A 57,671-nucleotide genomic window follows, 5' to 3' on the forward strand; every position below is an offset into this window, starting at 1 on the left:
ACCTGAGAAACGCTGCCAGGCGCAGACTGTACGTCGCTCATGTGCATGACCTGAATCGAGTCAATGACCATAATGGCCGGCTTTTCGCGTAATGCCAGTTGGCAGATACTCTCAACATTTGTTTCAGCGAGTGTACGTAATTTATTGGTTGGCAGGCCCAGTCGCTTTGCACGCATGGCAACTTGTTGCAGAGATTCTTCGCCCGTTACATATAAGGTCGACATGGTCTCGGCAAGCAAACACATGGTCTGCAACAGCAAGGTACTCTTACCAGCACCTGGTTCACCACCAATCAAAATGGCGCTGCCAGGCACGACACCGCCGCCCAGTACGCGATCGAACTCTTTGAATCCAGTGGTAAATCTAGGCAGAGATTCGAGATTAACTTCGTCCAGCGTCTGAACCTTAGCTTCAACGACACCGGCATAGCCGGCCATAGTACCGGCTCGTGGTGCAGCTTTCACAGAAGGGACTCTGAACTCAGTAATTGTATTCCAGGCTTTACATTCAGAACATTGCCCTTGCCATCGAGCAAATTCCGCTCCACAATCACTACAGACAAATGCGGTTTTCTTTTTTCCCATAAAAATCAAGGCATAGTTATTGCTTAAATTAAAACTCAATTAAGCTTAGTTCAACAGTAAGCGTTAATACTGACATAAATTTGGCAAAGGCTAAAACAATAACCGGGTAAGATCTGCTGATTTAAAATGTGTACCTATGGCTGAAGATAAATTACAACAATACCAAGACTTAATAGATGAATTAAAGATTGATCTCGGCGATCCTAATTTTGACTTTATCTTCAAGCAAAAAACGGCGCAACTCAGTAAGCCTGATCAGTTCTTGCTGAAAATGGAAATGACCCGGCTGTCACAACCCGTTGCCCGCTTTATTGATCTGCGCGGTCAGGTTTCCGGTCAAGTAAAACCCTACGAGTACGAAGGTAAGCAGCATTTTATGGACGATGTTGCTATTCGGGTGTTCGAACAGGAGGTCGCCCGATATGGCGGCTACACCTTAGCCGTATACGAAGCGGTCATGAACACCGACAATAATTTTAAGGTGATGCAGAAGCAGGCTGCCCAGCAGCAGGATGAAGATGTCACCGGGCTGGACGTCTCTCAGGCAACCCAATATATTCGCTTTGCTTCTTATGAAAGCCGTATCGAAGAGCGGATGAACTACTCAATCAAAATCACCGTCGAGTTTGGTAACCAACGGCTGGCCAATGCCAGTACATCGGACATCTCTCTCAGCGGTGCCAAAATCAAATTGGCACCAAACTATCACCTGCATAAAGGCGATCTGGTGTCACTAAGACTGGTGGGGCTGGAGCAAGATTTTGAGTTGGGCCTGAAAAGCGGGATCCAATACGAGGTCGTCGCCGTTGAACCAGTATCCAATGAGTATAATCATGTTCGCCTCAAGCGTACGTTTGTGGAGAACAACAGCGGCTTTGATGACTTCCTGCAAAGCTTTATTCATGGCAACAAACGACGCTATAAAATCAATCTGGATAATACAATGGATGCCGTCGTGTGCAAGGGGTATGAACAATACTACCTTCCACGCGTCAATTCCCTGTTCATATTCTTCAGCCAGGCCAATACCATGCTCTACCCGAGCCTGGTCCTGACAAATGAAAACAATGCACATATCAACTACTACTTTGAGGATGAACGCAAGACGTCTTCCCTTTATAGCGTGTTTAATCAGCAACGTCTGGATATGTTACTGCAGCGCCCGGAACCCGTAAAAGAAGCTTTTTGCTACACCTTCACGCATGGAAAGAACGGTAAGATCTACTTTTACTCTGCCTTTGACTGGGAGCTGAAAAAGTCTGCGGAGTTGCGTGATTTGTTTATGGGCTTTGGTAGCCAAAAAGACAGCTGGCGGATTTTTAAAGTGCAGCTCATGCCCAGTCATCATGAGGATGCTTTTATTCCTCTGTCCCTGCCATCCAGTGCCGGGAAGAATGTAGAAAAGCTCAATAAGCGCCCCACCCCCCGTGTGCAGGGACTAATTGAGAACGTTAAGTATCTGATGACTCTCAGTGATATTACCACTGAGCAGCAAACCGCTTACTATCAGGCATTGCAATACCCCAAAGAGCAGGTCAACCAAATCAAGCAGTTTGGTCACGGCAAGGCTAAAGTGCCGCCCCCGCTCGAAGTGGTGGCCCTTGAGTATGTTAATCTGCGTTCGCACAAACGCTATTTATATAAAACCGCAGCCACGGTTGTGCCAGACGACGGACAAGCTTTACACGGCTACACCCGAGATTTTTCCGTAATGGGTTTACAGGTCGCGCTGGAAGAAGCCACAACGTTACAGAAAGGGGATATTGTACACCTCGACTTACCTGAGTTGCAGAAAATCACCAAGCAACACAATCTGACAAAACTCAGATATGAGGTGATGGCTGTCAATAAGGCAAAAACCATCATTAACCTCAAGGTGAATATTCTCAGCAATGTGCAACACACGGCCATCACGTTTTTCAAGATCCTGATTGAAAGCAATAAAAATAAGCTTCAGCCCTGTGAAGAAGCACCAAGGATCCCCGGTCTGTCCCATGCACTGCGCAATATGGTGACCAAGAGTATTTGTCAGTTCCCTTTGTATCTACACAAAGCGGCGGCCCATTTTAGAATTGGCGCAATAGGCCAGGGGCTCTACCCGACGGCACTTCATACAATTTTGCTCTCTGAAGTGATCCATCATAACCATCAGGAATATGTCCAGACCCATGGCCTGTTACCCAGTGACTTCACTGGTGAATATCTGAGTGAACGGCTACGCAAGCAATCACGTCAGGACAAACCTCTGCAATACACAGTATTTTTACGTTTTGACCCACACGCTAAAGAACTGAAAGACGCGCTGAAAAGCCAATGTGTGGCAGCTGGTGAGTCGCTTGAGCCCTTGTTCTTATTCATCAAGCGTGCATTGAAAAAAGAGCTGCTGTTTGTGTTTCATTTGTATATATCCAAAACAGGACGCCCTGATATGGACTATCTGGCCAACGAGCTAAGATATGTCAGCCATTATGCGATACATAAAGCAAAGGGGCTCGAAGAAGCATTATGGAATGTGGCTGGAGTCTGTGACCTGATAGACATCACAGAACAAATCTTGCCGACCCTGGATGTAGATCAAAACCAGCTGGATGTGATGTCAGAGCGCAAAAAAGCCTGGTTAGCTAATCAACCAGGTACCTGACAGACCTGCACTGTCAGGTACTGTATATGCCTAGCTCAAGCCGCCAAACAAAGTCAGTAAGGCAGTCAGTACTAAAAAGAAAAGGATGTTACGTTTAACCAAACGCATCATACAGGTTGCTTCGTAAGTACAGCCAAAAAACTGCTGCTCTATCTGTTCAGCAGCCAGTGCAATGTCACTCACCACTCGCCGGTTAGACGTCTCAAAGTCGAGCAGGTATTTGAGCCAACACCCGGTGCCCTGGGTAAAGTTGCCTATGATCAGGTAGCCAAAACTGGCTATTCTGGCAGGCAACCAGTCAAGCCAAAATAGTAACTGGGAGAAGCGCTGTGTATGCGTGTCCAGTGTACTGCGTACCAGTGCCACCTGAGCGGGCATATCCTCTTCCTGACGCTCAGTCAGTGTGCTGACCAAAGAGCGCGCTGTTGCATATAACACGGCACCCGGTGCGCCCAATACAACAAACCAGAACATGACCGCGCAGTAATGCTGAAAATTAATCCACACTAAGGTTTGTCCGAACGTTTCGCCATTGCGTTCAGTTTCCGTACGCTCTTGTCCCATTTGTAATGCATAGAGCGTAACCGCCTCGGAATCACCCCGAGTCAATGCGTTGAGGTAGCCTTTGTACAGCCTGCGATAGCGTCCGCACCCAAAGCACACCAGCAATATCAGTACGTTCAACACTAACTGAAATAAGACAAAATCAGAGAGATGGAATACCACAGCAGTCAGCACTGCCGGTATGACAAACCAGATCATCACACCCAGATCAGAGCCCAAAACGCCCTTGTTGCTTAGCTGTTTTTTACTCCAGGTCAGGTACTTCGCTATATAGAAGTCAATCTGCCAATGTTCTGAGCGGGCGCCTAAACGCTCGATCACTAAAGCAATTATGATAGAAATTAACATCATGTCCGCTACTCTTATGTTATCAACGCAAAATATTTATCCCAATCGAACGCCACTCCGGGATCGCTCTTTCTGCCAGGTGCGATATCACTGTGGCCTACAATACGCTCTTTGGTCAGCTCTGGGAGCCTCTGTTGTAACCACACAGTGAGCTTAGCCAACGCCTGATATTGCGCCTCGGTATAAGCGGAAGTGTCTGTGCCCTCCAGCTCAACACCGATGCTAAAATCATTGCAGTTCTCTTGCCCGGCAAATTCAGAAACACCTGCATGCCAGGCCCGTTTATCAAATGGAACATACTGAACAACTGTGCCATCACGACGGATCACACAATGTGCGGACACCCTTACACCACGCAGTGACTCGAAACTAGGGTGTGCCTGGCAGTCCAGTGTCCCCATAAATAAATTGTCTATATGATCACCACCATATTCACCTTCAGGCAATGAAATGCAATGGATCACCAGTAGCGAAGGCTGACACGCTGCCGGACGCTCATTGTAATGTGGTGAATGCCGTTGCAGTGCACCACAAAGCCAATTTAACTGCATGAATAGAACCACTTAGCTAATCAATATTGTTATTACCTTAGCAAGTTTGCCATGCTTTCACTATGTTATTTTGACAGCCAAACCTGAGTAGCTGGAAGCTGACCCTGATAAACGACGTTGTCATTAACGGACTTAACGCAGTAGAATTAGGTTATTGAATAACAAAGCCAAGATAGCCCATGTTAAATGAACAGCTCACCCAGCTTGTTAAGCTGGCACTTGATGAAGACCTGAATAACCAAAACGCCACAGAGGGCGATATTACCGCCGCCCTGATCCCAGCCTCACAGCAGGCTCAAGCTTACGTGATCACACGTGAAGAGTGCATTTTTTGCGGCAAAGACCTGATCCTTGAGGTGTTCAGACAAGTTGATCCCAGTGTTCAGGTAAATGTACTGGTCGCTGACGGAGACAGGTTGCAGCCAAATCAACGTATTTTTGAAGCAACAGGCAGCGCGCGCGCTATCCTCACAGCAGAACGCACCGCACTGAATTTTGTTCAGACCCTCTCTGGCACGGCCACTTCTACAGCACATTATGTCGCGGCATTAGCGAATACTAACACTCAGCTGCTGGACACTCGTAAAACCATCCCGGGTCTGCGCGCTTTGCAAAAATATGCCGTTACCTGTGGTGGAGGCAAAAACCATCGTATCGGGCTGTTTGATGCTTTCCTGATCAAAGAAAACCACATTGCCGCCTGCGGCGGAATTGACAAAGCCGTTGCACAAGCCAGACATAACCATCCGGACAAACCGGTAGAGGTTGAGGTTGAGAACCTGGATGAGCTGCAGCAAGCGCTTGCAGCCGGTGCCGATATCATCATGCTTGATAACTTTACCGTTGAAGACATTCAAATTGCCGTTAAACATACTGCTGGTAGAGCTAAGCTGGAGGTGTCGGGTAATATGACCTTAGATAAACTGGCGACGTATGCGCAAGCGGGAGTTGACTACATTTCCAGCGGCGCATTGACGAAACACCTCCAGAGTATAGACTTATCTATGCGCTTTGAGTAACAGGTGTAACGGCTTTGTAAGAAAATACAGAGCCGGTTCGTTGACAAGGTCAAGAAAACTCTTTTTAATACGAACAAATAATTAGCATATAAATTATTTGTGTTCTTGATTTAATGCCAGCGCACCGTATTAACAGCTGTTATATATAGGTGTAGACACCACGGATGATCGCAGGCGAACAGAAAAAGACCTAAACTGTCATAGTAATGTAGTAGACTATAAAGGACTATTCATTATCATTGACTAGGCCAAAGTAATGACAATCTACTTTGATTTACAACAAATTGGCGATAAGAAGAACGACCTATACTGGGTCTAAACTCTGAGAGCACAGATTTAATAAACCCCTGGTGTGAGTGGTTGCTGGCATCGGGTCTAACATCCCTTAGGAGACACATCATGACGCAAAGACAACAGGGTGGTTTTACCCTTATCGAATTAATGATTGTAATCGCAATCATTGGTATTCTTGCTGCCGTTGCACTGCCGGCATACCAGGATTACATCAACCGCTCAAAAGCATCAGAGCTGTTAGCCGCATCGACTATGCCTAAAGCCTGTGCGACAGAAACTGCTCAAATCGGCGGCAACCCGGCTGTCTGTGACGACGACTTCGACGGCACTCAGTATGTATCCGCCCTGACAGTAAGCGCTGCGGGCCTGATCACTATCACAGGTCAGGCTGACATGGCAGGTCTGGTTGTGACTCTAACGCCAATCAATGGTGCAGACAGTGAAGCTGCAGAAGCCGGTGACTTCACCGCTGGTTTCCAGATTGCCAGCTGGCAATGTAACGGCTCTGTAAGTGGTAACGCACAAGCGAGCTGGTTACCTGCAAGCTGTACGACTAACTAATAGTTAGCGCTCAATTATGCAAGAGGGGTTCTCCCTCTTGCAGACTCATCGCATATGAATCAACCCGACAAAAATTCTGCCAAAGTCGATACCTTTATCTGGGTCGGCGTCAGCGCCCGTGGCAAACGCCTGCAGGGCGAACTCACCGGGACCAGTGTAGCGCTAGTAAAAGCGCAACTTCGCAAACAGGGTATCACCCCCTCTAAAGTTAAACGCAAACCAAAGCCTTTGTTTGGTTTGAGCAGTACCCAAAAAATCACCCCGAAAGACATTGCTGTTGTCACCCGACAAATTGCAACTATGCTGACCGCAGGTGTGGCTTTGGTACAGGCACTAGATATGATTGCGTCCGGGGCGAAAAATAAAAGTGTCAGTAAGCTGATCACTCACATCGCAGACGAAGTCAAAGCAGGTCAGCCGCTGGCAAAATCGCTGCGCAGCCACCCAAAGTATTTTGATGAATTATATTGTGACCTGGTTGAATCGGGCGAACAGTCCGGTGCATTAGATCGTATTTTCGACCGGGTGGCGTTATACAAAGAAAAAGCCGAAGCACTGAAGTCAAAGATCAAAAAAGCCATGTTTTACCCCATAGCGGTGTTGTCAGTTGCCCTGATCGTGACCTCCATTTTATTGATTTTTGTTGTGCCTCAGTTTGAAGAGATTTTTACCGGCTTTGGGGCTGAATTACCCGGCTTTACCCTGATGGTGTTAGGTATTTCTGAATTTATGCAGGAATACTGGTGGCTGTTCCTCATTGGGCTGGGCGGAAGTGGCTACGCCTATAAAGAAGCACTACAACGCAGTGCCGCCGTGCGCCACTTTAACGACCGCATGGTGCTGCAGATCCCGGCAATTGGTGAGATCCTGAAAAAAGCAGCGGTTGCTCGCTATGCCAGAACTTTGTCGACCACCTTTGCCGCGGGTGTTCCCCTGGTAAATGCGTTGGAATCTGCCGCAGGTGCATCCGGCAACATTATCTATAAGAACGCTATTTTAGACATCAAAGGCGAAGTCAGCTCGGGTAATCAGATGAACTGGGCAATGCGCAACTCCAGAATTTTTCCCGACATGGTCGTACAGATGGTGGCCATTGGTGAAGAGTCCGGTGCACTTGACAGCATGCTGGCAAAAGTCGCCAGTATTTATGAGCAGGAAGTAGATGACGCCGTCGATGGGTTATCATCACTGCTTGAACCTATGATCATGGTGATCCTGGGCGTACTGGTTGGCGGCTTGATTGTTGCTATGTATTTGCCTATATTCCAGCTCGGCACCGTCATTTAACAATAAAAAAGACTCTATTATGCAAGAAGTTTGGCACCTCATGGAGCAGCAAACCTGGTTTTGGTTGCTGACCGTCGCTCTGACCAGCCTATGTATAGGCAGCTTTCTGAACGTCGTAATTTATCGTTTACCCATCATGATGCAACGCGGCTGGCAGGCAGAATGCAGAGTGATTTTATCCCAGGAGCCTGAGCAGCCTGAGCCTGCACGCTTTAACCTGATGACGCCGGGCTCCACCTGTCCTAAGTGTGAGAATAAAATTAAAGTTCATCACAATATCCCCCTACTCAGCTGGTTATTCTTGAAAGGGAAATGCGCATACTGCGATACACCTATTGCCAAACGTTATCCACTTATCGAATTACTCACAGGGGTTGCGTCAGTCTGGCTGGCCTGGCATTTTTCCGCAACACCACAGGCACTTGTCTACTTACTTGTGACTTGGGTACTCATCGCCCTGATTTTTATCGACATTGACCATATGTTACTACCCGATCAGCTGACCTTGCCCTTACTCTGGTTTGCGCTGCTGGCCGCCGTATTTGGTATAACCGTCACGCCTTCCCAAGCTATCATTGGCGCGGCTGTCGGCTATTTGAGCCTGTGGAGTATTTACTGGGCTTTTAAGTTACTAACAGGAAAAGAAGGGATGGGGTTTGGTGATTTTAAACTGCTGGCGGTATTTGGCGCGCTCATGGGATGGCAGTCCTTATTGCTGATTGTGTTGTTGTCCAGTGTCGTCGGTGCCGTGATCGGTGCCACTCAGCTTGCCATGCAAGGAAAAGACAAAGCCACACCTATCCCATTTGGCCCTTACCTCGCCATTGCCGGCTGGCTGACCTTGTTATATGGTGAGCAGATCAGTCGCTGGTACTTTTCGCTATTAGGAGCTTGATGCGATGGCTAAATGGATCTTAGGCTTAACAGGCGGAATTGGCGCCGGTAAAACAACGGTATCCGATTTTCTGAACCGGTTAGGAATTGTCGTTGTGGATGCAGATATTGTCGCAAGAGAAGTTGTTGAGCCTGGTAGCGACGGGTTGGCGGCTATTGTTGAGCATTTTGGAGAGCAGATACTGACAGCAGAAGGCACGCTAGACCGCCAGGCCTTACGCAATACCATTTTTAGCGATGAAAAGGAAAAACTCTGGCTGAATAGCCTATTGCACCCGATGATCAGGGAGCAATTATTAGCCCAGTTAAACCGCGCCCAGAGCGACTATGTCATTCTGTCTGCTCCCTTATTATTTGAAAACGGGCTTGAACAATACTGCGACAAAACGCTGCTTGTCGATGTGCCTGTCGAAGTCCAGATTGCGCGAACCTGTAAAAGAGACAATAGTCCGCAGCAGCAGGTTGAGCGCATCATAGAGGCACAAATGAGCAGAGCCGACAAACGCGACAAGGCCGATTTTATTCTCGACAACCACCAACCTATCGAAGCAATGCACAAACAACTGAGCGCATTGCATCAAACCTTTTTACAACAGGCTGCGGCAAATCATGCTTGATATGCGTTGAACAGACTCTGGCATAGCCCGGATCGTCATCAATTCTCTACCCGCATCTATGCATTTTTGCTACATTTAGTGTAACTCGTTGAAGTCTTAAGAGCATTATGGAACATCACTCGCCATTACTGAGAAAGTTTATTACCCTTGGCAAACTCACTGCTGAGCAGGTTAAAGCCAAACAAGCCGATGCCCATTCCACCGCTGAACTTATTTGTCTGTGCAGCGGCATGAGTAGTCAGGAAATGGCCGAACAATGCCTGGATCTTTTCAGAGTCCCCTACTTCGATCTGAGCGGTTTTGATATTACTCAGGTACCAAAAGAGCTGGTTAAGGAAAAGCTGATCCGCCAGCACCACCTGCTGCCGCTGGTTAAAAAGGACAGAAAGCTCTTCATTGCCACGTCAGATCCAACAGACTACGGGGCATTTGAAAACTTTGAGTTCAGCACAGGTTTGCAGTGCGAGGTTGTCGTCGTAGATTACAAACTGCTCGATCAAAAAATCGATCAGCTCTTTGATGACAATAGTAGCCTGAGCCTGAGTGAAGACGAGTTTAAGGAATTCGCCAGCCTGGATGTCGAAGATGAACCCAAGACACAGAACACAGACGAAGAAAAAGATGATGCTCCAATCATTGTCTATATCAATAAGATTTTGATGGATGCGATAAAAAAAGGGGCCTCGGATCTCCACTTTGAACCCTATGAAAAAAAGTATCGGGTACGTTTTCGTATCGATGGCTTGCTACATGAAATGGCCAGTCCCCCTCACGCATTATCCAGCCGCTTATCAGCTCGTATCAAAGTTATGTCGCATCTGGATATTGCAGAGAAGCGCAAGCCACAGGATGGCCGTATTAAACTGAAAATCTCGGAGCGCAAGAGTATTGATTTTCGTGTCAGTACACTGCCAACCATGTGGGGCGAAAAGATTGTAATGCGGATCCTGGACTCATCCGCAGCAAAACTGGGGATCGATGCCCTGGGGTATGAAGCTGACCAAAAAGACATGTATCTCAATGCCCTGGAACAACCGCAAGGGATGATACTGGTCACGGGCCCAACCGGTTCGGGTAAAACGGTTTCTCTTTATACTGGTCTGAATATACTTAATAAACCAGAGCGCAATATCAGCACCGCGGAAGATCCTGTGGAAATCAACCTCGAAGGGATCAACCAGGTTCAAATTAATACCAAAGCCGATATGACCTTTGCCAACGCACTGCGGGCATTCCTGCGTCAGGACCCCGATGTCGTTATGGTTGGTGAGATCCGGGATCTGGAAACGGCCGAGATTGCCATCAAAGCTGCACAAACAGGTCACCTGGTGATGAGTACTCTACACACCAATTCGGCTTCTGAAACCCTGACCCGACTGCTCAACATGGGTGTCCCCGCCTATAACGTGGCAAGCTCAGTGAGCCTTATCATTGCACAGCGTCTGGCCCGGCGTCTTTGCCCTAAATGCAAGGAGCCAGAAGATCTGCCAGCAGAAGAATTGCAACGCCAGGGTTTTAGCGAGGAGCAGATAAAAAATATGACAGTCTATTCACCCAAAGGGTGCGATCACTGTACTGATGGCTATAAAGGCCGGGTGGGCATTTACGAAGTGATGAAAATTACACCAGAGATCTCTCACGCTATCATGGATGGCGGAAACTCTCTGGAAATCGCGGAGCTGGCTGCCAAGCAGGGCTTTGCGAACCTAAGACAATCCGGACTTAAAAAAGCAGCAGATGGGATCACCTCACTGGCGGAAGTGAACCGGGTAACCAACTACTAAATCCCGGCTCCCCCGTGACTGTGTGAGAGCTGCACAGTACAATAGAGTAAAATAGTTATGCTGAGGTGCTTATGCCTGTATCTGTAAAATGTCCTACCTGCCAGGCCGCCGTCGTCTGGTCGGCGCAAAGCCCACATCGCCCTTTTTGCTCGAAGCGCTGCCAACTCATTGATTTAGGAGAGTGGTCAGAAGAGAACAATAAAATCTCAACGCCACTTAACAGTGCGGATTTATCGCCTGAAGCAGCACGGGATATGGTGGAAGATCTGGAAGCCTTACTGGCCAAAAACGACGATAGTTTTTTTAAAGACTAACTTATACAACCACAAAGCCCGAATAAATAGTTCGGGCTTTGTTCAGTGGTTCAGGATGACTGATGTTGGTGGTGTTTTTTCCCCATCCGTTTATGGCGCAACTCCTTGAGCTTATCACGCTGCTCTTCGGTCAGAATATGATAGACCTTATGCTGGGTTTCCAGTCTGATCAGCATCATGTCACGCTTTTGAGGCTGAAATTGCTCCAATAATACCTGTGCCTGTGCTTTGTCGAACTGCTCGGCCTCGATCAATGCCTTAAATGCTGTGTGGTGCTCTCCTTTGTCTCTGTCACCACGCAGTGACTTAACTTGCTCCTTCTGAGCATCGAAAATACTTTTTAGCTCAGCTTGCTGGCTTTCAGTCAGTGCCAGATGCTTTATCGCACGTTTTGATAACAACATGCGCCCCATTGTTTGCATCGGTTTCATGTGCTTTGCCTTAGCATGCGCCTCAACCTTATCGGTATCAGCTAAAACCGTGCCACTGCCAGCCATAACCGAAGCCAGCAATAATGCTTTTAGTGTGTGACGAATTTTCATCTTGGTGGGTGTGTTCATAATAGCGTCTCCTGTTAAGTTAGGTTCAACTTTAGCAACGCCAGAGCAAAGCAACGTCAAGGCTGTGTAAAGTTTTGTCAAGAGCTGTTGCAGCCCTCACACATCCAGCGTTTCGACATCATTCCCAGAGCGTAAAGAAGTGTAAAGTCAGTCACCTTACTTATATAGTAAATAGTAAGGTAAGATAGGCGTGAGAAGAGTGATTGAGTAACAGTATGAGTGCGAAAGTACTGATAATAGACGACGATAGAGGCCTGTGTGAGCTTCTGCAAGACTATCTGCAAGGCGAAGGGTTTTATGTTGACACCGCCCATACGGGCCCTGTGGGACTGGATATGGCGTTAGACAGGGAGTTTGATGTCATCCTGCTGGATGTGATGCTTCCCCAGTTGGACGGCTTTGAAGTGCTCAAAGCATTACGTGCAAGAAAAATGACGCCCGTGATTATGTTGACCGCCAAAGGCGATGATTTTGACCGGATCTTCGGGCTTGAACTTGGTGCTGATGATTACATCCCAAAACCATTCAATCACAGAGAATTACTGGCAAGGATCAAAGCCATTACTCGCCGCGTCGCCCATTTACTTCATACCACGACCAGTCCCCGTTTCGAATGCCATGAGCTTGCTCTGGATTTATCCTCACGCACCGCGAGTATTAAGGGTATACCACTGCCATTGACAGGTACTGAGTACGAGATGCTCCACCAGCTTATGAAATCTGCGGGTCAGACCGTGACTAAACAAACTTTGTCTCAAGCTGTGCTGGGTCGCCCTCTAGCACCCTATGACAGATCTGTGGATATGCATGTCAGTAATGTGCGGAAAAAAATCGCCGTACATAGTGCACATACCTATATCAAAACCTTACGAGGTTCTGGCTATATTTTTCTTAAGGCTTGAGATGAGGAAGTACTTACTAGTAAAAATTTTCCTATGGTTCTGGGGCACAATTGCTGCCACGCTGTTTATGCTGATGAGTATCAGTCTGTTGCAGCCAGACATACTGGAAACACGCCAAATCAGTCCTGCTATGATGAAAAACCTGCATCACTTGAAACGTAGCATAGAACGGCGTGCACAGAGCCGGCCAGGGCAGGAACTGAATACCTTGTTACCTGGGCGTCATCGCAACCACGGTCCGAAAATTTACTTACGTCACAGTAATGAACAGCTCAGTGTTTTAAGCCATGCGGCACTTCAGGAGTGGGACTTATCTTTGCTGAATTTTACCACCAGTGCGCAACCACAAGTTGTTGATACCGAGCGTTATCGGGCCTATGGTCCACTGGATATCCAATTGCATGGAGAAACATATCAGCTGTTTCAGCTGATGGACCACCGAGACCCACATATTCTGACTAAGATACGAATGCTACCTAACTGGGCTAAGCTCTTGGTATTAATACTGGCAAGCTTTGCATTTAGTCTTTGGTTTGCACGCGGACTGCTCAAACCTGTGCGTCAACTTCAACAGGCTGCCGCTTCCCTCGCTCAGGGGAAGCTGGATGCACGAGCAGGGATTAACGTTTCGCGCCAGGACGAATTAGGCCAGCTGGGTAAAGATTTTGATCAAATGGCGAGCCGCCTGCAGGCTCATGTGACACAACAAAAACGGTTACTGGCTGATATTTCTCACGAACTGCGCTCCCCCTTAACCAGATTACAGATGGCAAACGGCATTGCCAGTGATAAAGCCCCTGCCCCTTTGCTACCGTACTTGCAACGCGTTGAAAAAGAGGCACACTTACTTGAGCACATGTTGAGTGATATTTTGCAGCTGTCCCGACTCGAATCTCAGCAACTGGTGCTCACCCCTCATCCAATTTCACTGACAGAGTTATTAGAACCTATCCTGGATGATGCCAAATTTGAGGGCCAGCAACTGGGTAAACAGATTGAATGGCAACCATTGCCCGACATCACCCTGACAGTCGATGCAGCGTTACTCAACCGTGCTTTTGAGAACATCCTGCGTAACGCCATCAAATACGCCAATAAACAAGTAAGCTTGACGATACAACGCAGTGACGATCAACTCACTGTCACGATCAGCGACGATGGCCCTGGTGTCAGTGACACTATGCTGGAAAAACTGTGTATCCCCTTTTTCAGAGCCTCACAAGCACGCACCCCTGATGGTGCAGCAGAACCCGGTGGATTCGGACTGGGGTTGGCAATTGCGCAGCACGCTGTAAAAGTGCATCATGGCCACATTCAGTTTAGCAACCACAGTGGCCTGCGTGTTACCGTAACGCTGCCAACAGGCGATCATGTATTATAGCGAAAGCACACACTTAACGGACAATCTGGTTCATATCCAGGCGCACTGGGAACGCTGCCAAAAAGGTACATTTTCCAGTGGGGTAGGACCACTCTTTTACGCCAGCCATATTCCGGACAGGGCAAAATTTGCGGTTGTTCTGGTCAATGGCCGTATTGAATCGGCGCATAAGTATCAGGAGTTAATGTGGGAGCTCGCCCGCAACCAAATCGCCGTTTTTACCTTTGATCACCCAGGTCAGGGCCTATCCGGGCGCTTCCTTGCCAATTTGCATATTGGCTATATTGACACTTTTACACAATATGGCGATTGCCTCGATGCATTTATGCAAGAAGTGGTCACCTCACAGTGGCAGGGTGACACGATGATATTGGCACATTCAATGGGGGGAGCAATTGCATGTGATTATTTGTCCCGCTTCACAACTTCTGTTAAAGGTGCATTTCTCAGCGCCCCCATGCTTGCGATTAACACAGCCCCTTACCCTGCCTGGTTTGCGCATGGCGTTGCGTCTACAGCCTGCCTGCTGGGATTGGGGAAGTGCTATGCGATTGGTCAGGCTGACTACTTGCCAAAAGCCTTCGAAGACAATGAATTAACTCAGTGTAAGCACCGTTACGCATTATTCAGGCAACTCTACAGAGATAACCCGGGATTACAGCTGGGCGGTGTCAGTTTCCGCTGGCTTCAGCAGGCACTGCAATTTACTCGAAACATCGAGCAGTTACAGATAGCACTGCCGCTGAGCATCGCCAGTGCTGAGTATGACAGTATTGTCTGCTCAACAGCGCAAGAACAGTTTGCACAACGTCAAACGCATTGTCAGATACAGTCCTATCCAGGTAAACACGAATTACTCTGCGAAACAGACACCATACGACGTGCTGTGCTGGACCAGTTTTATACGTTTGCCGAACAACTCCTTGGCTATCAGCCGTCTCTCAAAAACATCACCAATTACACTGCGGATGAGTTTGGTGACACTGACAGTGACACTGGGTCCTGATGGATCAGGATATCCATTTCCGACTCAAAAGCAGCTTTAATATGTGCCACGACTTCATCGCTGATCTCATGCGCACGAGCCAATGGAATATGGTCATCCAGCTCCAGATGCAACTGTACAAACTTCACTTTACCACTTTGCCGGGTGCGCAGATCATGCACCCCATACACCTCTTCATGACTGGACGCTAACAGGATAATTTCCGTTTTTTCTTCGTCAGGCAGCTCTTTATCCATCAAATGATCCGCACTTTCTCGAGCTATTTCCCAACAATTGTATAGCAGATAAGAAGCAACACCTATCGCAAACAGGGCATCGGCATGCTCTACCTGCCAATGACTCAACAGTAACGCCGTCAACACGGCCAGGTTAAGCAGAATGTCCCCTTTATAATGCAAAGAGTCTGCTTTTATCGCAATTGACTGGGTTCGCTTAACCACATGATGCTGCACAATGACAACAGCCAATGTGCACCCCACAGCAAACAGGCTAACCCACCCCCCCAACAGACTATGCTGAATTGCAACCGGGTTAAACAGGCGTTCAATACCATGGAAAGTTAGTAAACACGCTGAGCCTGCAATAAATGCAGCCTGGCCAAGACCTGCCAAAGCTTCTGCTTTACCATGACCAAAACGATGATCGTCATCTGCAGGGCGGAGCGCATAACTGAGCACCAAAAAACTCATCATAGAAGCACTGACATCCAGTAAGGAATCCGTCAGCGACCCCAGCATAGCTGCACTGCCAGACGCCAGCCAGGCCCAGGCCTTAGCCGTGATCATTAATGCCGCCATTGCGAGTGTAAAAATACTGGAAAATCGGACTAAAAAGTCATAATTGTGGGACACTTATTACCTCAACAACCTCATAAAACTCCTGTCTAGGCTTATCTTATAGTGTAAGTCATGAAAATGAAAAATTAGTGACGCCTACTTCAAATTTTGGTCAGGTATTTGTCTTCGTACAGCACAAAGGTTATACACTGACTTTTAGCCTCCCCACCAGATGCGCTATACTGCGGGCAATATTATTTTGAGGTTATCCATGTTAGACATCGTATTGTATCAGCCTGAAATTCCCCCTAATACAGGCAACATTATTCGCCTGTGTGCAAACACAGGGTTTTCGTTACACCTGATTGAACCTCTGGGTTTTGACTGGGACGACAAACGCGTCAGGCGCGCCGGTTTGGATTACCATGAATTCAGCGAAGTAAAACGTTACCCCTCTTTGGATGCATATCTGCAAGAGCGCAAACCAAATAGAGTCTTTGCCTGTACTACTAAAGGCACCCGATACCATCACGAACCAGACTATCAGAGCGGTGACTGCCTGCTCTTTGGACCTGAAACCAGAGGCTTGCCAGAAGACTTGATTTTCTCTCTACCGGCAGAACAACGTCTGCGGATCCCAATGCGACCAGACAGCAGGAGCATGAACCTGTCAAACGCGGTATCCGTTTTTGTCTATGAATCGTGGCGTCAAATGGGGTTTGATGGGGCGGTTTAATGAATGAAGCCACCGGATGGTGGCTTCTTTTAACTTATCTCTAATTCAGGTTCATTTCCTGAATAATCTCGTGGGCAATAGGCGGAGTCGTACTCACAGGTTTTTCATGTTTGTTGGCCTTGAGCTGACCTTTTCTGTGTTTTAGTGCCGCATCTAACTTTTTAGCTGCATTAGCAATGGCCGGATACATGACGTCGTCCTCTCCTCTTACAGATATCCGGGCGCCTGAATAATTGGTGTTGATCTCAGTATAAAATTTCTTGTGTTCCTTACTGACTATGACATCTATCGACAACAGCGACGGGAAGTGGTTAGCTACTTTGGCAAACTTTTCATCAACGTGTTGCTTTACGGCTTCTGTCATATCTACATGGTGGCCTGAAAGGTTAATTTTCATAAGCGCTCCCTTTTGTTGTTTACCTATTACTAAGTATTGGAGCGAAAGACACAATTCTCAAGCATAAAATTAAGATTTTTGTCATCAAACTGAATTTATTTGTGATAGATCAGGGTCGCGTATGAGTTGGAGAGAAAGTGTTCAAGGAGGCAGGTTTTTCACTGAACAGGCCAGGTTGCTGATACAAACAACCTGGCACTGTGTCGGTCGGCTTACTTGAATGTTAGGTACGCCTCACGCAGCCTTGCAAGGTTTGCGTAGACATAGCTGCCAGACAAACGTCCCTGATTCAGATAAGTACGGTCCAAGCTAATTGAAGTTTCGGGCACATAGCCCTTTTTATAAACTAATGTATTCTGGTCATCGCCTATGCGTGTGCTCACACCGTGACGCCATGCGTGGTTCCCTTTCACCTGACCATACTTAGTTACATTCATATCTTTTCTTGGTGTAAGTGGAATACTAAATGAAATACCCGCTACCTGAACATCTGTATCGTAGGCAAATAGCGACACATAGCTATCACCAAACCAAAACTTGGTTTCAACCTTCATCCCTTTATCTCTTCGCCAGAATTCTCCACCTGAGATATGGAATGAGATATCTTGCTCAACCCAGTGGTATTGATAGCCCATTACATGATAGTCACGGTCTTCATCGTAATCTCTATAGTCGAAGAAACCGTAGGTGTTGTAGAGCTTGTGGCGTCCTGATGGGCTTACCCAGGCCGTTTCATTAATTAACCCGGTATACTCATAAAACTCACGGAAGAGTCCGATCTGAGTCTGGTTATAGAAACCAAACGGCAAATCAAATGTCTGATAAAAAACAGCTCTTTCCAGGCCATTACGTTCACGACGCGCCTCAAAAATATCACCGGCTTCAAATTCTTCTGTATCAGCAACCACCGTTTGCGCTGTGATATTGACACCCGCACCACGCCATACTGGGATCTCTAAATCAGCCCTGAGCGCTAACGAGAAATCATAGACTCCCATCTCTGTTGCATAAGTTGAACTGAGTGACGGCCCAAGTGTCAGTCGAGGTTTAAAGTAAGGGCTGTTAACTGCACCATCACCAATCCATGCGACTCCACCGGGGACATCCATCATTCCCTGACGAATAATCAATCCAGGTGAGATACCGTCAGTAATAAACTGCCGATAATTGCTGACCTGTCCTGACAACGACAACAATGGAATGTCATGTTTACCCAGTTGAACAGTAAAGCTCGCGTTATCATCACTGATATATTGCGCAACCCGGCCTAAGACAACCCCTATCGCGTCAATATCATTTCGGTTGAATACTGAGTTTTCGAATTTCACCACAACGACAGGCTCACGGTTTACACCAACTTGTACGTTTTCAAACCCATCAGCAACAAGTGCGTGTTTAAGCGCCCGTATCTCAGTGTTCAATTCGCTGATATTTACTTCCTGAGTTGAGTTTGGCTCGCTACTTTGAGCTTTATGAGCAAAGCTATCCGGTTTTGGCACATCAACAATAACTGACTTGGTGGTTTGCACGCCTTGCTCAGACAAATGTGCTATCACACCTGCATTATCGGGCGCGGGTTGTATTTCCTGATAGTCAGCTTGGGACTGTTCCGACAAAGGCATAGAGAAATTAATACCATAATAGGTATCTTTATCGCTGTGATCTGTGTTGCTATAAAAGCGACTCGTCAGAGTCAGAGTACCAAGATCAAACAACCAAGCTTTAGGCACGGTCAAGCGAGCAGCCGCATTTACCGCTTCTGCATCATGCTCAACTTGCAAGGCAAACCAATCCAGTGGTTGCCACTCGATACCTGCAAACACCCCATCCATCATACCAATTTCGCTTTTGCTGGTGCTTAACCCAGCCGAAAAACGAAAATCCAGCCAGTCTTTTGAGGCCACTGCAAAATAAGATTCATAATGGTTCGCTGCCCCACCGATATCTTTCCCTCCAATAGCCAAATCAAACCAGTCCTCAGGAACAAAAGGTATTTGATATTTCGCGTTGAATGACAAATCCCTTATCTGGTTTTCACCAAGGGCCTTTGATTCGAATAGGTTATCATGCATACTGCTGGCTGCAATTTGGCCACTCACTTCCAACCCTTGCCACAACCCTACTGAAAAGATGTAATTATGGCCGTCAACAAAGCCTGAGGCACCAAAATCCAGCTGGTTATTATAACCAATATCAATCACTCCGGAGTCAAGGACCTCCGCTGAAGGGGTATTCACTAAACCGGTAAAACCGGTAAAGCTCTGGTAGTGTTGGGGGGGTTCTTGTGCAACAGCGATAAAAGAGCAAGTCAATAAGCCACTTGCTAAAATAGGGGTTAGTTTAGACATAGTCCTCTGCTCGGTTAAGATATTATAATGACCAAAAATTTCTCCGCACTATATCATCAGGGTGATTACGGTTGTGCATGAAACGATCACTTGAGTCGAAAATTTTCAAAAGACTTTTAGCTGCCAGTACAGAAGAGACAGATCAATAAAAATTCCAACGGTACGAGTCTGATTTTGATTTTAAAGTCCACTAGCTTGGTGAAAGAACACCAATCGTTCTCTCACTTAACAAGCTAATTACTTATTTTAGGTTAACAATATTTGTTTCAGGTAACTCTTCAAGTTGCTGCCTGGCGTTCCACACTAAGTCACAAATACCATCAGTCGGGTTAAATCCGGTAGGGGCTTCAAGCAACAGCTGTCGGATAACTTGATGGTCAAAGTCATGGCACGCCTTATCTAGAGTCTCTAGGATCTCTTCTAACTCTCGCAAAGGCAACATAACTTCTTTTGCTGTCATAATCCTTTCATGTGAGGTTTGTTCAACATTATCACCGATAAGCAGCTCTTCATATAGCTTTTCACCTGGTCGCAATCCTGTACACTTAATCTCAATATCTCCATGCGGATTTGCCTCACTTTTTACCTCAAGACCAGACAAGTGCACCATTTTTGTTGCAAGATCTTTGATTTTTACAGACTCGCCCATATCCAGGACAAATACATCGCCCCCTCTTCCCATTGCTCCAGCCTGAATAACCAGCTGCGCCGCCTCAGGTATAGTCATAAAGAATCGGGTGATTTCTGGGTGAGTAAGCGTGATAGGACCACCTTGCTTAATTTGTTTTCTAAACAAAGGTACCACTGAGCCTGAAGAGCCAAGTACATTGCCGAAACGCACCATACAGAAGCGTGTTTTATTTTGTCCTTTTGCTAATCCTTGCAGCACCAGTTCAGCCATACGCTTTGTTGCCCCCATCACATTTGTGGGTCTAACAGCTTTATCCGTCGAAATCAGCACGAATGTTTCAACATTAGAGTTAATTGCAGCCTTCGCCGTATAATATGTACCAAACACATTATTGCGAACACCCTCGACCACATTGTGCTCCACCAAAGGGACATGTTTATATGCTGCAGCATGGTAAACAGTTTCAACAGCGAACGCTTTCATGCAGGTTTCTACACGGTTCACCCGTTGAACAGAGCCCACTATTGGAATGATCTCAATTCCCAAGCCTTTTTTCCTCACAGCCTCGGAAAGCTCTTTTTCAATTGAGTATAAGGCGAATTCAGAAATCTCAAATAAAACAAGTTTGCTTGGTTCGTGATTAATAATTTGACGACATAGCTCTGAACCGATTGACCCTCCAGCACCAGTTACCATTACACATTTGTGCTTTATATTGGCAGCCATTAAATCCAGTTTTGGAGATACCGAATCGCGACCAAGCAAATCTTCGATCTCAACATCCTTAATTTCGTCTAAATTAGCCTTGCCCTCTACAACATCAACCATACCAGGGATAGTAAGTACCTCTACAGGCAGTTTTTCTAACTTAGCCAGCACTTCTTTCCTGCGAGCTCTGGAAGTGCTAGGTAAAGCAAGTAGTATCTTTTCCACTTTGCCGCGGTCAATTAAGTTGTATAAGGAATCAAATGCAACGACTGGAACCCCTTGGATAATAGAATGATGTTTATGTTCGTCATCATCGATAAAGGCCGTAACAAAATAATCAGGCCCTGCTCCCAGTGCGGTAGCCAATTGCCTCCCCGCGTCACCTGCCCCATATATCACGACAGGCGTCTTATTTACAGAGGCCAATCGACCGACCATAGCTCGAACCATGATTCTGGATCCTCCTACTGATAAGATCACCAACCATGCATAGATCAATGGCATAGTTCTGGGAATATTAACTTGTAGAAAAAACGCAATAATCACTAACGCGACTGTGCTAATCACAGTACCTGTAACGATCGCTCCCACAGCGTGGGCACCAACATAGCGCAGTACAGCTCGATAAAGACCTAGGTTAATGAAACCAAATAAGCTAATAGGTACAACAAGACTGAGTAGCAACCAGTTACTCATAATTGTTAGTGGTTCAAAGCTATCCAATCGTACTATCAGTGCGAGCCAAAAAGCACTTACGATAAACAATGAGTCAATAAAAAGGGTAATGATGCGCTTTCTAGCACGAGAAGTACTTAAAATAGCACGGAACAAGCTATCCATGTAAAATCCTAAAACTGAGTCTTTTGGCACAAAGACAAATGTATTATTTGTTTCCGAGTATCACAAATGATATACAAAAAAGCGCGATTCGCCAACCAACGGGACCGCGCTTCATAGATCCTTAATTAAATACTCGCCTGAGACAGTACATCCTTAATCACTGCCGCAGTCTTCTTTACTTCACTCTCAGTAAGAGTTGGATGTACTAAAAACATCAAAGATGTCTCACCCAGCTCCCGAGCATTCTTCAGACGCTCAGCAGGCCTCCACGGGGTTCCATCGAACGCTTTTTCTAAGTAAACTTCCGAACAACTTCCCTGGTAGCAAGGTACACCCAAAGCATTTATTTTATCTACGATCTTGTCCCTGCTCCACCCATCGGCGAGCTTGTCAGGGCAAATGAAAAGGTAGTGTTTATATTCTGCATGCTCAATGTAACTTGGAACTTGAACAGGCCTAACAACATCAAGATCCGCAACGGACTGATCTATCAGACGAGCATTTTGCTGGCGCTTAGATGTCCACTCAGTCATTTTGGTTAACTGTATGCGACCAATAGTAGCTTGCATCTCAGTCATTCGCCAGTTTGTACCAAAACTCTCATGAAGCCATCTGAAGCCAGGAGGATGTTCTCTATTGTAGATTGCATCGAAGCTCTTACCGTGATCTTTGTATGACCACATATACGACCAGAGTTCTTTGTCGTTCGTTGTCACCATGCCACCTTCACCACCGGTTGTCATGATCTTGTCTTGGCAGAACGACCAGGCACCAATGTGACCAATACTACCAACACTCTTACCTTTGTACTTTGCGCCATGGGCTTGAGCACAGTCCTCTATTACCTTAAAACCATGCCTTTCAGAGAGCGCCATAATATCATCCATCTCGGCAGGCATTCCTGCAAGATGCACCACTATCACAGCTTTTGTTCGTTCTGTTAACACAGCTTCAATAGATTCAGCAGTGATGTTTTGACTATTCAGGTCAACATCGGCAAACACCGGCACAGCCCCAGCGGTCACAATTGAAGAAGCGGAAGCCAAAAAGGTACGAGACGTTGTAATAACTTCATCACCATTGCCAACACCTAACGCTTTCAGCGCGATATCAAGAGCTAGTGTGCCATTGCCCAATGCCACCGCATATTCGCATCCAACCCAAGAGGCAAACTCTTTTTCGAATTCTCTGCCTTCGTTACCAGTCCAGTAATTTACTTTATTAGACAAAATTACACGACTTACTGAATCAGCTTCCTCCTGGGTAAAACTCGGCCAAGGGGAAAAAGGAGTATTTAACATGTTAATCCTTAATTTCTTTTGCAGGGTTACCATAAGCGATTACGTCTGCAGGAATATTTTTAACTATCACAGAGCCCGCACCTAAAATGCTACTCTTACCGATCTTGATACATTGCTTAGTTGAAGAGCCAATTCCAACCCATGCATAGTCGTCAATTTCACAACCGCCAGCTATGCTAACACTTGGGCAAATATGCACATAATTACCTATTTTACAATCATGCTCAACAACTGCCTTAGTATTAATAATGGCTCCTATGCCCACCTTGGTAAAAGGGTTTATAACAGCCCCAGCCATAACTAAAACGCCACTTGAGAGGCTGGAATATTTGCTGATTACAGCTGTTGGGTGAACCAATGCAGGACTGTTAATGTTATTTGCTAATAACATTTGTAGTTTGGTTTTTCGAATCTCATTGTTACCTATACCAACGCTAACTCCCAGGTAATTTGACGCAGATTCTAACAAAGCTCTCGTATCACCGAGGACAGGCCAGTGCTCTAAGGACGTTTTAGTTGGGTAAGCATCATCAAAGAACTCGACTTTATATCCATTGAGCTCAGCTATGTCAGCGACAACCTTGCCATGGCCACTAGCCCCCAGTATCGCCAGTTTCTTTTCATTCATTAGAGTTTGAGCCCTTAAACGGTTCTATTGTCACGTGACCTTCAGCACTGATACCTTCTCGAACAAACACTTTCTTGACTGTTAAAAGCAAGATTCTAAGGTCTAGCAAAAAAGTTCTGTTGTCTACATACCAAACATCGAGCTTAAACTTGTCCTCCCAGCTAATTGCATTTCGTCCGTTCACCTGCGCCCACCCCGTAATACCAGGGCGCACGTTGTGCCGTCTTGCCTGCTCTTCATTATATAAAGGCAGATACTGAACTAATAGCGGGCGAGGACCCACCAGACTTAAATCGCCTTTCAAAACATTAAACAAACTGGGCAATTCGTCCAGGCTAGTAGCTCGCAAGAACGAGCCAAAACGAGTCATTCTCTGGTGATCAGGAAGCAACTCCCCGGCACTATTCCTGGCATCCAACATTGTCCTAAATTTCAACAGCTTAAAAACCTTCCCATTCAACCCAGGTCGCTCTTGCGTAAAGAAAACTGGTGATCCTAGCTTAAAATATACAAGGCCCATCACGATTATCAAGATAGGCGAAAAGACAAACAATGTGATTATTGAAAATACTAAATCAAATGCTCTTTTCATCTTGAAGCTCCAATATTTCAAACAAGTCTCGGTTAATTTTTCTTACATCAAATCGCTCTTTGACATAATCAAGGCTTTTTTCTGCCATTATTTCGGCTTCTTGCTCATTATTAATGAACCAAATCATCCTATCAGCTAGTTGCTCGAAGTTTGCCACATCAACCAGCCAGCCATTCTCTCCTTCCTTAACCGTTTCTTTACAACCAGACGCCCTTGTTGTGATAATAGGCCTCTTCATTGACATGGCTTCAAGCACAGTTCTTGGTACACCTTCATGATAAGACGGTAATACAAACACCCTGCATTGCTCAATAAAAGGTCTTACGTCATTCTGAGCGCCCCTATAAATGATAACACCACTCTCTTGCCATTGTTGGACTTCGTTTAGCGAAATTCCATCAGGAGAAGGGTCGGTGGGGCCAACCAGCTCAAATTCAACATTGCAATACCTGCTTTTGACAATTTTAGCCGCCTCTACGTATTCCCTTACCCCCTTGTTACCGAGTAATCGAGCAATTAACAAAAATCGATTCTTTTCAGGCAAAGCAGTGGGCATAAAATGACTGAGGTCAACTCCAGATCCATCTACTACATAAGTTTTTACTTCATCGACGATGCCATTAGCTAAAAAAGTAGCTCTGTTGTCTGAGTTTTGGAAAATGGTACTACTAGCTCCCTTGAGAGCCACGCTATATAAATAGCTTACCATTTTTTTCAACACCCTCCGCTTAAAGCTACTGCCATTGAATGCATAACCTAACCCGGTGACTAAAGCATGAAATTGCGGCACTTTAGCAATTCTCGAAGCAATTCCTCCCCATATTACTGGCTTTATAGTATAAGCTAACACCAGTTCTGGCTTAAGCTTCTGGAACAAATCATAAAATTGTTTCAACGTCTTCAGGTCATTAAATGGGTTTAAACCACTGCGTTCAATTGAATAATCGTGATAGACCACACCGAGACTAGTTATTTCCTGAACTTCCAGTTCACTAGCACCAGAAGCCATGGCATGAACCTCATGACCAGCACGTACTAACTTCTTCAGAAACTCACCCCTAAAATTTGTCAGGGATGAAGGTAAAGTCCCAATAATCAAAACCTTCATTTTCTAACCTCAAGCCACTGAAGAAACATTAAGATATTCCATAACTCGTACTGATTGTTCTTAGCGCCACTAACATGCTCGTTCCAAGCATCCAAAACAACCTGCTCATTGAAAACTCCAGCTCTTCTAAGGGAGGTTTCAGACAAAAGATCGCCAGCCCATTCCTTTAACTCCCCGCGAAGCCAGTGGTTTATGGGGACACCAAACCCTGCTTTTGGACGTTCTATTAACTCATTTGGGACATACTTTGAGATAATCTGCCTGAGTGGGTACTTAGTTTTTTTGTTGAAAAGTTTATATTCTATTGGAGTGCGCCAAGCAGCTTCAAATACTTCATTATCCAAAAAAGGCACTCTTGTTTCCAAACTACAATGCATCGCAGCACGATCTACTTTAGTAAGAATATCATGCTGCATATAGCCTTGGGTGTCCTGCAACATAATTTTCTCACTAAGGGACAAAGAAGCATTGCCAAATATCTCAGTATCAAGTGTGTTAATAGCTGCCGCACCGGAGCGCATTACGCTGGATCTATTTGAAGTCTCAATTAATCTTTGGTAAAGGTCCACCTCATCACTGGCACACAATAACTTTGACAGTTTGTGCAACTTATCGCCGATACGATCAACTTTTTTACCAACAATTGGCCTCACCAACCCAAATAGTTTATCTAATCTTGTGGGGCTAATCGATTGAATAAGCTTAGAGAGCGCCTTTCTTCCAGCTAAAGAGGAACCAATAACTTGCTCCAAACTCTGTGCCAGTTGATGTCGATTATAACCAGCAAACAGTTCATCTCCGGAATCTCCGGACAAGGCAACAGTGACATTCTTTCTCGCGAACTCAGATACAATCAAAGTGGGCAGCTGTGATGAATCAGCAAATGGTTCATCGTATACCAATGGGAGATCCGAGACTCTATCTATTACATCTTTAGGCGTCAAATATAGCTCGTGATGATTTGTTCCAAGAACTTTTGCAACCTTCTTTGCATGACATGCCTCGTTATACTCTTCTTCGTAAAAACCGATACTGAAGGTATCTATAGGTTTTGAAGAAATGCGCTGCATAAGGGAAACTATGCAAGTCGAATCAATTCCACCGCTTAAAAATGCACCAAAAGGAACATCTGAATCCATTCTCAACTTTACACTTTGCTCAAGCTTGTCTTCAATATCCAGCAAAGATTCTTCCAAGCTCTTATGTTGGTCCTGCCTAGCACTTTCTACAGCATCTAGATAATGCCAGTAACAAACCTCTTCCGAAACGCGAACATCATCAGAAATTTTAATAGTTATATAATGAGCTGCTCGAAGCTTTTTAACTTCGTTGTATATACTAGCGGGAGCAGGAATATAGCTATTTGAAATTAAACTAGATATTGCGCTATCATTGAGCGTCAAGCCACTACAGACCTTTTCTAACGGTCTTAATTCAGAAGAAAATACAAATTTGCTATTATCAAAATAAAAATAAAGCGGTTTTTCGCCAAACCGATCTCTAGCGACATATATTTCATCTTTCTCACTACAATAATATGCAAATGCGAACATGCCATTAAGCATAGGTAGTGTTTTCTCAATACCAAATCTAGCGATAGCCTCTAAAAGGATTTCTGTGTCAGAGGTCCCTTTCCAAGAGATGGAAAATTGCTGCTCGAGCGTGCGTTTAATTTCCTTATAATTATATATTTCTCCATTAAATACAATCGTACCATGACCACTATGCATCGGCTGTATTCCGGCATCAGACAAATCATGGATAGATAGCCTCTTATGACCAAGAAACAAATTTCTATTCTTATTAATAAAATGTCCGTCCTGATCTGGACCGCGATGAGAAATAGTATCCAATGCCTTTATCAAAAACTCTTTATCGTAAATCCCTCGAGTTTCTGCATATCCAAATATACCGCACATTAAGTCTCTTCCCCAACTTTATAATTACCAAACGCTATGCTCATGAACACCGCAGCTTCAACCCAAAAAACGAAGTGACGTCCAGCGAAGTGAAAAAAGCCGGACACAATATAAGAAACCATAAAAGCTGCTACCAAATATTGCCTATCGATAAGCACCTTAAAAAGAGCAATAAAAAAGCAAAGATAAAGCAAAGTAGGATATAAAAATCCAAATTGCATCGCAAAATCTAAGAACGTATTATGTGCTTCTGACTGCTCGAATGGGCCATTCAAACCAGAAAATGACCCTGCGCCATACCCAAAAAATGGAGATGTCAATGAGACTATAAAAGCATTCTCGAATAATGTCAGGCGTGTGCCTCCTTCATCAGCATTATTCCACAAACTAATCAGCACATCTGAATAATTACTTATCACATAGTAGAGAATAATAACAACCGGAAACATAAACAAGAATATACGAGAAGCAAAACTGTATTGATTAAACCTTAAAAAATTAAAAGAAAAGTACGTTGCAACAACAACAAAACAAGAGAGTAAAAATGTGTCACTTCCGGTCATTAACATGATAAATACCAGCGGTACAAAAAAGAAGACCGCTCGCTTACCTAAGTAAATACTTAACATAAGAAAAAGAGACATAGCATAAAAGGTTAATTGGTTAGGGTTAGCAGCGAAACCTTCAAACCGAACTGACTTAGGAAAGATTATAATAGCTATAAAATTCACAACCATGAACCCTAAAGCAAAAACAATCGAGACCTGTTTCAAATTCAAACCAGCCTTTATTTCCTCGACTAAAAGACTAAGTATCAAAACCCCCATCATGTATGATATTACATAAACAGGCATACTATTATAGTCACTTAGAAAGAACACAGACATTGTGACAATCGGAAAAAACAAGAAAGTAAACAACTTCAGATAGAGTAGAAAACTCCCTTGCATTGAACGTTCGAATGAAAAAATTCTCCGACCGAATTTAGAAAAAGAGTGCACTATAAATATCAAAAACAGGATTTCAGATATACCAACTAGTCCAAAACGCACTTTCGTCATAACGCCAGTTGCCAGTGCAAGCCCCAACAACAGTGCCGATATACTAATACTATGAACGCCCATTCAGATTGCCTTGTACCTTGTGTAAAAAACTATCTAACTTCAAAACCTGATTTCTTGTACTCAGTAATTCCAAAGACTTTAAATCTATGCATAATGAACTCAGTCTATCGATCACATCAACTAACGCATGGGTTGATATGTCATTAGATACAGATTTTCCGCTAACAGAAACCAACTCTGCTACTTCACCATCTACACAACCTATATGGAGAATTGGTTTTTTTTGCTCTAGATATTCAAAAACCTTACCACTGACCACACCTTTTTCTTTTTCATTATCCCAGGACAATAACAACAAAATATCGGCAACGTTTTGAAGTCGCAGGGCTACATCTCTATTGATCTGGCCTAAAAAGAACACACTATCGGAACGGTTCAACTTTTCAAATTCAGCAAAGTTCTTACCAGCAAACACCAACTGATAGTTTTCAGATATTCCCATTTCATTTGCGTTGAAAGCCTCAATTAAAACAGATGGATCTCTTTTGCCAGGATATACCATTCCCGTATATACAATCGTTTTTTTATTTTTAAATAAAAATGGAAACTCTGAGATATCGCCTTCACTAACATCATTGTATAACTTTTCATGGGAAATCCCTGTTAGCACCGCAGCACTTGGTATTTGATACTTGTCACCTAAGCTGCTGAGCCAGTTTGTTACGCCAACGACACCTTGAGCCTGCTTAAACAAGCGTTCTTCATAGCGCCCCTCGAAATAACGTCTGATCCATGGAACGTCCCTATAAGGTGATAGGTGCCATTTATCTCGAAACTCGAACACCAGTGGGACTTCAAAGTAACTCGCTAACACACTCCCCATCTTACCTGAGGAGATAGGTAAACAAGACGCATACACAATATCAGGAACAAAATTATCGTAACTGCTAATTTCTTCTACAACACGTTCAATATTTTTTTCCCCAGAACGACTCCAAAAAACTTCAATATCGGGGAAAACTAAATTGTGCAGGAAATATGTGGCGAGCTTTACCCCTGGACCAATCATCGATTTAAACAGACCAAAAGAGCGACCTTTACGATTATTTGCGTGCTCAACATTCGAAGACGTTCTATTTTTGCTCCCTCTCGCGACATTTCGTAAATTAAAGTGAGGAATGAACACAGATTTAGGTAATTCACGTAAGTCTTTATTCAGATCATCAGGGCAGCCAGCAACAATGACTACTTCATGGCCCAATTCCGCAAGCTCTTCGACTATTTTTGCCATTCTAACGGAACCCATACAGTTGTATGGAGGCGCATAATAGCTCACATATAAAATTCTCATCTAACTTCCATATTTTATAGAGTTAAATAAAACAGTATAAATTTTCAAATCCATGAGCATACCATGTTTACCTTTAAGTGCGGTAATCGTACTTTTTAACTCTGGATCATTTAAACACTCTAACGCTGCTTCCCAGTTGAACACTGTGCTTGCCTGCTCCGATTTAAATTCATTGTCAAAACTAATCATTCCTGAATTAACAAGCTTTCTTTTAGCTGACAGGAACATAGTGTAGTACTTACTTTCTATTAAAAACTTGTTTCTTAGAACTGGAAAAAGTTCATACCTCTCCCACTTAAATCTGGTTGAAGGCTCGTGATACTTTTCTATCCACTTAAGGTAAAAAGACAGTTTAGTTCTAATATGAGGCGCTATACTCAATACACTATTCAAAAAATCTTTTGTTAAGAATGGTGAAAAGTGATGAGCGTAATTATTGATTGTAACAACACCGTTATTAATACCATTAAAGCCTCTGTTAAATATTAGGTAGTCTTCCATACTCTTATAGCTGTACTTCGGCTTATAAGAATAAAAAGTTGGTTCTTTGGAGTATGCAAATCGACCTAAACCATTATCAACAGCTGGGGCTTCTTTAACACTACCTAAATAGCTCCCAAGTACAGCATCTCCTAACTGTCCAGTTACCAATATATGATTTTTATCCATATTAATGCTATTTATAGCAGATGATGTATGAGATGCTCCACTAAAGTAAACAAACCCATTATTCTCACTCCATGAGCGCTCAAAGTTGTATAAATAGTCACCTGCCTCAAGCTCGTAAAATGTATGTTCAAACCCAAATTTACTGGCGATTTCATCAGCAATCTTCATATCTAAACAACCTTTCTTTCCAAAACATAATGTTTTTAAGCTATAAGGGAGTAGGTTGTTCATTTCCAGTGTGACCACTCTTGAGTCCAATCCACCACTTAAGGTAAATACAGGCGAAAACTCCTTTTTATTTATTAATTCTGCCAAATTATCTAGCGAATTCATGAAACTTGACTGTACCAATTCTATTGCGCTATTTTCACAAGTCACGGTAGGGGTTTCAACTTCGCTAAATTCTGAAACTGTAAGTTTTCTTTGGGTTAAATCAAGTTCTAAATATTCTCTTTTGAATAACTTAAAAACACCTTCTAGCGGCGTCATATTCTCTAATAAATAGCCATACTGTATCATCTGGAACGAGGCTTCAACTGACAACTTAGCTCCACCTACGCAGCTTCGTAATGCTTCGATTGAATTTGACACAACATAACCATTTTTGTCCTGCGTATAGTAAACAGGTAGTTGCCCTGTAAACCCGTTTGCTATAATTAATCTATCTACACTTTTAAAGTGTATAGAAAGTGAAAACTCGCCATCTATACCCGCTAAAACATTCTTATAATTATTTAATGAGACATTAAGAAGTTCGGATTCATGTACGGGCAATATATAGCCCCATAAAAATATGCAGATATCTTCATTATCAACAAGAGTAGATTGTCCGCTGAAACTATTCCTAACTCCCTTCGAGCTCATTTCTATCAAAAAAGACATAATCAAGCACTTCCTCTTTCACTCATAGTCGACAACTGTGACTGTTCAACTACACCTTTGCCCATAAATAGATACAGCACGGCAACGACACTAATAAAAAGGCTTGTAAAGAATGAAACCCAAACTACATATACCATACTAAAATAAATCAGCGCCAAAACACTAAAAACAAAGTTGAAAGCCAAACCAAACACACTCAGTTTAAAATTAAAAGAGACCAACCCTCTCGCCTGTAAAATATTACCAACAGGAGTCCTGATTAAAAATGAGATCAAAATTATATATGAAGTCACTTCCATAATTGGAGACACTGATTTTACATATTTATCACCAAACACAAAACCAACTATAAATTCAGAATAGAAAATAATAGGAAGGGAAATTAATATAGCAATCGGAAAAGTAAACTTAACAATCCCTAAATAAATATGAAAAATATCTTTCTTGGATGTAGCCCTTGCAATTTTTGCGTAATATGCACTACAAAAAACAGACGGAATAAATAGAACGCTAATTGCAATTAATGTGGCATTCCTATAATCCGAAAAGCTCTCGATACTTCTAAATGAACTAACTATAAAGGAGTCAGAGACCAATGTCAGTTGAGAAACTAAATTTGTAAATGATACAGTAGCTCCAAATTTCAGCTTTTCCTTGTCAAAATAAAACTTACCGAAACTCAACTTCAATGAATGAGCATCTTTCTTATTTAAATACAAAACAGCAGGCAAAAAATAAACCAATGTATACATTAGAATAAATGCGGTTACATTTATCAAGTCAAACATTAGCATACATGAAAAAATCAAAGCCAGAAAACTTGGAGTAAATAACAAAAACTGATAATCAACATTATTTTCAACAAGGCGAACATAACTAATGCAATATAAGTAAACTTGATTAAAAACCAACATAAAAAGCAATATTAAAAAAACATTGCTATAACCGATAATTAAAATAGAAATTATAAATGCAACGACGAAAAAAAGCACTGATATAGCTATACTAGTAGAGAAGCTATTGTTATATATTTCCAACCTATCTTTATAACTTTCGTGCATTAAAGAAAATCGCAGAGAAGCCTCATGTAAAGAAACTCCGGAGAAAAACTGTCCAATACTTACAAGCATAAAAATCAAACTGAAAGTACCGTATTCGGATTTGTCTAGAGCATGAGACAAAGTTGAGATAGAAAAGAAAATAAGTACTTTCCCAACAGCAGCAGACGCAGTCACTGCCATTGGAGAATGTACAAATCTACGAATAAAGCTCATCAATTACTCCAAGCCAAGTACCGCTTGCATTGTCCCACAAGCTCATTGAGCCTATCACGGCTCGGTTACTACTAACTTTTTCAGCTTCTTCCGGAAGCGACTTAAACACTTCAGCAACTTTAAGCCCTACATTTTTCACCTGATCAACTTTATATAGATGACAACCTTTTTCAGTTAAGCAGTCGTAATTTAACCAACTTCCGACAATAACCTTGTTCCCACTATACAAAACTTCCTGCATTGCGCCGGATAGCATATCAGCCTTTTGTACATTGATTAAAATATCAGAGTCGATCCTGTGCATTGCTAATTCAGAGCCCCCCCTAAATTCAGTATCAATGCTGACATTCTGGAGGTTGGAATGTTGTAGAGCTTCTAGAACTTTAGTCTTGTACTCTTGGTTACCATAAGCCAGGTTAAAGACTATCTCCATAGCAGGGCTAAAATGTTCCTGAGCAGCTTCGAGGCTTTTAATTACCTCCAGAGTTTGTTGATTTGGTGAGGAGTTGCTGCACACATGAACAGATATTTTTTTTTCACGTCTGTGATTGAGCTTACCGCGAGCCTGATCAATATCTTCTAGCGTTTTTAATCCAAATCTAATAATTCTTACTTTTTCTGAGCCTCCGTAACTGCTAACAAACCTAGCAGCCATATCTTCATTTGCGAATAAGATTCTATTACTAAGCATAGAAACCAAACGGAAGCGCAGCTTAATTCTGTCGTTTGAAAGATTAAAATCTGATCCCCAAAAAACAGAAACTCTTTTCTTGTTGACAGAAAAAACCGAAAAAATAAGAAGCAAGATTACATTAAACAATCCCATTGCATGAAAAAAGATAATTTTCTTATTAAAAGAAAATAGCGTCCCTAAAACAGCTCGCCAAAACTGTATTTTAAACTTATCTAATAATGAAATACTTTCAACTTGAACCCCCCTCTTAGCCAGCGCACTATTTAACTGCTCGCAAAGAGGGTGATGAAATGAAAATATATTTAAGAGCTTTTTTTGCACAAACTACTCACATACCACTGAATACTTTGCGATAGGCCTTCACCCACTCTAAATTGCGGACAATAACCTAATTTTTCTATAGCTTTCCCGATATCTGCCTGAGAATGTCTTACATCCCCCTTTCGAAAGTCTTTATAAATCGGTTCAATAGAAACGTCAATCGAACTATCAATCAAGGCTTTCTTAATGCTGCTGAAAAGTTGGTTTAATGTCGTCCTGTCGCCTACAGCAACATTATAAACTTCGTTCTGTGCACTTTCTTCTGAAGTCGCAGCAAGAATATTCATTTGTACAACGTTTTCAATGTAGCAAAAGTCACGGCTAGTCTCACCATCACCATTAATGAATACCTCTTCTCCTTTTATCATTGCTGCAGTCCATTTGGGAATAACAGCAGCATAAGCTCCGTTGGGATCCTGGCGCCTTCCAAACACATTAAAATAACGAAGCCCGATAGAGTTAAAACCATATGTACGAGCAAATACACTCGCATACAATTCGTTTACGTACTTTGTAACGGCATATGGCGACAAAGGATTACCAATATTCTCCTCTACTTTAGGGAGCGCAGGATGGTCACCATAGGTTGAACTACTTGCTGCATAAGTAAAGCTCTTAACATCAGCTTCCTTGGCCGCATTCAACATATTTAGAAAACCAGTAATATTAGTTGCATTTGTCGTTATCGGGTCCGCAATAGAGCGGGGTACAGAACCTAACGCAGCCTGATGTAAAACAAAGTCGACTCCCTCAACAGCTTTGGTACACGTGTCTATCTCTCTAATATCGCCTTCGATAAAACGAAAATTATGCCATTGCTCAGCAGTTACCGAGCGTTCAACTTCATCCAGATTTTGCTGGTGTCCGGTGGCAAAGTTGTCAAGACCCACTACTTTCTGATTAAGTTTTAACAACGTTTCCAATAAGTTAGACCCGATGAAACCGGCCACACCAGTAATCATCCATGTTTTTGGTGCACTAATTAATTTTGCTTTTATGCTATCAAAGCTATTCATTTGTAACCCTATTATAAACTTGCTGTTCTAAATAACCTGATAACTAAAGTCTCATATCAACAGTTGATTTATCCAACACATATTTTAGATCGTATAGAACATGCCCTTCCCTACCAAAACTGCGAATTTCCTGGCTTCCCAGCTCCCTAAATTCGTTATGACCTACAGCTAGTACTATCGCGTCATAAAAATTATGCTTTGGTTCGGATATTAGCTTTATGTCATATGCTTGCTCAGCTTCTTTATCTGAACACCAAGGGTCTAAAACATCCACATTGATATTGTACTCTCGCAACTCTTCTACAATATCAATTACTCGTGTGTTGCGCAGATCAGGGCAGTTTTCTTTAAACGTTAACCCCATTACTAATACATTAGCACCTTCAACGTGAATTCTTTGCTTCAGCATCTTTTTGACTAGTTGGGAGACAACATAGTTACCCATACCATCGTTTAAGCGTCTTCCCGCCAATATCATTTCTGGATGGTAACCTACACTTTGAGCCTTGTATGTGAGGTAGTAAGGATCAACACCAATACAATGCCCTCCAACCAACCCAGGTCTAAATGGTAGAAAATTCCATTTGGTCCCCGCTGCTTCGAGAACTTCAAGCGTATCTATTCCTAATTTATTAAAAATAATTGAAAGCTCATTTATCAAGGCTATATTTACATCTCGCTGTGTATTTTCAATAACCTTCGCTGCTTCAGCAACTTTTATACTTGACGCTTTATGAGTGCCGGCGGTTATGATCGATTTATATAACTCATCAATGATATCTGCAACTTCGGGCGTAGACCCAGAAGTTACTTTCAAAATATTAGTCACGCGATGCTCTTTGTCGCCTGGATTTATGCGTTCGGGAGAATATCCAGCAAAAAAGTCTTTGTTAAATTTAAGACCAGAGACTCTTTCCACGACGGGGATACAGTCTTCTTCTGTCGCTCCTGGGTATACTGTCGACTCATAAATAATTATGTCGCCAGCATTCACAACTTGGCCTAATAATTCACTGGCCTTGATCAAGGGGGTTAAGTCTGGCCTTTTATGTTGATCGATAGGAGTTGGAACTGTAACTATATAAATATTACAGCTTTTGAGATCGTCAACATTGTATGAGTAACTAAGTAGGTTCGCGCTTCTTAAATCTTCTTTATTAACTTCTAGCGTCGAGTCATAGCCTTCAATTAACTCTGATACTCGACTTTGGTTAATATCGAAACCTATTGTGGAGTACTTCTTACCGAACTCTACTGCTAGAGGTAGACCGACATAGCCAAGGCCTATCACGGCAATTTTATTTTTGGCAATATTCACACTACCCCCTTAATAATTCCGCGGCTATCAACTACAACTTTCTTTAATAGCTCACTTTTATCCATAACTTTAAACTCTTTGTGGTCAACTAAGACTACGACAATATTCGCAACGTTAAGTGCATCCTCTAGATCGAGTAACTCAACATTCTTCTTTTCCAAACCACTTGGTAAATTGCTAATGTTTGGCTCTACAGCAATCACACGCCCAACTTTTCGAGATGCAATTTCATCGACGATTTGCAAAGCTGGACTTTCTCTCAAATCGTCAATATCAGCCTTAAATGTTAAGCCCAGGCAAGCAATAACAGGTTCCTTAAACTCATCAGCTGATTTGGTGATTTGTTCAATGACAAAAAACGGCTTTGCATCATTAATCAGACGGGCTTGCTTGATAAGCTTAGCTTCATCCGGACAGCTATTCACTATAAACCAAGGATCTACAGCAATGCAGTGTCCACCAACACCCGGGCCAGGTTGTAATATGTTTATACGAGGATGGCGATTTGCTAAAGCAATTAGCTCCCAAACATTGATGTCTAGTTTATCGCAAATAACCGATAGTTCGTTAGCAAAGGCAATTTGAACATCCCGACAAGAGTTTTCAGTGAGCTTTGCCATCTCAGCAGTACGCGCATTAGTCGTTACACAATCACCTGTAACAAACGTTTTGTACAGTTCAATCGCAGCGTTTGAACATTTGTCAGTCATCCCACCTATTACTCGATCATTTTCAACGAGCTCTCGAACTACATGACCAGGTAATACGCGTTCAGGGCAATGAGCTACGCGGATGTCAGAATTTTCACCACATTGCTGCGGGAACGTTAGATCTTCCCTTGCAGCAGCAAGCCACTTCGATACCTGCTCAGTAGCTCCTACAGGAGAGGTTGATTCAAGAATGACCAAGTCACCTTTTTTGAGAACAGGTGCAATTGCCGTACAAGCAGCCTCAATATAAGTGAGGTCAGGCTCTGGTGCTTCCACATAGGCTTGATCAGCTGAGTTTCTAAATGGCGTTGGAACAGCAATTAAAAATGCATCAGCTGGCTCTGGTATTGTAGTAGCTTTTAAATATCCTTCAGTTACGGCAGCGTGAACAATCATGTCTAGTTCAGGTTCTACTATATGAATTGCTCCACGGTTAATCGTATCAACTACCTGTTGATTTACGTCGACACCGATAACCATCTTCTTTCGAGATGCAAACATTGCTGCTGTAGGCAGGCCGATATAACCAAGGCCGATAACAGATACTGTATTGAAAGACATAGAATCCCTTTTTCAAAAGAAAGCATTGCAAGCCACAACGCTGACTTGCAACAATAATATAACCACTAACTAACTAAAATATTGCAAATTCTTTGACAAGCTTTACCGTCTCCGTAGGGATTGTGGGCTCTGCTCATTTCTGTGTAACTTTGCTCATTAGTCAACAACTCAGTTAATGATGAGGAGATTAGTTCAACATCTGTCCCCACCAACTTAACAGTTCCAGCCTCAACAGCTTCAGGGCGTTCAGTTGTATCTCGCATAACAAGTACAGGCTTACCTAAGCTTGGTGCTTCCTCTTGTATACCTCCCGAATCAGTTAAAATAATGTCAGAGCGATTCATTAAGTAAACAAAAGGCAAATATTTCTGCGGTTCAATCAGATATATATTGTCGATATTTTTCAATATACGATTGACTGGTTCTTGAACATTTGGATTAAGGTGAACTGGATATAATATCTGCACATCCGGATTTGATTCAGCAGTTTTGGCTAACGCTTCACAGATTCTCTCGAACCCACCACCAAAACTTTCTCGCCGGTGCCCTGTCACAAGAATCAGTTTTTTGGACTCGTCTAGAAAAGGAAATTGCGCCTGCAAACTCGCTGACAAATCCTTATCCTGTTCGATCTGCTCTTTAACCATTAACAGGGCATCAATAACCGTATTACCCGTTACAAATACTTGTTCAGGAGTAAAATTCTCATTTAACAAGTTTCTTTTTGATGTTTCTGTAGGCGTAAAGTGTAATTTAGCTAGAGCACCAGTGAGCTTTCTATTAGCCTCTTCAGGCCAAGGAGAATATATATTTCCGGTACGTAATCCAGCCTCAACATGCCCGACTGGTATTTGTTCATAATAAGCAGCTAAGCTGGCCGCAAATGTTGTCGCAGTATCACCATGAACTAATACAATGTCCGGTTTAAACTCCTTCAATACTGGTGTTAACTCCAGTAAAATGCGACTTGTCAACTCAGGAAGTGTCTGCCCAACTCTCATCAAATCCAAGTCATAATCAGGCACAATTTGGAATAGCTCTAGCACCTGATCAAGCATTTCTCTATGTTGTGCAGTTACACATACTTTTTCTTCAAAGCGCTCGTCACATTCCAAAGCTCGCACTAGTGGAGCCATTTTTATTGCCTCAGGGCGGGTGCCAAACACCGTTAGAACTTTCATTTAAGCTTCCCGAATAAATTGTAATTAAAACCAAGTAGACTAGCTTATAAACTGTGAAAAGTTATTTATCTGACTTATACTCATAGCTGTAATATCCATAATAACCGTAAGTATTACTAGCTTTCTTCATGACCCCATTAAATACAACTCCCTTTACATCAATTCCGTTCTGCTCGAACCTATTACGAGTCAACTCCAACTCTTTGACATGATTTTGTCCAAATCGTGTAACTAACAAAGTTGAGCCTGCATGAGCACTAACGATTGCCGGATCCGTTACAGCAAGAATCGGCGGCGTATCGATGATTACGAGGTCATACTTGCTACTGGTCTGTTCAATAAGTCTGGAGAAATTTTCATGCATCAATAGCTCTGATGGATTTGGAGGAATATGACCCCTAGTGATCACATCCAAACCTTCTACCTGGCTAGACTTTGTTGCTTGTTCCAAATTTATACGACCGGAAAGATAATCACTTAGACCATCAGCCCAATTCATACCGAATTGAGTTTGCAGGTAACCTTTGCGCATATCCGCGTCGATGATCAATACCTTCTTGTCACTTTGCGCCAATACCGTTGCCAAGTTTACTGAAATGAAAGATTTACCTACACCAGGACTAGGTCCTGAAATTGCAATCACATTGTTTTTAGCATCCATCATTGCAAAATGCAGGCTGGTTCGTAGGCTACGTAATGCTTCAATTGACAGGTCAGCCGGGTTGTCTAATGCCAATATTGACTTAGCCTTTGCTGCAGCTTTACCCTTACGAGCCTTTGCAAAACCAGTAAGTTTTAATTGATATTCAGAATAGGGAACACTCGCATAAACAGGTAAACCAATTGCCTCAATTTCACTGGGGTCTTCGATCCCTTTATGAATAGCTTTTTGGATCAGGACAATTGCGACCGCAAGTAAGCCACCGAGCATAGTTGCCATTACCACAATCAACGCTTTTTGCGGCTTTACTGGTTTAGAAGTATTAACTTCAGCTCTATCTATGACTCTAACATTTCCAACTGTTCCAGCCCGAACAATGTCAAGCTCTTGGGTCTTTGCAAGAAGAAGTGTATAAATTTCATTATTAACCTCTACATCACGGGTTAAGCGTAAAAGCTCCTGCTGCGTTTCAGGTAACACCTGCACCTGCGCTGACAAACGACGCTTTTGGTTTTCTACAGCTTCAATTTGCTCTATCGCTGCAACGTAACTCGGGTGACTGTCTTTAAACTTTCGAGAAATTTCCAGCTTCTTAAGCTCTAGTTCTTGAAGTTGCGTTTCAAGCTTAACTAGCTGTTTAAGCACACCTTCTGTTTCTAACGTAATATCAACTGACTGGTGTTTAACTTGATAGTTGTTAAAACGTTGCTCTGCGGCTTCAAGTTGTTTCTTAACTATCGGTAACTGGTATTCCAGAAATTCAAGTGACTTTTGTGCCTCAGCACTATTGCGCTCTACATTACGACGGACATAGATATCAGCAACTTTATCAAGCACTTTCTCTGCATAATCAGGACTTGCATGCTGTAAGCTCAGATTTATAATTCCAGAGTCTTTCCCTTTCTCTTTCGCTTCTATCGCGGCTTGTAAGTCCAAAATGGTGTTCAAACGATCTTTCTTAATTATTAAGAATTCAGTACCGGGACGTGCAGTCAAAGTTCTAAGTGTCAAAGATAGCCTGCCATTTGTAACTTCTTCTCCCACCTTACCTTTAAGAATGCTTTCTCCACTCTGACTAATTAGTTCAAATTGATCGTCTGCCAACGCCACAAGCGTGAACGGAACTTGAATTGCGCTTTTCGGAACATTGAATTCAAAAACATCAATTTGTTCCCCTCCCCATGCATAGCTTTCAGTTCCAAATCGAGGCTCAGCAGTATCACCTTCAAATGTCGGGGTGAAATTACGAAATGCTCTTCCCCCAATGATTGGAAACAGGTTAGGTACAGCCACAACATCTAACTTTAGACTGTCCACCGTTTCGCCGATAATGCTACGTGATTTCAACAACTCAATTTCTGTTACTGCTGCGGATGTACTTTCAAACATGCCACCCAGTTCATCAAACCCAGGAACCGAGCCCCCTTTTTCCTCAACCTGTATCATTGCTGTTGCTTGGTAAATGGGAGTGCTAAAGGTTGCTATTAATAGTCCGGCAATCATAAAAAGTGTGATGACAACTGCTATGAACAACTTTCGGTCTAGTAGCTCGCCGAGCAATGCCATTAAATCGATTTCTCGCGCTTGTTGCTCTGGTTGCCTTTTTTGAGCACCCGTTAGTAGGTTTGATTGAGCATTCATTGACTCTTTCATCCTTATAAATACTTCTGCCAAGCGCTGCACGCGCTATCGATTAACTCATATACATGCTCAAAGGCTTCACGACTTTGGCGGTAGGGATCAGGAATCTCTTTTTCGCCCAACCACTTACCTAGTAAGAAAGTTTTTCCGCGTGCTTGTGGGTAACGCATACATAAATCTTCTAAGTGACGTTTTTCCATGACTAAAATCACGCTATTGTGCATGATCAAATTGGAACTAACTTGCTGTCCCTTGTGCGCAGACATGTCAATACCGTGTAGTAAAGCAAGCTCTTGAGCAAAGCTATCAGCAGGTTTCCCCTCAAGAGCCGTTAGACCCGCTGAGCTAACTGTAACAGCTTTTCCAGCCAGCTTACTTTTTAGTACATACTCGGCAGTTGGGCTACGGCAAATATTGCCAGCACACACCATTAAAACGCTGTCAAACATTACGAAATTACCTATTACTGATTGTCTATATCTTGTAATCTGTCGACTGTAGTCAGTGCTGGTAAAAGTAAGCTAATTACTTTATTCCAACGCGCAAGAGGTGCACTTGTTACATACACAATGTCCTGTGGGGCCAATTCAAACTGCTCTGCAAGCACAAGTGACGCGACATTTTGGGCATGTAGTTGATAGACATCGGCAAGGACACCGTCTTTTGCTAAATTTCTTTTACGAAGTACAAAAATCCCGTTGGCATTCGCACTTCGCTCATCGATCCCGCCGGCTTCACTAAGTGCCTCTGCTAGGTTTAGACCGTAGCGGTTAAGTTCTACAGTGCCAGCTCTCATCACGTCGCCCATCACATAAACATTTCGTTTGTCATTGCGATGTACATGAACAATATCGCCATTTTTAAGCAAGCGATTTTGAGAGATATCTCCTTTTAGATAAAAGTCGTCTAGCTTAATCGACTCCGTCCGATCACCTCTAGTGAAGCTCACTGAATTCCAATCAGCACGGTCATTTAGACCCCCGGCTTGGTTTAACGCATCAATTAGAGTCAAAGGTATATCGGTAATCTGATAGACACCAGGCACTTTAACTTCGCCGGTTACGTATGCTTTTTGGCTTTTAAAAGCAACAACTTTTACATCTATCTGTGGATCTTCAATAACACGGCTTAGTCTGCTAGCTAATTCTTCACGTATTTCAGCAATGGTTTTACCAGCAGCAGGCACTTTTGGTGCATACGCGAATGTGATTGTGCCGTCCGGCTGGACTTTGAATCCATCAAACTCTGCGGAGCGTTGAACCGCAGCAGGAATGGTTAACTCAGGATGATCCCAAACACCGATTGTAACAACATCACCAACTCCCAAGCGATACTGGTAATCCGAAGTGGCTATACCTTTTGAATTTGCATGTACGAGTGGCTGAGGCTTTCGCGCTTTATAATCTTGAATCAACTGAGCATCGATCAAATGAATGTTTATTTTTTCTAGATCTTTCTCCAAGCTCGCAGCTTGCTCACTTGAGTTTATCCCTTCAAAATGGCCGCCGGGGATAATCGAACAGCCAGTCATTGCGAGAAGGACGGTAGAAGCAATGATAGTTTTACAGCTAAGCGCCATTATTTTTTCCCAAAATATGTAATTTTTTTTCAGTTCTTTGATAGTTTGATATTACGAGCAGCCAATTAAAGCATGCACTGTTGTTAATCGCAAGTGACAATTCTTTCCATACTCAAATCATCAATAATGCCCTTCTTTGTGGGCACTTACTCCCACCCAGCTCAGCTTCCCCTGTGAGAAGCTTAGAACTTTCTCCGCCAAAAGCCTCTTTAAACTTCAGACATTGTGACTTACCAAAGTTACAGAGATTTTTAAGCCAAATTCAGCTGGAAAAGAGAGCCTTTAAGCTGAAACTAATCTTCCCTAACTCTAACCACATAGAGTCCGTTTTTTTCAAAGTTGTTTCAAGATGCCCAGTTGCTTCATTATTCACAATCTCGTTACGCCTCCGCTTTCATTTACCATACTGCTACTAAGAATTTGAAGTGAATAACCCCAAAAAAAAAGAACAATGAGAAAATAGCAACAATACAGAATCCACACTCACTGAGTAATGTAAAACAAGTCCATTTCAGCCTTGATGCCCTGGCAGACCATATTCGAGCCTAAATGGAGCGGGAGACCAACTTAGTGTAAACATTGGCGTTTATCTAAACGGCGTCTCAGGCTCTGTAAGTACTGTTAAGTTAGTTCTAATAAAAAATAAACTCCAGCAATTACATGAGGCTCTTTGCATGAAACATCATTTTGATTAAGGTGGAAGAAAAAGCAGAAACTAATGAGTAAACTTCGGCTTCACGAAGTTTTCTTTTGGCAAAAATCTGCGCTCCGTGCACCGACTTCTCAATCGAATATTCCATTGAGGTTCATTATACTACTTTTGTTACGTGAGTCTAGCGCCTGAAGTAACTTAGCTCTCAATATCAGAAAAACTTCAAGAGCATCAACCACAAAATTAAGAAAACAAAATCAAAAGCTTAATCATTTCCGAATAGGTCTCTAGTATATACTTTATCTGCCACGTCACGAATGTCATCCACCATACGGTTGGCTACGATAACATCGGACACTTTCTTAAATTCATCCAACTCGTTAACTACACGGGAGTGAAAGAACTCGTTTTCATTTAAAACCGGCTCATAGATAACAACTTCGATTCCTTTCGCCTTAATGCGCTTCATAACCCCTTGAATCGCAGAAGCTCTGAAGTTATCAGAGCCACTTTTCATTATCAGACGATAAATCCCCACAACCTCTGGCTTGCGATTCAAAATAGACTCTGCAACATAGTCCTTACGTGTGTCATTTGCGTCAACAATAGCGCGGATGAGGTTATTCGGTACGTCTTGATAATTGGCTAACAACTGCTTAGTGTCTTTTGGTAAACAGTAACCGCCGTAACCGAACGACGGGTTGTTATAATGCAATCCGATCCTGGGGTCTAACCCCACACCTTCAATGATTTGCTTTGTATCTAATCGGTGCTTTTCTGCATAAGTGTCAAGTTCATTGAAATACGCGACCCGCATCGCCAGGTAGGTATTTGAAAAAAGCTTAATGGCTTCTGCCTCGGTTGAGTTAGTGAACAGAACATCAATTTGAGCTTTATATGCTCCCTCTGATAACAATTCTGCAAATGTACGGGCACGTTCAGAGTGCTCCCCCACTATGATACGGGAAGGGTGTAAATTATCTTGCAATGCCCTCCCTTCACGCAAAAATTCAGGGGAAAATATTATGTTTTCAGTACCAAACTGTTCCTTTATCCGCTCAGTGTAACCAACAGGCACCGTAGATTTGATAACGATTGTCGCACTGTCATTAAAGGCTAAAATATCACTGACCACCAACTCAACGGACTTTGTATTAAAGTAGTTTGTTTCAGGATCGTAATCGGTAGGTGTTGCAATGACGACATAGTCAGCATCTCTATACGCCAGATTTTTGTCCAACGTTGCTTTAAAATTTAGCGCCTTATTTCTTAGAAAGTCTGAAATTTCAGAGTCTACTATTGGAGAGCGCTGTTGATTCAGCAACTCTACCCGCTCTTGTGATATATCAAGAGCAATAACGGCATGGTGTTGTGCGAGCAGCATGGCGATTGATAAACCAACGTAACCAGTTCCGACTATCGTAATATTCATCTATAACTCTGTCTCCCAAGATAAACCGACACATCAATTGTGTGTAATAGCCCTATCGAGTTGCGTGATCGCAATAATGTCGCTTCCGGCTACCACTGCATTGTTTTTTGGTCACGACTCATGTTGTAACAGTGAGCTGCTCACAGGATAAGTCGCTTAGAAGACTATTTTATGACTATTTCAATACCAAAGAATGACACTGATACTGCGAAGAAATTTGAAGGGAGATAGTGAGGTCCGGCTAGGGAGCTGATACGATCTTGAAGCATATTTTATTGATATTAAAACGACGAGAGCAATTCAGAATAAACCGACTTTAGTTTATCAAACATACGCTAACCGGTCTTCAGGTAGGCTTCTTCACTTTGGTACTTAGCTGAATCCATGAGTTTCAACAACCAGCAAATACCGTATTTCAATACTGATAAAATAAAAACAGCTTGTGATGTGGATTGGATGTCAGCATTCCTGCAAAGCAAAAACCAGGCATGAATGAAGACATCATTTCGAAAAAGCTTTTTGTCAGTGAGTTATAAATTATTCAAACCCACATATAATGTACCGCGGGGATAAAGAGAAATTGTTTTATTTCTGTCTAAACAGCATAGCGACAAACCTAAACAATTTAATTTGTCTTCCAATTCTGCTTGGCTGCGCAAGTAAACGGTACAACCACTCTAAACCGAGATTACAAAAAATGCGTGGGGCTCTTTTGACATGCCCTGTAAAAACATCGTAGGTTCCGCCCACTCCCATCATAACAGCCTTAACCCCGTTGTCCTTGCATTTGAACATAAACTGCTCTTGCCTCGGCGATCCTAAGGCCACAGATACGAACTCAGCTTTGGAGGCTTTTATTTGCTCAATAAGCGCATCTTCGTGCTCGAAAAAACCATCCTCGTGTCCTACGATGTTCACTCCATAAAGCCGAGCTGCTTTCTCAGCAGTAGCCTGATTGACTTCTTTGGAGGCGCCTACAAAAAAAACGGGCATGCCAGTTTTACCAGCTTCCGCAACCAATGCTTCCCAAAGTTCACACCCTGGCACACGCTTGATCGATTCACCGTGTTTTAACTTAACGGCTTTTACAATGCCCATTCCGTCAGCGTAAAGGACATCACTCTTCTTTAAAATACTGCCTATCTCTTTTGACTCTTGGCCTTTTAACACCTTTTCAGGGTTCAGAGCTGTCAGTATAACGCCTTTGTCTCTTATATCCATATCCATGATATGACTAACAGCTTTCTTAATATCTTGAAAGCAGTGGACTTGCAGGCCAAAAACTTCCAGCAACTTAATGTTCATTTGATTTAGAAACCCCAATTAAAAAGTACAGCACGAGAGCATAGCAACATATTCTGAGAACAGAGAAACTCAAATTAAACGAGTTCTCTTGTAGAAAAGAAGCGGACAAAATTGACAAACTGGTCGCAAACAAAAAGTAACCAATTCTAGTTCTACTTAACACTGCTCTCTTTAAGATAGTGAGGCAAAACATGACAAGAAAAAACAGGCCAAGGATCCCGGTATTATACATTACGAGCCCAACGAAGCTTTCAGCCCCCTGAGTGACCCAGCCACCCATATTGCCACCCGTACCAAGGTCATGACCAATAAAAAAGTTTAACCAAGAGTCAAAGGATATAAACGGAAGAACCAACCCTTGTACATGAATTGCGGAGCTATCTGTCACGCCACTTTGTAATGCTCGAATAGAGATAATTATAACAGCACACCCTACGGCGAACAAAGACAACCTATATTTTGTGGTAGCTGAAACTTTTAGTCTTAAACAGACGTTGATTGCCAGAAAGCATGCTAACAGAAAGAAAAATGCCTTACTTAATGTTGCTGCGGCAAGCAAGATACATATAACCAACCCAGAAAGCTTCAGAGCTGGATTTGAAACAAAGTAGTAAATATACGAAAAGAACAAGAAAAACGAGTAAGCTGCTAATATAGGATCAGCAAACACACCAGGAAAGCGCATAAAAAACATGCCAAAAAGAATCGTTCTGTTGTTCCCTTCAGCCCCTCCTCGTCCCAACGTTTTTCCAATGTCCAGAAAGACCTCATTCAAACTAAAATCAAATACAATTTGAAGCGACATAAAGAACAACGAGATAAATAAAACGACAGTAATTATCAGCTTAAAAAGTGGGCTTCCTTGATACCTAACTTGAGGCTGGTGCTTTGCTTTGATCAAATAGCTACAACACCATGAAATCAGTAAAAACTGTAGCAACAAAGGAAAATAGACATTAACAAAGTAAGCAACTGAAACAAATGCATCCGTCTTCAGCCCTTTTATTAAGGAAGCAAGAAGAATTAAAACGAAAAAGAAAAAATACTTATAACTTGCATCTGTGCTCAACAGTTTAAAATTAGAACAAGCCAAAATAGAGATAATAATTGGAAACACCAAAGCAGCTTTGATTATTGCCCAATAGCTGCTTGACATGTAAAAGTCCAAATTCAAAACATAGCTTAAATACAACCAGTAGAAAACCGACAATAGGCTAGTAACTGTCAAAGTGAGAATAGCAGCTGCTCTAGAGTAAAAAGAAATGCCTGACATAAAGATCGCAAACGCCAACAGTGCCAGTGGCTCACTTGCAATAAGAAGTACCGAAATACACGCAATGAGTAGCATCAAAGAAGCACGTAAAACAGAGCTGTATTGACAAGGTATCCGCAATAGGTGCATTACATAATTATCCTGATTCATTTTGGTTTTCTCAAAACAATGAGATATTGATTGGCTCTCACTCGAACACGAGACAGAGCAAAGAATAGTAAGCAGATAGCATATAAGCCGACCCACAATTTGGCTCTTTCTTGCAATAACGCGTCAATTGAAGCGCATATCAGCAAAGAGCTGACCACAAGGTAGTCTCTTCTTTGGTAAACCGGCTTCCAGACTTTTCTTGAAAACTCACTCCTAAGCACATAAAACACCATAAAGGCGCCCATAGTGGCAATTGCTGCGCCTGGGGCACCCAAGTGAGGTATTAAGAGCATATTCAAACCAAGTGCAACAATCAGGCTTAAAATCGCTGATGCGACTGAATACTTTGTCTTCTTTGTTATTCCTATTCCAACCTTTGTACATTCTGAAAGCATGTACATCAGTGGAGCTATGATACAGCTGGCAAGTAAATATTGAACACTGATATACGAATCTGGCAAAAAGTAACTAACTAGAGGTTTGAATAACAATACCAAAGCAAAAATAACAACCACTGAATCTCTTACCAATTTTACAAACGTATTGAATACGCTTGTATCTCCTCCATGTGATTTTACTTTATATACATATGGTGTCCAAATAGTGGAAAATATTTGTTGAAATATCACTGCAACACCAGCAAGATTTACCGCCAAAGCGTAGTTTGCTAGCTCCCCTAACCCCGCGTACTCTTTGAGTAATAACCTGTCAATCGAGACTACCCCCCAGTACGCCAGGCTAGAAATCACAAGTGGTGATGCATAAGGCAGTACTTTTCCAACAAGTGCCTTATCAAAATTGCTTAAATAGACAGAAGAGATTGAAGGGATGACTTTCCATGCGACAAAGAAAAACGTAATAACATATGATACTGTAAAACCAACTAAGATATACTTAAAATTACTAAAACCGTATAAACTAGCAGCTACAATACTTACTAAAAACAAAAACCTCGGTAGGACCTGAACAACAGAATATAACAGTGCACGCTCACTCATTCTGGATTCAATTTGCAAAAATCGTATTAGGTAATTAGTGACTAATACAATAAAAACAAGCGTATAAGCCAAACTCCACTCGAAGTTAAACCACAACTCAATAAATTCGCTGGAATAAAACCCAAAGAATGCACTCGCAATCAGCAGTAGAATAAGTCCTGGGAGAGCAAATGACACTAAAAATGCAGACCTATCTTTAGCATCATGGTATTCACGAACATAGGCCTGATCCAGGCCAAGTGTAAAAAACAGCAGAGTAAAAGAAACTAACACTTGTATAAGTGCGTATCTACCGATATCTTCACTAGAGAACAGCCAAGACATAACAGGTAAGGTAATTAACCCCACTAAAGCAGTGAAGACTGGCCCAAGTGAGAAATGTAATATTTTCTTAAAACTCATTATAACTCAAGTTAACATATCAATATTAAGGCCCAGTAAATAAAAGCTGTTATGGGTGCTTTTAACTATCTATAAGTCTTTCCTGTGGGGCTACTTGCAAAAAGGCTTATTGAACATGAACATCTGCTGTGCACACTTATAAGCTTGGATGCTCCTACAAATTTCTGCGATACTCTACGCCAAAGAAAATATACTTCCATTAATAAGCTTCATAGAACAAATAAACCAGCATGAAGCTTGTCGAACGGTTTTAAGCAAAAAGACTTTCTATTAAGAGCCCTGAAAAAATCGCTTTATTTCATTACATACTTGCTCGATGTCTTGCTCGTTCAAACCGTACCACAGAGGTAATCTAAGCAGCCTGTTGCTCTCTGAAGTTGTAAATTCGTCCTGTCCACTGAGTCTTGAAAACACTTTACCTGCAGCGGAAGAGTGAAGTGGTACATAGTGAAAAGCAGTTTGGATATTAGACTGGCGTAAAAACTGAATTAGCTGCGTCCGCGTTTCAAGGGAATCCAGCTTTACGTAAAACATATGAGCATTATGCTCACATCCTTCAGGGATTGATGGCAGCTCCACATGGCCTTGACTTGCAATCTCGACCAGACCGTCATAATACTGTTTCCAACTGTTCAAACGATCCCGGTTGATTAACTGAGCATTGCCGCCTTCCATTTGCGCCAAAAGGTAAGCAGCACTAATGTCATTCATCAGTAAACTGCTGCCTATGTCAACCCAAGAGTACTTATCGACCTGGCCTCTTAAAAATTGGCTTCGATCTGTCCCTTTTTCACGAATGATTTCTGCTCGCTCAATCAAAGTTTCATCGTTGATCAATAATAAACCACCTTCTCCTGCACTCGTATAATTCTTCGTTTCATGAAACGAGAATGCACCTAAATGACCAATGGTTCCTAGTGGCTTCCCTTTATAAGTACTCATCACCCCTTGTGCGGCATCTTCAACCACAAATAGCTTATACTTTTGTGCGATACTCATAATCGTATCCATTTCACAAGCAACGCCAGCATAGTGAACAGGAACTATTACTTTGGTCTTTTCTGTAATTGCAGCTTCAATCTTAGTTTCATCAATGTTCATTGTGTCCTTTCGAACATCAACAAACACTATTTTGGCTCCTCGTAGTACAAACGCATTTGCTGTTGACACAAAAGTGTAGCTGGGCATGATAACTTCATCGCCCTCTTTTACATCAAGCAGTATTGCACTCAGCTCCAATGCATGTGTGCAGGAAGGTGTAAGCAGTGTTTTCTTTACAGAAAATTCATTTTCAAACCATTGTTGACACTTTTTCGTGTATGGGCCATCACCGCATAACTTATTATTTTTTAAAGCTTGTTTTATATAGTCAATTTCATTGCCAACAACAGGCGGTTTATTAAATGGAATATTATTCATGATTAGACCTTTACTTATTGAGGCGATATTGAAATCTATTTATATGGTGTAAGAACTTTATCAGAAGGGTTCTTTTCGTTGTGCTCGCGTATACTATGAAAAAACTCTCGATCTTGTTTTAAGAAATATCGCCCGGAGCCAGTTTGTGGTTTGCCCTTATCTCCGAGAAATACCATTTTCAGCGATTTCGGTAGCTCATGTGCTATTAGCTCACACATTCTGTAGTGCAAGATCTTTGGCGTTTCTTCAGGGAAAAGCTTGAGTTTACTTTGTGCCAAGATATTGCCGGCATCCACTTTTTCACTGACATAATGAATCGTAATACCATAATACTCTTCAATATTCGCCCAGTAATGCATATAAGCCCTTGACCCCTTGTAATCTGGCAAGTACGAACCATGACAATTGATTAACTTTCCATCTAGTGCATTTATTTCTCTTGCTTTTATTATGTAGGGCCACCCTAGCAGTACTAGGATATAGTCATCACAGTCAGCAATGAAAGATTTAACTTCCGTTGAGCAAATTGCTTTTCCAGTAACATGGTGCTCGATATCCAGGTTCTTTGCAGTGGTGACGGCGCAGCCCTCAGAACACGAAGAGAAGAACATCAGTTGGTAATGATTTTTCAAGCTTTGATGGGCTAGCTCCATAATATACTGTGCTTTGAGGGAGTTACCTTCACCGACAAATATAACCTTGTTCATACACATTAGTCCCGAATGACGATATTAATATCAGAAAGTAAGCGATCGAGTTCTGATCTAGCTTCCGCAACAGAAGAACCACTTACAACGATATGACCTATTCGATCGGGACCGACTGCGAACTTACGTACATTTTCAGAAATATCATAGTCCAGTTGAAATGCTTCCACGCTTTCCATTGAGCTAACATCAGGCACCTCTATACTTTCAATAACGCCGGCCTTATCACTAATTAATAGTCTAGATACATTGGCTTTTCCCGAACCTGAAAAGCTCATGTCTATATTTCTACCTAAGCATAAGTCAATGATCAGCTCGTACATATCCACATTGTAAAAGGAGGCTATATTCTCTGGTATACACGTCGCTCCCATTCTTCCACCAATTTCAATGATAAAAGCCTGCTCACCAACGACCATAATATCAGAGTTAGAAACCGTACATGTGATATTCAAAGCTTTAACGGCCTTCAAGAGCTCAGTTTCGATGTTCTTTTTCACAATGTCACTGCATTGTGATGGAATGGCATGACCGATTGGCACGTCGGTTTTCCCACTAAAATTTATTCTATCGTGAATGATGACTTTCGCATTGCCATTGCGGTCGATGATGACTTCTGCCCCCAACTCTTCGCCTTCGAGGAACTCTTCAACAATAATTTCATTGCTCTTGCTGATCTCTGTGGCCAGTTCAAAGGCATTCAACGCCTCATCAAGGTTGTATATTTTGGTAATACCGCGACTGCCAGACAGATTCGGCGCTTTGACCATAACAGGGTATGTAAAGGACTCTAAGGCTTGTTGCATCTCGGCTTTTGATTGTATGACAGCAAACTTGGCAGTGTTGACGTTAGATTCCAGTAGCTTTCGTTTCATACTTACTTTGTTCGTACACGCTTTGGCATTTTCATAGCCTATACCACTCAGGCCCAAGTGTTCGGTTACGTAGCCAATTGTAGGCACGCCCACATCGCTACCCGTCGTAACGATACCGGATATATCATGTTTCTTTGCGTGTTTTAATACCTCTACTTCATCCTTAATATCACAAAAAACACACTCGTCTGCGATCAGCAACCCTGGATAATTACCATTAGGGGACACAACGATGGTAGTAAAGTTTAACTCTTTAGCCTTTTTGATAAGAGGAACTTGATAAACACCAGCTCCTAAGATCATTATTTTTTCACTCATCAGAAAATAAACCGTTCAAATTTTTAAGTAGCTGTGCTTGACTATATTCAGTTCTAACAATAGCGATATTATCTTCAACATCAGGCAGTAATGGACTGCTAAAAATTTGCTCTTTAGAATATAGTTTAATACCAAGCTGAGTTAAGTGATTGTAGCTTGAAGTGCCTTCGCGCATACATACGACCTTACCCATGGCAAGTAACTGTATGATATTGCCCATAGCTTGCTGTCTGTTCATATCAAATACGGCTACATCTATCGAAGCCAGCAGTCGATTGTATTCGTCCAGAGGCAGCATTTTTCTTAATGCGGTAAACCTGTCACCAAATAACGTCAAGCCCAAAGATTCCACCTCATCTCCATACGCGGAATCTCCGTAATTGAGAGGGCAGACAACTTCAAAGTCAAACTGCACTTGTTCTTTGATGCGCAGCAACACCTCAGCATGGTTATTCACGGCAGTAGCCGAGTTTCCAACTAAAATCCTAACTCTCGCATTATTTGGCGAAGGATTTGTTGTCACAGCAATTGAATCAGGCTTAATGGTAACACTTGGATAGGTAAACCCTTTATAATGCCTGGCTTGAGTTTGGTACCACTGTCTTGCTAGCGCAAACTCCCCGTCCATAGAAGTGGCTATGGTTGAAATGTTTTTAATTAGCCTTCTGCGAAAATACTCATAACACCTTTTTGCAATGGAGCGCTTTCTCTCGTTATAAGCATAAAGGTCGTTTCCCCAAAGTATCCAGACAGACTTACTAAGCACGCCTGTCATGAGTGAAAACAGTACAACCAGAATATGGACAAATAAACCATGAAAATAAACCCTGTCGGCCTTCTGCGCATGTTTTACTGTTGCAATGAGTTGTTTTAGGTTTTTTGAGCTGAGTTGAGTCACATTTTCTGGGTAGGTTTTATCCGCCCCCCCCTCAAAAACCAAGAAATGATGCTCTCCTTCCGGAAAAGCATCATTAATCGTTTCAATCACTGCTGGTACAAACTTTTCGCACTTCATTAGATGAAGGTGTTTCATTTATTTGATATTTCCTTCAAATAATCTCCATAAGAGTTCTTACCGTACTTTTCTGCGATGCTTTGTATCTGTTCCTTACTCAGCCACTTGTTGTAAAACGCAATCTCTTCGAGACAGGCAATCTTAAACCCCTGGCGCTTTTCGATTGTTTCAACAAACTGAGCCGCCTCTAGCAGGCTGTCATGCGTACCGGTATCAAGCCAAGCAAACCCTCGCCCTAACAGCTCAACATTAAGTTCACCTTTCTCCAGATACATTTGGTTGAGCGTCGTAATCTCCAGCTCACCTCGGGCAGAAGGCTTAACTTTTTTAGCCATTTCTACAACATTTGAGTCATAGAAATACAATCCAGTGACCGCAAAGTTTGACTTCGCTACACTTGGTTTCTCTTCGATTGAAATCACATTTCGATCTTTATCAAACTCAACAACCCCAAAACGGTTTGGATCCTTCACTTGATATCCAAATACTGTAGCGCCAGTCTTCTGCGACATCGCGGCACTCAACTTTGGTGTAAAGCCCTGACCATAAAAAATATTGTCACCAAGCACCAGACATACTGGGTCATCCCCAATAAACTCTTCTCCGATGATAAAAGCCTGTGCAAGTCCTTCAGGCTCAGGTTGAACTGCATAACTCAGCGCGATACCGAAACAACTGCCGTCACCTAAAAGGCGCTTAAAGCTATCCAGATCTTCTGGTGTTGTAATGATCAATACTTCTTTGATCCCTGCAAGCATTAGTACAGACAGTGGATAATAGATCATTGGCTTGTCATACACAGGCAACAACTGCTTTGATATACCATGAGTAATCGGAAAAAGACGAGAACCCGTTCCGCCAGCCAATATTATACCTTTACGCTTAATCATTTATCTTCAACACCTTTACTTTGTTGATAACTGCCATCAAGCACATGCTGCCACCAAGGTGTGTTGTTTAGATACCACTCTACTGTTTTACGAATGCCAGATTCGAATGTCTCCCTGGGGGTCCATCCCAGTTCTTTCTCGATCTTACTCGCATCTATTGCATAGCGAACATCGTGACCAGGGCGATCCTTTACAAACGTGATAAGATCTTCGTACCTTGCCACATTTTCCGGCTTTTCAGGGGCTAACTCCTCGAGCAGCTGACAGATAACTTTAACAACATCTATGTTTTGTCTTTCGTTGTGGCCACCAATATTGTATGTTTCACCGTCTACGCCATTGAGCAGAACCGTATACAGTGCTCTTGCATGATCTTCAACATAGAGCCAATCACGCACCTGAGTACCATCTCCATAGACAGGTAACGCCTTGCCATGCAGCGCATTTAAAATAACATGTGGGATCAATTTTTCCGGGAAGTGATATGGTCCATAATTGTTACTACAATTAGTCAGTAGAATAGGTAAACCATAAGTCCTTCCCCAAGCCCTGACTAAGTGGTCTGAGCCAGCTTTGCTCGCAGAATATGGGCTACTAGGTGCATAAGGAGTCGACTCGGTAAACAAGTCTTCTGTGCCTTCTAAATCACCGTAAACCTCATCGGTAGAAACATGATGAAATTTAAACCTTGATTTCTCTTCTGCTGGTAGCTTGTTCCAGTATTGCCTGGCAACTTCCAATAAAGTAAAAGTACCAACCAGATTGGTCTGTATAAACTCAGCTGAGTCATCGATTGAACGGTCTACATGGGACTCAGCAGCCAGGTGCATGATGGCATCTGGCTTAGTCGTCTCAAAGACGCGAGTAAGAGCCTGCCTGTCGCAAATATCAACTCGCTCAAACTGATAACGTTCATTTGTATCGACCGAGCTCAATGACTCAAGGTTCCCAGCGTAGGTTAACTTATCAACATTAACAACGGAGTCATTTGTATTTTCGATGATGTGTCTAATTACCGCAGAACCGATGAATCCGGCTCCGCCTGTCACAATAATCTTCACAGCCAAATTCCTTTTGTATCGATTACAGCCTTACTCTTGTCTATTTCAGTAGACTTAAACTCTTTGTGATCAACTAACAACAGGTGAATGTCGCATGTAGATAAAGCATCCTCCAGATCGACCAGTTCTACCTCTCCTAGCTGCGTAGGCACAGACTCAATATTAGGTTCAACGACAAGAATTCTTCCTGCGTGGACTTCTCTCACCTCTTGTACAATCTGCATTGCCGGACTTTCTCTCAAGTCATCAATGTCTGGTTTGAATGCCAATCCGTAACATCCTATTGTCACTGATTTAGCCGTGCGTTCGGGATGCGATTGTAGAAATTCACCGACAGCTTGGTTTACTTTGTTGACTACCCACAATGGCTTTGAATCATTCACCTTCCTGGCCGTGTGTATTAGTTTCGCAGAGTCCGGTGATTTCGAAATAATGAACCAGGGATCAACAGCAATACAATGTCCACCTACACCTGGACCTGGCTGTAAAATGTTTACGCGTGGATGACGATTGGCAAGCTTGATAAGCTCCCAAACATCGACATTTATCTCATCACAAATTAAAGACAGTTCATTTGCAAAAGCAATTTGCACATCCCGGCTACTATTTTCTGTCAATTTGGCCATCTCTGCAGTACGACTATCAGTGATGATGCATTCACCCTCAACAAACGTTTTGTATAGTTTGATGGCTGCAGCTGAACACTCTGGAGACATACCACCAATTACCCTGTCGTTTTCTACGAGTTCGCGGACAACATGTCCCGGCAAAACACGCTCTGGGCAATATGCGATTTTAATATCTGCTTCACTACCCGCGCTCTGCGGGAAAGTAAGTTCAGGCCTCATCTGGGCTAACCAAGCAGCCAATTGCTCTGTTGCGCCAACTGGAGAAGTTGACTCTAAAACCACAAGATTGCCTTTTTCAAGCACCGGAGCGATAGACTTGGCTGCCGCTTCAATATATCCAAGCTCAGGTTCAGGTATAACTGAGCTACCTGCTTTGAAAGGAGTTGGCACAGCTATCAAGAAAGCATCTGCAGGTTCAGCAGTGGTTGATGCACGGAAATACCCTTCTGTCACCGATGCATGAACCAAGATATCTAGCTCAGGTTCAACAATATGGATCTCACCGCGATTAATAATATCTACTGCCTTCTTATTGACATCAACACCGATTACTTTTTTTCTTTTTGATGCGAACATTGCGGCTGTGGGCAACCCAATATAGCCCAACCCGATGACAGAAACAGTTTCAAACGACATACTGACTCCTAACTTAGATTTTCTTTAAAGTTGCTAATACATCACAAATTTGCTTGCTAGCTGTACCATCACCATAGGGGTTATGCGCTAAGCTCATTTCTTTGTATGCATCAGAATCATTGAGTAACCTGGAAACTGCGTCGGTAATTCTATTAAAGTCAGTACCTACCAGCTCAACAGTGCCAGCTTCAACAGCTTCAGGTCTCTCAGTCGTATCCCTCATAACTAAAACGGGTTTGCCCAGACTTGGCGCTTCTTCTTGAATTCCTCCCGAATCCGTTAGTATCAAATACGCCTCATTCATTAGGTAAACAAAAGGCAAGTATTCCTGAGGTTCAATTAGGTGAACATTGTCCAGGCCATTTAAAGTTCTATTGACTGGTTCCTGAACGCTCGGGTTCAAATGCACTGGGTAGACGATTTGAACATCTGGATACTCAGTAGCAACAGCCGCTAAAGCTCTACAAATACTTTCAAAGCCCAAACCAAAATTCTCGCGCCTATGCCCTGTGACGAGAATCAACTTTTTGGTTTTATCTAAAAATGGGAACTTACCACCAAGCTCTTCTTGAAGAGCAAGATCTGTATCGATTTTTTGCTTCACATCTAATAAGGTATCGATAACTGTATTGCCCGTTACATAAACACTATCTGCAGGATAGCCTTCATTTAAAAGATTTTTTTTCGATTTGCTAGTCGGCGCAAAATGCAAATGAGTAAGGCAGCCAGTAAGACGACGGTTCGCTTCTTCAGGCCATGGCGAATAAATATCACCAGTCCGCAAACCAGCCTCAACATGCGCGACCGGGATTTGTTCATAATAGGCAGCTAAGCTAGCCGAGAAAGTGGTTGCGGTATCACCGTGTACAGCAACAATATCGGGACAAAACTCTTTTAAAACGGGTGTAAGCTCAAGAAGAATTCTGGATGTCAGTTCTGGCAAGGTTTGTCCTGCCTGCATCAAGTCTAAGTCAAAATCAGGGGTAATTTGGAATAACCCCAATACTTGATCGAGCATTTCTCTGTGCTGTGCAGTGACACATACTTTGGACTCAAACCGAGGATCCTGCTCCAAAGCACTTACAAGAGGAGCCATTTTTATTGCTTCGGGCCGAGTGCCAAATATAGTTAAAATCTTAATTACCATAATACCTTGCTAAAAAATCGGTGAGAAGATCACTTGCGTCTCAGCCAGCTCAATATACGCCACACGTGTGCTAATGCATAATTGTAGACTAAAAACATACCTATGAAAATCGAAAACATTAACCACTCTGGTGTATTCCTAAGCTCCAAAAAACCACCTAGACATGCAATAAATGCTGCTGCTAGAGAGATTATAATTAATGCTCTACGCCGGCTATATCCAGCTCTTTCAAAGATGTGATGCAAGTGGTCTCTATCTGCTTTAAAAGGAGAAGTTCCTTTTTTAATTCTCCGATACATTATCGCCACCATATCCATTAAAGGAATAGCGATAATATAAAGAGCCGTTACTGGTCTAAAGGATTTAGATTCTTGTTCGATACCAATAACCAGTAACCAAATTATTGTAAATCCAATCAACATACTACCAGCGTCGCCCATAAAGACTTTATTCATTGATTTGCTGGGCCAGCGAAGGTTGAACATTAAGAATGCAGCTATTGAAGCGACAAAAAGGATAGCTAATAAAAACCATTCATTCCCTGAAATC

Annotated in this window: 50 protein-coding genes (2 of these 50 cut by a window edge); 12 read left to right on the forward strand and 38 right to left on the reverse strand. The window is 42.7% G+C overall.

Annotation, left to right across the window (positions count from 1 at the left end):
* Nucleotides 1–584 carry the 5' end (the start) of a DNA repair protein RadA gene (gene radA / locus ACXAH1_RS00535; protein WP_054014744.1) on the reverse strand. The gene continues 787 nt to the left of window position 1, outside the view, so only the first 584 of its 1,371 coding nucleotides appear in the window; the start codon lies at nucleotides 582–584; its stop codon lies beyond the left edge, outside the window.
* Nucleotides 585–720: 136 nt separating this feature from the next.
* Here radA and ACXAH1_RS00540 point away from each other — a divergent pair, with 136 nt between their 5' ends.
* Nucleotides 721–3,225, forward strand: a complete 2,505-nt coding sequence (locus tag ACXAH1_RS00540) for a PilZ domain-containing protein (protein WP_475192928.1) — start codon at nucleotides 721–723, stop codon at nucleotides 3,223–3,225.
* Nucleotides 3,226–3,255: 30 nt separating this feature from the next.
* Here the strand turns inward: ACXAH1_RS00540 and ampE are convergent, their stop codons facing one another.
* Both ampE and ampD read right to left on the reverse strand, forming a co-directional pair.
* Nucleotides 3,256–4,140 (reverse strand): beta-lactamase regulator AmpE, encoded by an 885-nt coding sequence (gene ampE, locus ACXAH1_RS00545; protein ID WP_253046764.1) that lies wholly within the window; start codon nucleotides 4,138–4,140, stop codon nucleotides 3,256–3,258.
* 11 nt (nucleotides 4,141–4,151) lie between these two features.
* A complete protein-coding gene (gene ampD / locus ACXAH1_RS00550; RefSeq protein ID WP_253046760.1) occupies nucleotides 4,152–4,688 on the reverse strand; it encodes a 1,6-anhydro-N-acetylmuramyl-L-alanine amidase AmpD in 537 nt (178 codons plus the stop codon).
* A gap of 179 nt (nucleotides 4,689–4,867) precedes the next feature.
* Here ampD and nadC point away from each other — a divergent pair, with 179 nt between their 5' ends.
* The 7 genes from nadC to yacG all read left to right on the forward strand — a co-directional run bounded on the left by nadC (nucleotide 4,868) and on the right by yacG (nucleotide 11,458).
* A complete protein-coding gene (gene nadC / locus ACXAH1_RS00555) occupies nucleotides 4,868–5,707 on the forward strand; it encodes a carboxylating nicotinate-nucleotide diphosphorylase (protein ID WP_475192931.1) in 840 nt (279 codons plus the stop codon).
* Between the two features lie 399 nt (nucleotides 5,708–6,106).
* Nucleotides 6,107–6,562, forward strand: a complete 456-nt coding sequence (locus ACXAH1_RS00560; RefSeq protein WP_475192932.1) for a pilin — start codon at nucleotides 6,107–6,109, stop codon at nucleotides 6,560–6,562.
* Nucleotides 6,563–6,616: 54 nt separating this feature from the next.
* Nucleotides 6,617–7,849 carry a type II secretion system F family protein gene (locus ACXAH1_RS00565; RefSeq protein WP_138545347.1) on the forward strand — a complete coding sequence of 411 codons (1,233 nt, stop codon included), beginning with the start codon at nucleotides 6,617–6,619 and terminating at the stop codon, nucleotides 7,847–7,849.
* Between the two features lie 19 nt (nucleotides 7,850–7,868).
* Nucleotides 7,869–8,744 (forward strand): prepilin peptidase, encoded by an 876-nt coding sequence (locus tag ACXAH1_RS00570; protein WP_475192935.1) that lies wholly within the window; start codon nucleotides 7,869–7,871, stop codon nucleotides 8,742–8,744.
* A gap of 4 nt (nucleotides 8,745–8,748) precedes the next feature.
* On the forward strand, nucleotides 8,749–9,360 hold the full coding sequence (gene coaE / locus ACXAH1_RS00575; RefSeq protein ID WP_475192937.1) for a dephospho-CoA kinase: 612 nt from the start codon (nucleotides 8,749–8,751) through the stop codon (nucleotides 9,358–9,360).
* 107 nt (nucleotides 9,361–9,467) lie between these two features.
* A complete protein-coding gene (gene pilB, locus ACXAH1_RS00580; protein ID WP_138545344.1) occupies nucleotides 9,468–11,144 on the forward strand; it encodes a type IV-A pilus assembly ATPase PilB in 1,677 nt (558 codons plus the stop codon).
* A gap of 71 nt (nucleotides 11,145–11,215) precedes the next feature.
* Complete coding sequence (gene yacG / locus ACXAH1_RS00585) at nucleotides 11,216–11,458, forward strand: DNA gyrase inhibitor YacG (RefSeq protein WP_054014754.1); 243 nt, start codon at nucleotides 11,216–11,218, stop codon at nucleotides 11,456–11,458.
* Between the two features lie 50 nt (nucleotides 11,459–11,508).
* Here the strand turns inward: yacG and ACXAH1_RS00590 are convergent, their stop codons facing one another.
* Entirely contained in the window at nucleotides 11,509–12,018 is a 510-nt protein-coding gene (locus ACXAH1_RS00590; RefSeq protein WP_475192939.1) for a Spy/CpxP family protein refolding chaperone, read from the reverse strand.
* A gap of 215 nt (nucleotides 12,019–12,233) precedes the next feature.
* Between ACXAH1_RS00590 and ACXAH1_RS00595 the strand changes: the two genes are divergently transcribed.
* The 3 genes from ACXAH1_RS00595 to ACXAH1_RS00605 are packed head-to-tail and all read left to right on the forward strand — an operon-like array spanning nucleotide 12,234 to nucleotide 15,307.
* Nucleotides 12,234–12,920: a response regulator transcription factor gene (locus tag ACXAH1_RS00595; protein WP_138545342.1), complete on the forward strand. Its 687-nt coding sequence runs from the start codon at nucleotides 12,234–12,236 to the stop codon at nucleotides 12,918–12,920.
* A 1-nt stretch (nucleotide 12,921) separates the two neighbouring features.
* Nucleotides 12,922–14,301 carry an ATP-binding protein gene (locus ACXAH1_RS00600; protein WP_475192941.1) on the forward strand — a complete coding sequence of 460 codons (1,380 nt, stop codon included), beginning with the start codon at nucleotides 12,922–12,924 and terminating at the stop codon, nucleotides 14,299–14,301.
* Entirely contained in the window at nucleotides 14,291–15,307 is a 1,017-nt protein-coding gene (locus ACXAH1_RS00605) for an alpha/beta fold hydrolase (protein WP_475192944.1), read from the forward strand. Before ACXAH1_RS00600 ends, ACXAH1_RS00605 begins: the two co-directional genes overlap by 11 nt.
* Here ACXAH1_RS00605 and ACXAH1_RS00610 read toward each other — a convergent pair.
* A complete protein-coding gene (locus tag ACXAH1_RS00610) occupies nucleotides 15,259–16,158 on the reverse strand; it encodes a cation diffusion facilitator family transporter (protein ID WP_475192946.1) in 900 nt (299 codons plus the stop codon). The two genes, ACXAH1_RS00605 and ACXAH1_RS00610, sit on opposite strands and share 49 nt — an antisense overlap.
* Nucleotides 16,159–16,354: 196 nt before the next feature.
* Between ACXAH1_RS00610 and trmL the strand changes: the two genes are divergently transcribed.
* On the forward strand, nucleotides 16,355–16,819 hold the full coding sequence (gene trmL, locus ACXAH1_RS00615; RefSeq protein WP_253046736.1) for a tRNA (uridine(34)/cytosine(34)/5-carboxymethylaminomethyluridine(34)-2'-O)-methyltransferase TrmL: 465 nt from the start codon (nucleotides 16,355–16,357) through the stop codon (nucleotides 16,817–16,819).
* 40 nt (nucleotides 16,820–16,859) lie between these two features.
* Here the strand turns inward: trmL and hpf are convergent, their stop codons facing one another.
* From hpf to wecA, 33 genes are all read right to left on the reverse strand, one after another.
* Entirely contained in the window at nucleotides 16,860–17,216 is a 357-nt protein-coding gene (gene hpf, locus ACXAH1_RS00620) for a ribosome hibernation-promoting factor, HPF/YfiA family (protein ID WP_054014760.1), read from the reverse strand.
* 212 nt (nucleotides 17,217–17,428) lie between these two features.
* Nucleotides 17,429–19,564 carry a YjbH domain-containing protein gene (locus tag ACXAH1_RS00625; RefSeq protein WP_475192949.1) on the reverse strand — a complete coding sequence of 712 codons (2,136 nt, stop codon included), beginning with the start codon at nucleotides 19,562–19,564 and terminating at the stop codon, nucleotides 17,429–17,431.
* Nucleotides 19,565–19,805: 241 nt separating this feature from the next.
* Nucleotides 19,806–21,743, reverse strand: coding sequence for a polysaccharide biosynthesis protein (locus ACXAH1_RS00630; protein WP_475192952.1), 1,938 nt, complete (start codon nucleotides 21,741–21,743; stop codon nucleotides 19,806–19,808).
* Between the two features lie 125 nt (nucleotides 21,744–21,868).
* On the reverse strand, nucleotides 21,869–23,044 hold the full coding sequence (locus ACXAH1_RS00635; protein ID WP_475192954.1) for a DegT/DnrJ/EryC1/StrS family aminotransferase: 1,176 nt from the start codon (nucleotides 23,042–23,044) through the stop codon (nucleotides 21,869–21,871).
* Between the two features lies 1 nt (nucleotide 23,045).
* The gene (locus tag ACXAH1_RS00640) at nucleotides 23,046–23,672 is read right to left on the reverse strand and encodes an acetyltransferase (protein WP_475192957.1); all 627 of its coding nucleotides are present in this window, start codon (nucleotides 23,670–23,672) and stop codon (nucleotides 23,046–23,048) included.
* Nucleotides 23,665–24,264, reverse strand: a complete 600-nt coding sequence (locus ACXAH1_RS00645) for a sugar transferase (protein ID WP_475192959.1) — start codon at nucleotides 24,262–24,264, stop codon at nucleotides 23,665–23,667. The genes ACXAH1_RS00640 and ACXAH1_RS00645 overlap by 8 nt, the downstream gene beginning before the upstream one ends.
* Nucleotides 24,248–25,372: a glycosyltransferase family 4 protein gene (locus ACXAH1_RS00650; protein WP_475192961.1), complete on the reverse strand. Its 1,125-nt coding sequence runs from the start codon at nucleotides 25,370–25,372 to the stop codon at nucleotides 24,248–24,250. The genes ACXAH1_RS00645 and ACXAH1_RS00650 overlap by 17 nt, the downstream gene beginning before the upstream one ends.
* The gene (gene asnB / locus ACXAH1_RS00655) at nucleotides 25,369–27,291 is read right to left on the reverse strand and encodes an asparagine synthase (glutamine-hydrolyzing) (RefSeq protein ID WP_475192962.1); all 1,923 of its coding nucleotides are present in this window, start codon (nucleotides 27,289–27,291) and stop codon (nucleotides 25,369–25,371) included. The genes ACXAH1_RS00650 and asnB overlap by 4 nt, the downstream gene beginning before the upstream one ends.
* Nucleotides 27,291–28,415, reverse strand: coding sequence for an O-antigen ligase family protein (locus tag ACXAH1_RS00660; protein WP_475192964.1), 1,125 nt, complete (start codon nucleotides 28,413–28,415; stop codon nucleotides 27,291–27,293). Before ACXAH1_RS00660 ends, asnB begins: the two co-directional genes overlap by 1 nt.
* Nucleotides 28,402–29,706 (reverse strand): glycosyltransferase family protein, encoded by a 1,305-nt coding sequence (locus ACXAH1_RS00665; RefSeq protein ID WP_475192965.1) that lies wholly within the window; start codon nucleotides 29,704–29,706, stop codon nucleotides 28,402–28,404. Before ACXAH1_RS00665 ends, ACXAH1_RS00660 begins: the two co-directional genes overlap by 14 nt.
* Nucleotides 29,707–31,257 carry an asparagine synthase-related protein gene (locus tag ACXAH1_RS00670; protein WP_475192966.1) on the reverse strand — a complete coding sequence of 517 codons (1,551 nt, stop codon included), beginning with the start codon at nucleotides 31,255–31,257 and terminating at the stop codon, nucleotides 29,707–29,709.
* Between the two features lie 2 nt (nucleotides 31,258–31,259).
* Entirely contained in the window at nucleotides 31,260–32,531 is a 1,272-nt protein-coding gene (locus ACXAH1_RS00675; protein WP_475192967.1) for an oligosaccharide flippase family protein, read from the reverse strand.
* Complete coding sequence (locus ACXAH1_RS00680; protein WP_475192969.1) at nucleotides 32,515–33,546, reverse strand: hypothetical protein; 1,032 nt, start codon at nucleotides 33,544–33,546, stop codon at nucleotides 32,515–32,517. Before ACXAH1_RS00680 ends, ACXAH1_RS00675 begins: the two co-directional genes overlap by 17 nt.
* Nucleotides 33,528–34,562 (reverse strand): NAD-dependent epimerase/dehydratase family protein, encoded by a 1,035-nt coding sequence (locus ACXAH1_RS00685; RefSeq protein ID WP_475192970.1) that lies wholly within the window; start codon nucleotides 34,560–34,562, stop codon nucleotides 33,528–33,530. Before ACXAH1_RS00685 ends, ACXAH1_RS00680 begins: the two co-directional genes overlap by 19 nt.
* Nucleotides 34,563–34,605: 43 nt before the next feature.
* Nucleotides 34,606–35,880 (reverse strand): Vi polysaccharide biosynthesis UDP-N-acetylglucosamine C-6 dehydrogenase TviB, encoded by a 1,275-nt coding sequence (tviB, locus tag ACXAH1_RS00690; protein ID WP_475192972.1) that lies wholly within the window; start codon nucleotides 35,878–35,880, stop codon nucleotides 34,606–34,608.
* Entirely contained in the window at nucleotides 35,877–37,151 is a 1,275-nt protein-coding gene (wecC, locus tag ACXAH1_RS00695; protein WP_475192973.1) for a UDP-N-acetyl-D-mannosamine dehydrogenase, read from the reverse strand. The genes tviB and wecC (ACXAH1_RS00695) overlap by 4 nt, the downstream gene beginning before the upstream one ends.
* Before the next feature lie 65 nt (nucleotides 37,152–37,216).
* Nucleotides 37,217–38,332, reverse strand: coding sequence for a non-hydrolyzing UDP-N-acetylglucosamine 2-epimerase (wecB, locus tag ACXAH1_RS00700; RefSeq protein WP_475192976.1), 1,116 nt, complete (start codon nucleotides 38,330–38,332; stop codon nucleotides 37,217–37,219).
* 61 nt (nucleotides 38,333–38,393) lie between these two features.
* The gene (locus ACXAH1_RS00705) at nucleotides 38,394–40,634 is read right to left on the reverse strand and encodes a polysaccharide biosynthesis tyrosine autokinase (RefSeq protein ID WP_475192977.1); all 2,241 of its coding nucleotides are present in this window, start codon (nucleotides 40,632–40,634) and stop codon (nucleotides 38,394–38,396) included.
* Between the two features lie 14 nt (nucleotides 40,635–40,648).
* Entirely contained in the window at nucleotides 40,649–41,083 is a 435-nt protein-coding gene (locus ACXAH1_RS00710; RefSeq protein ID WP_475192980.1) for a low molecular weight protein-tyrosine-phosphatase, read from the reverse strand.
* A gap of 14 nt (nucleotides 41,084–41,097) precedes the next feature.
* The gene (locus tag ACXAH1_RS00715; RefSeq protein ID WP_475192981.1) at nucleotides 41,098–42,213 is read right to left on the reverse strand and encodes a polysaccharide export protein; all 1,116 of its coding nucleotides are present in this window, start codon (nucleotides 42,211–42,213) and stop codon (nucleotides 41,098–41,100) included.
* A gap of 917 nt (nucleotides 42,214–43,130) precedes the next feature.
* Nucleotides 43,131–44,297, reverse strand: a complete 1,167-nt coding sequence (locus ACXAH1_RS00720) for a nucleotide sugar dehydrogenase (protein ID WP_475192983.1) — start codon at nucleotides 44,295–44,297, stop codon at nucleotides 43,131–43,133.
* A gap of 585 nt (nucleotides 44,298–44,882) precedes the next feature.
* A complete protein-coding gene (locus ACXAH1_RS00725; RefSeq protein ID WP_475192985.1) occupies nucleotides 44,883–45,602 on the reverse strand; it encodes a WecB/TagA/CpsF family glycosyltransferase in 720 nt (239 codons plus the stop codon).
* Nucleotides 45,592–47,025, reverse strand: a complete 1,434-nt coding sequence (locus ACXAH1_RS00730; protein WP_475192987.1) for a hypothetical protein — start codon at nucleotides 47,023–47,025, stop codon at nucleotides 45,592–45,594. The genes ACXAH1_RS00725 and ACXAH1_RS00730 overlap by 11 nt, the downstream gene beginning before the upstream one ends.
* Entirely contained in the window at nucleotides 47,022–48,425 is a 1,404-nt protein-coding gene (locus tag ACXAH1_RS00735; RefSeq protein ID WP_475192988.1) for a lipopolysaccharide biosynthesis protein, read from the reverse strand. Before ACXAH1_RS00735 ends, ACXAH1_RS00730 begins: the two co-directional genes overlap by 4 nt.
* Before the next feature lie 270 nt (nucleotides 48,426–48,695).
* On the reverse strand, nucleotides 48,696–49,844 hold the full coding sequence (gene rffA / locus ACXAH1_RS00740; protein WP_475192991.1) for a dTDP-4-amino-4,6-dideoxygalactose transaminase: 1,149 nt from the start codon (nucleotides 49,842–49,844) through the stop codon (nucleotides 48,696–48,698).
* A 35-nt stretch (nucleotides 49,845–49,879) separates the two neighbouring features.
* Nucleotides 49,880–50,551 carry a formyltransferase family protein gene (locus tag ACXAH1_RS00745; protein WP_475192993.1) on the reverse strand — a complete coding sequence of 224 codons (672 nt, stop codon included), beginning with the start codon at nucleotides 50,549–50,551 and terminating at the stop codon, nucleotides 49,880–49,882.
* Between the two features lie 5 nt (nucleotides 50,552–50,556).
* Nucleotides 50,557–51,744, reverse strand: coding sequence for an ATP-grasp domain-containing protein (locus ACXAH1_RS00750; RefSeq protein WP_475192994.1), 1,188 nt, complete (start codon nucleotides 51,742–51,744; stop codon nucleotides 50,557–50,559).
* On the reverse strand, nucleotides 51,737–52,777 hold the full coding sequence (locus ACXAH1_RS00755; RefSeq protein ID WP_475192995.1) for a TDP-N-acetylfucosamine:lipid II N-acetylfucosaminyltransferase family protein: 1,041 nt from the start codon (nucleotides 52,775–52,777) through the stop codon (nucleotides 51,737–51,739). The genes ACXAH1_RS00750 and ACXAH1_RS00755 overlap by 8 nt, the downstream gene beginning before the upstream one ends.
* Nucleotides 52,774–53,649, reverse strand: a complete 876-nt coding sequence (gene rfbA, locus ACXAH1_RS00760) for a glucose-1-phosphate thymidylyltransferase RfbA (protein WP_475192998.1) — start codon at nucleotides 53,647–53,649, stop codon at nucleotides 52,774–52,776. The genes ACXAH1_RS00755 and rfbA overlap by 4 nt, the downstream gene beginning before the upstream one ends.
* On the reverse strand, nucleotides 53,646–54,710 hold the full coding sequence (gene rfbB / locus ACXAH1_RS00765; RefSeq protein WP_475193000.1) for a dTDP-glucose 4,6-dehydratase: 1,065 nt from the start codon (nucleotides 54,708–54,710) through the stop codon (nucleotides 53,646–53,648). Before rfbB ends, rfbA begins: the two co-directional genes overlap by 4 nt.
* On the reverse strand, nucleotides 54,707–55,975 hold the full coding sequence (gene wecC, locus ACXAH1_RS00770) for a UDP-N-acetyl-D-mannosamine dehydrogenase (RefSeq protein ID WP_475193002.1): 1,269 nt from the start codon (nucleotides 55,973–55,975) through the stop codon (nucleotides 54,707–54,709). Before wecC (ACXAH1_RS00770) ends, rfbB begins: the two co-directional genes overlap by 4 nt.
* A gap of 13 nt (nucleotides 55,976–55,988) precedes the next feature.
* Nucleotides 55,989–57,122, reverse strand: a complete 1,134-nt coding sequence (gene wecB / locus ACXAH1_RS00775) for a non-hydrolyzing UDP-N-acetylglucosamine 2-epimerase (RefSeq protein WP_475193005.1) — start codon at nucleotides 57,120–57,122, stop codon at nucleotides 55,989–55,991.
* Between the two features lie 29 nt (nucleotides 57,123–57,151).
* Nucleotides 57,152–57,671, reverse strand: the end of a protein-coding gene (gene wecA / locus ACXAH1_RS00780) for a UDP-N-acetylglucosamine--undecaprenyl-phosphate N-acetylglucosaminephosphotransferase (RefSeq protein ID WP_475193007.1). The gene runs 524 nt beyond the window's last position; only the last 520 of its 1,044 coding nucleotides appear in the window; its start codon lies off the right edge, out of view; the stop codon is at nucleotides 57,152–57,154.

This window comes from Pseudoalteromonas sp. AWH4_217, assembly GCF_056161105.1.

Excerpts from the sequence above, each read along its gene's own strand:
- ACXAH1_RS00540 (WP_475192928.1), top strand. The coding sequence starts at position 721 with ATGGCTGAAGATAAATTACAACAATACCAAGACTTAATAGATGAATTA.
- ampE (WP_253046764.1), bottom strand. The coding sequence starts at position 4,140 with ATGATGTTAATTTCTATCATAATTGCTTTAGTGATCGAGCGTTTAGGC.
- ampD (WP_253046760.1), bottom strand. The coding sequence starts at position 4,688 with ATGCAGTTAAATTGGCTTTGTGGTGCACTGCAACGGCATTCACCACAT.
- nadC (WP_475192931.1), top strand. The coding sequence starts at position 4,868 with ATGTTAAATGAACAGCTCACCCAGCTTGTTAAGCTGGCACTTGATGAA.
- ACXAH1_RS00560 (WP_475192932.1), top strand. The coding sequence starts at position 6,107 with ATGACGCAAAGACAACAGGGTGGTTTTACCCTTATCGAATTAATGATT.
- ACXAH1_RS00565 (WP_138545347.1), top strand. The coding sequence starts at position 6,617 with ATGAATCAACCCGACAAAAATTCTGCCAAAGTCGATACCTTTATCTGG.
- ACXAH1_RS00570 (WP_475192935.1), top strand. The coding sequence starts at position 7,869 with ATGCAAGAAGTTTGGCACCTCATGGAGCAGCAAACCTGGTTTTGGTTG.
- coaE (WP_475192937.1), top strand. The coding sequence starts at position 8,749 with ATGGCTAAATGGATCTTAGGCTTAACAGGCGGAATTGGCGCCGGTAAA.
- pilB (WP_138545344.1), top strand. The coding sequence starts at position 9,468 with ATGGAACATCACTCGCCATTACTGAGAAAGTTTATTACCCTTGGCAAA.
- yacG (WP_054014754.1), top strand. The coding sequence starts at position 11,216 with ATGCCTGTATCTGTAAAATGTCCTACCTGCCAGGCCGCCGTCGTCTGG.
- ACXAH1_RS00590 (WP_475192939.1), bottom strand. The coding sequence starts at position 12,018 with ATGAACACACCCACCAAGATGAAAATTCGTCACACACTAAAAGCATTA.
- ACXAH1_RS00595 (WP_138545342.1), top strand. The coding sequence starts at position 12,234 with ATGAGTGCGAAAGTACTGATAATAGACGACGATAGAGGCCTGTGTGAG.
- ACXAH1_RS00600 (WP_475192941.1), top strand. The coding sequence starts at position 12,922 with ATGAGGAAGTACTTACTAGTAAAAATTTTCCTATGGTTCTGGGGCACA.
- ACXAH1_RS00605 (WP_475192944.1), top strand. The coding sequence starts at position 14,291 with ATGTATTATAGCGAAAGCACACACTTAACGGACAATCTGGTTCATATC.
- trmL (WP_253046736.1), top strand. The coding sequence starts at position 16,355 with ATGTTAGACATCGTATTGTATCAGCCTGAAATTCCCCCTAATACAGGC.
- hpf (WP_054014760.1), bottom strand. The coding sequence starts at position 17,216 with ATGAAAATTAACCTTTCAGGCCACCATGTAGATATGACAGAAGCCGTA.
- ACXAH1_RS00625 (WP_475192949.1), bottom strand. The coding sequence starts at position 19,564 with ATGTCTAAACTAACCCCTATTTTAGCAAGTGGCTTATTGACTTGCTCT.
- ACXAH1_RS00630 (WP_475192952.1), bottom strand. The coding sequence starts at position 21,743 with ATGGATAGCTTGTTCCGTGCTATTTTAAGTACTTCTCGTGCTAGAAAG.
- ACXAH1_RS00635 (WP_475192954.1), bottom strand. The coding sequence starts at position 23,044 with ATGTTAAATACTCCTTTTTCCCCTTGGCCGAGTTTTACCCAGGAGGAA.
- ACXAH1_RS00640 (WP_475192957.1), bottom strand. The coding sequence starts at position 23,672 with ATGAATGAAAAGAAACTGGCGATACTGGGGGCTAGTGGCCATGGCAAG.
- ACXAH1_RS00645 (WP_475192959.1), bottom strand. The coding sequence starts at position 24,264 with ATGAAAAGAGCATTTGATTTAGTATTTTCAATAATCACATTGTTTGTC.
- ACXAH1_RS00650 (WP_475192961.1), bottom strand. The coding sequence starts at position 25,372 with ATGAAGGTTTTGATTATTGGGACTTTACCTTCATCCCTGACAAATTTT.
- asnB (WP_475192962.1), bottom strand. The coding sequence starts at position 27,291 with ATGTGCGGTATATTTGGATATGCAGAAACTCGAGGGATTTACGATAAA.
- ACXAH1_RS00660 (WP_475192964.1), bottom strand. The coding sequence starts at position 28,415 with ATGGGCGTTCATAGTATTAGTATATCGGCACTGTTGTTGGGGCTTGCA.
- ACXAH1_RS00665 (WP_475192965.1), bottom strand. The coding sequence starts at position 29,706 with ATGAGAATTTTATATGTGAGCTATTATGCGCCTCCATACAACTGTATG.
- ACXAH1_RS00670 (WP_475192966.1), bottom strand. The coding sequence starts at position 31,257 with ATGTCTTTTTTGATAGAAATGAGCTCGAAGGGAGTTAGGAATAGTTTC.
- ACXAH1_RS00675 (WP_475192967.1), bottom strand. The coding sequence starts at position 32,531 with ATGAGCTTTATTCGTAGATTTGTACATTCTCCAATGGCAGTGACTGCG.
- ACXAH1_RS00685 (WP_475192970.1), bottom strand. The coding sequence starts at position 34,562 with ATGAATAGCTTTGATAGCATAAAAGCAAAATTAATTAGTGCACCAAAA.
- wecC (WP_475192973.1), bottom strand. The coding sequence starts at position 37,151 with ATGTCTTTCAATACAGTATCTGTTATCGGCCTTGGTTATATCGGCCTG.
- wecB (WP_475192976.1), bottom strand. The coding sequence starts at position 38,332 with ATGAAAGTTCTAACGGTGTTTGGCACCCGCCCTGAGGCAATAAAAATG.
- ACXAH1_RS00705 (WP_475192977.1), bottom strand. The coding sequence starts at position 40,634 with ATGAATGCTCAATCAAACCTACTAACGGGTGCTCAAAAAAGGCAACCA.
- ACXAH1_RS00710 (WP_475192980.1), bottom strand. The coding sequence starts at position 41,083 with ATGTTTGACAGCGTTTTAATGGTGTGTGCTGGCAATATTTGCCGTAGC.
- ACXAH1_RS00715 (WP_475192981.1), bottom strand. The coding sequence starts at position 42,213 with ATGGCGCTTAGCTGTAAAACTATCATTGCTTCTACCGTCCTTCTCGCA.
- ACXAH1_RS00720 (WP_475192983.1), bottom strand. The coding sequence starts at position 44,297 with ATGAATATTACGATAGTCGGAACTGGTTACGTTGGTTTATCAATCGCC.
- ACXAH1_RS00725 (WP_475192985.1), bottom strand. The coding sequence starts at position 45,602 with ATGAACATTAAGTTGCTGGAAGTTTTTGGCCTGCAAGTCCACTGCTTT.
- ACXAH1_RS00730 (WP_475192987.1), bottom strand. The coding sequence starts at position 47,025 with ATGAATCAGGATAATTATGTAATGCACCTATTGCGGATACCTTGTCAA.
- ACXAH1_RS00735 (WP_475192988.1), bottom strand. The coding sequence starts at position 48,425 with ATGAGTTTTAAGAAAATATTACATTTCTCACTTGGGCCAGTCTTCACT.
- rffA (WP_475192991.1), bottom strand. The coding sequence starts at position 49,844 with ATGAATAATATTCCATTTAATAAACCGCCTGTTGTTGGCAATGAAATT.
- ACXAH1_RS00745 (WP_475192993.1), bottom strand. The coding sequence starts at position 50,551 with ATGAACAAGGTTATATTTGTCGGTGAAGGTAACTCCCTCAAAGCACAG.
- ACXAH1_RS00750 (WP_475192994.1), bottom strand. The coding sequence starts at position 51,744 with ATGAGTGAAAAAATAATGATCTTAGGAGCTGGTGTTTATCAAGTTCCT.
- ACXAH1_RS00755 (WP_475192995.1), bottom strand. The coding sequence starts at position 52,777 with ATGAAACACCTTCATCTAATGAAGTGCGAAAAGTTTGTACCAGCAGTG.
- rfbA (WP_475192998.1), bottom strand. The coding sequence starts at position 53,649 with ATGATTAAGCGTAAAGGTATAATATTGGCTGGCGGAACGGGTTCTCGT.
- wecC (WP_475193002.1), bottom strand. The coding sequence starts at position 55,975 with ATGTCGTTTGAAACTGTTTCTGTCATCGGGTTGGGCTATATTGGGTTG.
- wecB (WP_475193005.1), bottom strand. The coding sequence starts at position 57,122 with ATGGTAATTAAGATTTTAACTATATTTGGCACTCGGCCCGAAGCAATA.